We start from the raw sequence: 57,671 nt of genomic DNA on the forward strand, positions 1-57,671 counted from the left end.
GGTGGAGGAGTGGGCGCACGAGCGGGGCCGGATCGACGAGCCTGACGTGGGGGAGCGGCTCACCCGCTGGGCGACGGCGCTCGAGGTCGCTCAGCTCCTGGAGCTGCGGACCACGTGGATGGTCGCGAATGGCCAGGTGCCGGTGGCGGAGGGCCCGATGTCGAAGCTGTTCAGCACCGAGTCCATGGTGGGCGCGGCCGAGGACCTGACCGAGCTGGTCGGCCCGGACGCCCTGCGCGGCCGGCTCGACCCGACCGCGGCGGTCGGCGGCCGGATCGAACACGCGTTGCGGTTCTCCCTCGGTACCACGATCTACGCCGGGACCAGCGAGATCCAACGCAACATCATCGCCCAGCAGGGCTGCGGCCTGCCCCGCAGCTAGCGCGCATCGGCATCGCGAAGGGTGGGGCCAGGGCGCGCCGAGTCTTCACGGCCACCCTGTACAAGTCCGCCAGGTGATCGGATCCGGGCACGTTTTCGTTCAGAAGGTTCGCCGCGGGCACTACGAACTGCCGCCCGATTTCACCGGCGAGGTGATCGTCGCGACGGTACGATTCCGCGCGGGGTGAGCGGCGGGGGTGGGCATGCGGGAGCGGCTGGAGGCGTGGCTGCGGGCCCGGACGGAGCTCTCGGCGGTGCGGCGTCGGCCGCCGACCGAACGGGGGTCTGGCGACGTATCGCGGGAATCAGGGCCGTCGAACCCGCGGGACGATCGCGGGACGAACTCTCCGCCGGAAGTCGTCGCGCTGCGGGACGCGCTGCGGACGGGTGATCCCGCGCTGCTCGACGCGGCGATCGAACTCCACGCCTCCGCCCTGACGGYGCTTCCCGCCGGCCACCCGAATCGTTCGCTCGTTCTGACCAACTTCGGGGTCGCGCTGCGGGCTCGGTTCGAGTCGCGGGGGGAACTCGGCGATCTGGACGAGGCGATCGTGATGCTGACCCGGGCGGCGGCCGCGCTGCCCGACGACGCCGCCCAACGAGCGGTGGTCTTCGCCGGTCTCGCCGGCGCGCTCTACGTCCGCTTCGGGCAGCTCGGCGAGATTCCCGACATAGACGGCGCCATCGACGCCGACCGGGCCGCGGCGGCCGCGGTTCCCGTTGCGGATCCCGACCGTCCCTCGTATCTGAACAACCTCGGCAACGCCCTGCGGGCGCGGTTCCTCCGACTGGCCGAATCCGCTGATCTTGACGGTGCGATCGACGCCTATCGCGCCGCTTTGGCGGCCGCCCCCCTCGACCATGTCGATCGCGCGGACTACCTGTCCAACCTCGGCGGGGTCCTGCGGGCTCGCTTCGAGCGGGTGGGGGAGCCGGCCGACCTGGACGAGGCGGTTGAGCGTGGCCGCGAACTCGTAGCGGTCCTCGGCGCTGGTCACCCCGGCCGGCCCCGCGCCCTTTCCGCCCTGGGCAATGTCCTGCGATCCCGGTTCGAACACGCGGGCGGGCTGGCTGACATCGACGGCGCGGTCGACGCGTACCGCCAGGCGACCGTCCTCGCCGCGTCCGGGGACTCGGGGCGCGCTGGCCTGCTGTCGACGCTCGGCGTCCTCCTGCGCCTGCGTTTCGAGCGGCTCGGGGACGTCGCGGACGTGGACGAGGCGGTCGAGGTCACCCGGCGGGCCGCCGCCCTGACAGGGGAGCAGGACGACGACGCGGCGGGTGTGCTGACCGCACTGGGTAACGCCCTGTCCGCCCGGTCCCGGCGGTCGCGGAACGCGAGCGACCTCGACGAGGCGGTCGACGCCCACCGGCGGGCCGTGCGCAGCGCCTCCGCTGACCACCCCGACCGGGCCGCCGCGCTCACCAACCTCGCCAACGTCCTGCGTGCCCGGTCCGAGCGGACGGGATCACCGGCCGATCTCGACAGTGCCCTCGAGCTCCTGCGTGACGCGGTCATGTCGACCGCCGTCGGCCATCCCAACCGGCCCACCGTCCTGTCGAGCCTGAGCGCCGCGCTGCTGGCCCGGTTCGCGCGGACCGACCGGATCGCCGACCTTGACGAGGGGGTCGAAGTCGCGCGGCGCGCGCTGGACGGCCTCGCCGACGGCCACGCCGACCGCGCCGCGAGCCTGCGCGCTCTGTGTGAGGCCCTGCGCGCGCGCTTCCGCCGGCTCGGATCCAGCGCCGACATCGAAGCCGCGGTCGACGCCGGTCGCCAGGCGGTGGCCGCGGCCGGGGCTGACGATCCCGTGCGCACAGAGGCATCGATCACTCTGGGTGCCGCCTTGCGCGACCGCTACCTGCGGTTCGGGGACGTCGGGGACATCGAGGAGGCGATCGACGCGTTCCGCTCGGCGCTGGCCGCCGTTCCGGMCGGTCACCCTGCTCATACCGCCGGCCTGGCGAGCCTGGGCCTGGTCTTGCTGGACCGCTCCGCCGCCGGCGGAGGGCTGGCCGACCTGGCCGAGGCCGTCGAGGTGTCGCGTCGCGCGGTGGAGGCCACCCCGGACGACGATCCCGATCTTCCCGGGTACCTGTCCAACCTCGGCCTGGCGCTGCACGGACGCTTCGACCGGCTCGGGAAGCTCGCCGATCTGGATGAGGCGGTCAAGGTTGTCCGGCGCGCGGTGGAGACCTCGCCGCCCGGCAGCCCCGATCGCGCCAGCCTGCTGATCACTCTCGCCGCCGCCACTCACGACCGGTTCGAACGGGTGGGGGATCTCGCTGACCTGCGCCAGGCGGTTGAGGCAGCTCGTCAGGCGCTGGAGGCGATGCCCGCGGACCATTCCGACCGCCCCGCCGCTCTGTCGTTGCTCGCCTTCGCCTTGCGGGGCAGGTTCGAACGCGTCGGGGAACGCAGCGACCTGGAAGAGGCGATCAAGCTTCATCGTCAGGCGCTGCACACCCTTCCGGCCGACCACGCCGACCGCGCGGCGTATCTCGCCGTCCTCAGCACCGACCTGCGGCTGCGGTCCCAACGCGTCGGTGACCTGGCCGACCTGGACGAGGCGATCGAGCTCGCCAGGCGTGCGGTGGAGGCCGTCCCGCCCCACCATCCCGACCTTCCCGCCTACCTTTCGCCCCTCAGCAACGCCCTGCGCTTTCGTTTCGTCCAGGTCGGGGAGCTGTCGGACGTCGACGAGGCCGTCGAGGTCGCCCGGCGCGCCGTGGAGGCGGTCGCGCCCGACCATCCCGGCCGTGCCTCGTACCTGTCGAACCTGGGTGCCGCCCTGCAGGATCGTTTCGACCGGGTCGGGAACCGTGCGGACCTCGACGAGGCGGTCACCGTCGCGCGTGCGGCCGTGGAGGTCATCCCCGTCGGCCATGCTCGACGCTCACTGAGCCTGTCGAACCTCGGAATCGCCCTGCGGAACCGGTACGAACAGGTAGGCGACGCAGACGACCTGGCCGACCTGGACGAGGCGATCGAGATCAGCCGGCGGGCGCTCGCGGAATGCCCCGCCGACCATCCCGACCTCGGCGACTTCCTGTCCACCCTTGGCAACAGCCTGTTGATGCGCTTCCGGCGGACCGGGTCGCCGTCCGACCTCGACGACACGATCGAGGTGCGCCGCCGAGCGGCGGAGACGACTCCCGCCGACCATCCCCACCGCGCCGGCACCCTGGCCAACCTCGGCGGCGCGCTACGGGCCCGCTTCGACCTGACCGGCCGGCAAGTCGACGCCACCGAGGCCGTGGCCGCCGGCCAGGAGGGGGCGCGGGTGACGGTGGCGCCCCCGCGTGTCCGCGCCGACGCCGCCCGGGTCTGGGCCGGGGCGGCCTACGCCGCCCGGGACTGGGATGAGGCCGTCGCCGGTTTCACCCAGGCGATCGAACTGCTTGGTCTCATCGCGCCGCGAGCCCTGAGCCGCCGCGATCAGGAGGGCCTGCTCGCGGAGTTCGGCTCGCTGGGCGCCGACGCGGCGGCCTGCTGCGTCCGGGCGGGCCAGCTGGATCGGGCTCTCGAGCTGTTCGAGCAGGGGCGGGGGGTCCTACTGGGGCAGGCGCTGGACACGCGCACCGACCTCGCCGACCTCGCCTCGCTCGACCCCCGGCTGGCCGATCGGTTCACCGACCTGTGCGCGCGACTCGATCATCTCGGCGGGCCGGCGGCGCGCGCGGCCGCGGCCGAACCGCTCCCGCCGGCACCGCCGCGGCCGTCCCAGCCGCTGCCGCGGGTACCCGCTTCGCCGGCCGTTTCGAGGACCTCGGTCCCCGGAAGCGATCCGGAGGTGGGTCGCCATGAGCGTGAGGACCGGCGCCGGGCCAGCGCGGACCTCGACGAGACCATCGCGCTGATCCGCCGGCTACCCGGACTCGAGGACTTCCTACGCCCACCGCGGGTCGCCGACCTGCGAGCCGCCGCCGCGCGCGGCCCGATCATCGTGGTGGTCGTCTCCCATCTTGGGTCGTACGCGCTCGTCGTCACACCGGACGAGCCGCTCGGCGCGGTCACGCTGCCCGAACTCACCCCCCAGGCCGTCTCCGAGCGGACGATCAACTTCCTGACCGTCCTGTCGAACGGCGCTCTGTCCGACGCTTCGAAGGACCTGAACGTCACGCTCCGCTGGCTGTGGGACGCCCTCGCCAGTTCCGTGCTCGATCGGCTTGGCCTCACCGGCTCACCAGGTTCACCCGCCTCCGAGGCCGCTCGTTCCGGTTCCGCCGGTTCCGCTGGTTCCGCCAGCCAGGCTGGTCGACCGACCGAGCCGCGGCCGGTGTGGCCGCGGCTGTGGTGGTGCCTCTCCGGAGCGCTGTCCTTTCTCCCGGTTCATGCCGCCGGCTACCACAGCACCCGGCACGACCCGAATCCGAACACAGTGCTGGACCGGGCGATCAGCTCGACCATTCCGACGATCCGCGCGCTGATTCATGCCCGGCGTCCTGCGCGCGGCCCCGCCCCCGCACCGGGCGACGGTCGGATCATCGCGGTCGGAATGCCCCGGACCCCGAGCGCCAGCGACCTGCCCGGCACCAGGCTGGAGGTACAAAACCTGAGCAGACTCTTCCCGGGACGAGTCCACCCGCTTGTGGGCCCGGAGGCCACCCGGGACGCGGTGCTCGCGGCGCTGCCGACCGGGCGGTGGGCGCACTTCGCCTGCCACGGCCAGGCCGACCTGCTCGAACCATCCGCCAGCAGGCTGCTCCTCGCCGATCACCTGGACCGGCCGCTGACCGTCCTGGACGTCGCGCGGCTGCGTCTCGACGGCACCGAGTTCGCCTTCCTGTCCGCCTGCGAGACGAGCCTTCCCGGCACGCGGCTCATCGACGAGGCGATCCACCTCGCCGCGGCGTTCCAGCTCGCCGGCTACCGGCAGGTGATCGCTACCCTCTGGGCGATCAATGACTCGGGCGCGGTGGCGCTCGCCGAGGACGTCTACGCCACCCTGGCCGAGGTGGAGAAAAAGGACGCCGCCCGAGAGCCTGCGGCCGGGCGCACCGCGTCCGCCCTGCATGACGCCGTCCGCCGCATGCGCGAGCCCCGGCCGGACCAACCCGCGCTGTGGGCCTCCCACATTCATGTTGGCGCCTGACGGCGGCGACGTTCCCATGGCGGTGCGGGTACCTCTGCTCCCGAGCCGCTGGCCATCACCGCCAACGGGGACGCCCTGAGAACGGTGGACGGGGAGCTTTTTCTCAGACGTCGGTGGCGGGTTGGTGGGCGTCGACGGTGACCTGGGCATCGAAGATCGCGTGACGTACCGCGATCACCCCGGGGACGGCGCGGACGAGGTGGTCGACCTCGGGACGTGGCCATCCGGCGACGGCTGTCAGGTTGACCTCGCCGTTTTCGACACGAACCTCGGCCCTGCTGGCGACGCCCCAGTCGACGAGGACCTGGCGAACGTCGGCTTCGATGTCGGAGTCCGGGCGGACCAGCGGCCTGAGCAGATCGCTGCGGCTGACCAGCCCGACCAGACGGTCGCCGTCGTCGAGGACCGGGACCCGGGTGACGTGGGCGGCCAGCATGATCTCGGCAACGTCGGCGATGTCGGTGCCGACACGGGCCGCGATGACCGGCGTCGTCATGAGGTCGGCGGCGGTCCGCGGCGGCCGACCTCCGGCAGGCAGGTCGCGCCGGGCATGCCGGCGCGGGTCCGGTGCGCTGGCCTCGACAGCGATCAGGTCGGCTTCCGTGATGATGCCGACAAGCCGCCCGCCTGCGTCGACGACCGGCAACGAACCGAAGCCATGCCGGACGAGCCGCTCGGCTACCTCCTTGACCGGCGTCTCTGGTGTCACCACGGCCACCGCCGGCGTCATGATCTCCTCGACACGCATGGCCCCTCCGTAAGTTGTTAGGCGCTGGCCGACGGGTTGGAAGTCAGCCGCGGCGGCCGGGATGGGTGACGAGGGTCAGCGCGTCTCGACGGGCTTCGCACCGATCAGAACCGCCCACCATGGCCGGCGGCCGCTGTCGGCCCGGTCCGTGCCGGGCTGGCGCCCGGTGCGATATCCACGGGGCAGGTGACCAATGGCTCGCGGTATGTGCTTGGGGCCGCGAGCCCCAGGGCTCGGCCTGTTCTGGCGTGTTGCACCTGGGTTCCGGGCAGACCGGGAAACGGCGGAGGCTGTCGCCCGGGAGGTGCGGATCTTCGTGGCCCCGCCGCGCATGCTGACCCAGCCGCCGGGGCCCATCTGGATCCGGGCTCGAGGACCGCCGCGCAGGCTGTCGAGGTGGTCGAACAGGTGGACGGCGATCACAGTTCCCGCCGCGGCGAGCTCGCCGACGACGAGCACCTTGGTCAGGTCGATCTGCGCCAGCAGACGGCCGGTCCGCCCGTTCTGTCCGAACCGGACAACCGCCTTCTGATTGTCCGTGTTGCCGACCGGGCCGTGGGGCGGCGCACCGTGGACGTGCGTGTCGTCGAGCAAGGGCCGCTGGCCTGGCCCGGCCGGCGTAGTGTTTCTCTCGACGGTCCCGCGGTGCTGGTCCTGGGTGTGGCTGGCCCTGTCGCTGCATGCCCACTCTGTCGCGATGACGTTCGCATTGCGGCGCATAACAGGCCTCCCTGGGCCGACGCCATTCTCTGTATCTCCATTGCCGCGCGTCTCCATTCTTGGCGGAACGGCGATGGGATGAACTGCCCAAGTCGTCCCGCGGGACCGGGACCAATGGGGAAGGAGACTCGGCTGGAAGGGTGGGTGGCCCGCCCAGGTGCACCGCGCCACCCGGCCGGTCGGCCCATGCGGACCTGCCCAAGGCACCGTCACGGACCCACCGGATGGCGTGATCTCACCGGTCGGCCGCGGTGGAACAGTCAGGGAGGTCGATCACCGGCCAACTCGGCTTCCGACCGATCTCCCAGATCGGTGCCGATCGGCGGGTGGACCGATACAGCGGGCACGGCGACGTGCCGCACCGGACGTGGAGCGTGAGGCATGAGCAGCTCGGTACACATTCTTGTCGGAGTCGACGGCTCTCCCGGGTCGGAGGCCGCGCTGCGGTGGGCGTTTCGAGAGGCGGCGATGTGGTCGGCCGCGACGGAGGGTGCCGGCCGGGGTGCGGCCCCGACGGTGACCGCTCTGTTGGCCTGGACCGCGGACGGGCTGCCGACGGGCGTGCTGCGCGCCGCGACCCAGGGCGATCATGATGGGCTGACCAAGGCGGCCACCGAGATGCTGGAGCGCACGATCAGGCGGGTCGGCGAGCCGCCGGCGTCGGTCACGCTGCGGCGCACCGTCGTCCTGGACGAGCCGGTCGCGGCTCTCACGGCGGCTGCCGCGGACGCTGACGTGGTCGTCATCGGGGAACGCGGCCACGGGCCGATCCACCGGATGACCGCCGGCTCCGTCAGCCAGGGGGTCGTCCACCACGTGCCCGGGCCTGTCGTCGTCGTCCGCCCGCCCAAGGACGACGAGACGCCCCGGACCGACGACCGCCGGCCGGTCGTCGTCGGCGTCGACGGGTCGGACCCGTCGTTGACCGCACTGCGCTGGGCGGCGCACGCCGCGGCGGTCCGCAAGGTGCCGCTGCGGGTGGTCCACGCCTGGGGCGGCTACGACCCGATGTACGCCGAGGTGCTCGTCGGGGCGCAGGGACTGCTGGTCAAGCAGGCAGACGACGTCCTCGCGCAGGCTGTCAAGCTCGGCCTGGACGACGCACCCCGCCTGACCGTCGAGTCGGTCGTCTCGCCCGACTCGGCGATACGTGCCCTGCTGCGCGAGGCCCGCGAGGCGCAGCTCCTCGTCGTCGGCAACCGGGGACACGGCGGTTTCGCCCGGCTGCTGCTCGGCTCGGTCAGCCACCAGTGCGTCCTGCACGCGCACAGCGACGTCGCCGTCGTGCGCTCCGACCCCGCCGCCGTTGCGGGGGACGTCCCGGCGGGAAGTGGCGCTGCCGGTCTACCCGCCTAGGGTCGAAGCCCCCGGACGTCGTCCCCGCTGGGATCCTGCCAGCCGATCGCTCTCCATCGACCGGGGCAACCGAGGCCGCGCAGGCGGCGCTGACCTCCTGGGCCGTCATGGCTGGCTGCCCACGCCACAGCAGGTCGGCTCGCCCGTCAGACCCAGACGTGAGGCGCCTCCCGCGCAGACCGCCGCGGGAGGCGCCTTGCCGTGTCTCCGGCCGCCTGGCTCCGCGGCGCGTGCGGCCTGTCCACAGCACGGTCGGCCTGTACGGCCAGGGCGCGCCCGTCCGGCGGCTCGCTCGAGCTTCTCCGACAGTCCCACGGCGGATGGGCCGATCGGCCCACCGACGGCACGCCCCGACAGGTCGAAACGACCGCCCGCGTGGCCCGCGCAGCCCCTGATCCGGGCGCCGCGGACGCACGACTCTAAGAGCCACACAACCAGGGAGGCGAAAGCACATGACAACCACCAACGAAACCGCCGCCAAGGCCGAGACGCGGTCCGGTCCGGTCGTCCCGTCGCCGTTCTCGACAATTTTCCGGCAGCGCGCTGGCGTCCGTGGCCTGGCCCTGGATATCGTGCTCGCGCTGACCAGGGTCAGCCTTGGATGGGTATTCCTGTGGGCGTTCCTTGACAAGCTGTTCGGTCTCGGCCACGAGACCGCTTCGAAGGCGGCCTGGATTCACGGTGGCAGTCCCACCGAGGGATTCCTGGCCCACGGTGCCGTCGGGCCGTTCACGTCGTTCTACCACCACATCGCCGGCGCGGCCTGGGCCGACTACCTCTTCATGATCGGCCTGGTGGCCATCGGCACCGCACTCATCCTCGGTGTCGGGATGCGCTTCGCGGCCGGTGCCGGCGTGGTCCTGCTCGTCATGATGTGGTCGGTCGTCCTGCCGCCCGAGAACAACGTCTTCATGGACGACCACCTGATCTACGCGCTCACCCTGATCCTGCTGGCCGCCCTGAACGCCGGCCAGTCGTTCGGCCTCGGCGGTGCCTGGGCGCGCACCGCGATCGTCCGCGGCCGCCCCTACCTGGTCTGAACATCCAGTCGGTCGATGAGTGGACCGGCACCGGACATCGTGAACCCATACGGTCAGCCCGGCATCCAGCGGTCGGGGCGCGTCACAGGACGCGCCCCGACCGCTTCGCGCACCCCACGACGGGGATCGCCCGACGTGCGTATCTGCTGTTCCCTGCTCGCTGAGCAGTTCGGCACCCCGGACTCCCTGACGGCCGCGGACGGCGAGGTGCAGGAAAGTCCGAGGGGCAGGAAGGCCCGAAACGCATCGCCGGGTCTTCGCTCTCCCGCGCGAATCGAACGTGCCAGTAGCCGGGCGGTTGCCCGCACACGGTGGCGCGTCAGCGCGGATGCGCCCTTCGAGCCAGTCCGAAGGTCCTGAAGCGGGTACGCGGTGGGCACATGGTGGCGATCTGGTGCCGGTGGTTCGCTGGAATCATGGTCGAGAAGAGCGGGGCGACCGCCACGCCGCTGCTGCGCGCCGAAGGTGTACGAAAGATCTATCGGACCGGCGCCGTCGAGGTGGAGGCGCTGCGCGGCCTCGACCTGGAGGTCGAGGCCGGCGAACTCGTCGCGGTCATGGGCCCGTCGGGTTCCGGGAAGACGACGCTGCTCAACTGCCTGTCGGGGCTGGACGACATCGACGGTGGCCGGGTGATACTCGGTGGCGTCGACCTGTTCGCGATGCCGGACGCCAAACGCACCGAGCATCGGGCCCGCACGATGGGTTTCGTCTTCCAGGCCTTCAATCTCATCCCGGTGTTCACCGCGGTCGAGAACGTGGAGCTTCCGCTGCTGCTCGTCGGCGTCGCACCGGCGCAGGCCCGCAGGCGAGCCGCGGACATGTTGGAGCGGGTCGGGTTGGGCGCGCGCGGCGCGCACCGGCCGAACGAGCTGTCCGGCGGCGAGCAACAGCGGGTGACGATCGCCCGGGCCCTGGTGGCCCGCCCGGCGATCGTCTGGGCGGACGAGCCGACGGGGAACCTGGACAGCGAGATGGCGGCGCAGGTCATGGACCTGCTGCGGACGCTCAACCGGGACGAGGGCCAGACGATCATCCTGGTGACCCACGACCCGGGGATCGGCGCCGCTGCCGGCCGGCTGGTCCGGATGCGCGACGGCGCGCTGATCAGCGACGAACGCCGCGTGCCCGCGGGTGTGCCAGCGTCCCCGGTGCCGCCCACCCCTTCCACTGCTGCCCCGGCGTCGGCGTCTTCGGCGCCCGAGGCGCCGGATGCACTCACATCGGTCGTCTGAGCGCGGCTTGGGGATGAGACGATCATGTATCCGGAACTGACCGGCCCGCTGCTGGTCCTGCTGGTCGCGGCCGCGGTCGCGCTGATCACGGTGGGGGTCATCCGCCCGTTCCTGCGCAGGCTCGCGCTGCGCCAGGTGTCGCGCCGGCCGCTGGAGGCGGTGCTCGTCATCGCCGGCTCGCTGCTCGGTACGGCGATCATCGTCGGCAGCTTCGCGGTCGGTGACACGATCGACCACTCGGTGCGGACCACGGCGTTCCGCACGCTGGGGCCGGTCGACGAGGAGGTCTACTCCGACGACCTGGCGCGCGGCGACGAGGCGGCGCGGCGTCTGGCGGCGCTGCGCGCCGACCCGGACGTCGACGGGCTGCTCACCGTGGTCATGGACAAGTCGGCGGTCAGCCGCGGCGACGGCGCGGCGCGCGTCGCCGAGCCGCAGGCGCAGGTCCTCGAGACCGACTTCGCCGCCGCCGCGGACTTCGGCGGCCGGGGCGCCGACGGCCGGGACGGCAGCCACCTGTCCGGCGCGGGTCCGGCGCCCGGCTCCGCCGTCGTCAACGCCGACCTGGCCGACTCCCTGGGCCTGCGGCCGGGCGACACCCTCACCGCCTATCTGTACGGCCGGCCGACGGCGCTGCGGGTCGAGCGGGTGGTGCCGGCCCGGGGGCTGGCCTCGCTGGGGTTCGCCAACGTCAACCGCGACCTGTTCGTCGCCCCCGGCACGCTCGCGGCCGCCGCGGCCCAGGCGGGCGGTGACAGCACCCCCTCGACGATCACGCTCGTGTCCAACCGGGGCGGCGTCGAGTCGGGCAGCGCGCTCACCGACGTCGTCGAGAAGAAGATCCGCGCCGCGCTCGGCGGGCTGACGACGTCCGGCGCGCAGGTGACGACGCCGAAGAAGGACGCGCTCGCGACCGCCGAGGACGTCGCCGGCCAGCTTGGCTCGTTGTTCCTGTTCATCGGCAGCTTCAGCATCATCGCCGGCGTCCTGCTGCTGGTGAACGTGTTCGTGATGCTCACCGACGAGCGGCGTGGCCAGCTGGGGATGCTGCGCGCGATGGGGATGCGCCGACGGCGGTTGATCAGCGCCTTCCTGCTGGAGGGCAGCGTCTACGGCGTCGTGGCGGCGGCGCTCGGCGTGGCCGCCGGCATCGGGGTCGGCTGGGCGGTGGTGCTGGTCGCGGCGCGGATCTTCGCGGCCTTCCAGGACGGCGGCAACGCGCTGGAGCTGACCTTCGCCGTCACCCCGACCAGCCTGTTCAACGGCTTCGCCGTGGGCTTCCTGATCGCGTTCGCCACGATCGCGGCGACCAGCGCGCGGGTCAGCCGCCTCAACATCATCGCCGCGATCCGGGATCTGCCAGACGGGGCGGGCCGCAGGCCGCGTCGGTCGCTGCTCGTCGGTTCGATGCTGCTCGCGGTGCTGTGCGCGGCCGCCGCGGTCCCGGCGGTCGCCAGCAGCGAAGGTGTGACGACCTACCTGTTCCCCGCACTGGCCGTGCTGTTCGCCGTGCCGCTGGCGCGCCGGTTCGCCGGCACCCGGGCGGTCGCGACCGTCGCGTCGGCGCTGGTGCTGGCCTGGGGGCTGCTCGCGAACGTCGCGCGCCCGGACGTGTATGACAACGGCTCGACCGCCACCTACGTCGTTCTCGGCGTCATGGTCACGGGGGCGGCGGTGGTGCTGCTGTCGGTGAACCAGGACATCGTGCTGCGCCCGCTGCGCCTGCTCACCTCGCGGGCGGGGGAGACGGGCCTGGCCGCCCGGCTCGCGGTGACCTACCCGACGTCGCGGAAGTTCCGTACCGGCGCGACGCTGCTCATGTACTCCCTGATCATCTTCACCCTTGTGATCATCACCGAGATCGGCGCCATCATCGGCGCCGGCACCGACCAGGCGGTCGTCGAGGCGTCCGCCGGCTACGCGATCCGGGCGGACATGGCCCCGTCGACGCCGATCGGCGACCCGATGCGCGCGCTGCGCTCGGGTGACCTGGCCTCCCAGATCACCGAGGTGACCCCGCTGACGATCGGCCGGGGCACCTCGGACGACCCCACCGGGCGTACGGACACCCCGTTGCCGGTCGTGCTGATCGGGCTGCCCGTGGCCGCCGCTACCAGCCATCCGCTCGCCCTCGACGCGTGGCTGCCATCCCTGGGCGCCGACGAGGCGGCGGCATGGCGCAGGATCGTCGCCGACCCCCGCTACGTCGTGCTCGACCCGTACTTCAACAGCACCACCGGCCCGAACACCGACCAGGTCAAGCCGGGCGCCACCATCACCCTGACCGACCCGGCGACCGGCCGGGACGAGAAGAARATCATCGCGGCGAAGGTCAAGAACGCCCTGCCCTACTACTCCTTCCCGGGACAGCCGCCGGCCTATCCCGTGTTCGCGGGCGCGGACACCGTACGGGCGATCTACGGCGACCGCGCGCAGGACACCAGCCTGCTCATCCGCGCCGCACCCGGGGTGAGCGACGAGAGGCTCGCCGCCACCCTGCAGGGCCGGTTCCTGGCCAACGGGCTGATCGCCAACCGGATCGAGCGCGACGTCCGGCGCACCTTCGCCGCCAACGTGAGCTTCTTCCGCCTCATGCAGGGCTACCTCGCGCTGGGCCTGCTCGTCGGCATCATCGGCCTGGGCGTCGTCATGGTGCGCGCCGTGCGCGAGCGGCGCCGCACGATCGGCATCCTGCGGGCGCTGGGAGTGCGTTCCCGGACGGTCACGGCGGCCTTCCTCGGTGAGAGCGCGTTCGTCGCGGTCGAGGGGATCGTGCTGGGCGCCGGACTGTCCCTGCTCACCTCGTGGCTGATGTACACCAACAGCCCGGCCTTCGGCGGCCTCGACGTCGGATTCCCGATCGACTGGCTGACCATCGGCCCGACCGTCGGCGCGACCCTCGTCGCGTCGCTGCTGGCCAGCGCCGGCCCGGCACGCCGCGCGGCCGCCATCCGCCCCGCCGTCGCCGTCCGCGTCGCCGACTGACAGGGCCAGTCATGTCAACCAGGAGAGGTGGGGCACGATGCGCGCACTGATCGTCTTCGAGTCGATGTTCGGTAACACCAGGGAGATCGCCGAGGCGGTCGCCGCCGGCCTCGCGGAGCGGATGGACACCGAGCTGGTGGAGGTCGGCGCCGCACCCGCCGCCCTGACCGGCGATGTCGACCTGCTGGTCGTCGGCGGCCCCACCCACGCGTTCGGTATGAGCCGGCCGAGTAGCCGACAGGACGCGGCTCGCCAGCTGGCCGACGCCACCAAGGGCGATCCCACCGCGGCCGGCGTGATCTCGACGGGTGTGGGGATCCGGGAGTGGCTGGCCGGCCTGGACCTGGCTCGGCCGGCGCCGGCCGCGGCGGTCTTCGACACACGGATGGGCTCGCGGCTCGCGGGCTCCGCCGCGGCGAAGGCGGCGCGGCTGCTGCGCCGACGCGGCGCGAACGTCGTCGGCCGCCGCAGCTTCTACGTCACCGGCACCCAGGGGCCCCTGCGCGACGGTGAGCGTGACCAGGCCCGCCAGTGGGCGGCGGCCCTCGCCGCGGACCAGGCGGCGGGTGGTGCGGCGGCGGGAGAGACTGCCGGGGTGCCCGATGGCGCGAGGGAGTGAGACCGTGATGAGCCAGAACGGACCGATGAGCCAGAACGGACCATGGATCGCCTGGTTCAAGGAGCTGTCCGTCCACGACGTCGGCCTGGCCGGCGGCAAGGGTGCGAACCTGGGCGAGCTGACCCAGGCCGGCTTCCCTGTCCCGTCCGGCTTCGTCGTCACGTCCGCGGCCTACCTGCGAGCGCTCGCCGAGGGCGGCCTCGCCACGGAGCTCGCCCGGCGGGCGGCCGAGGTGGACCCCGACGACACGGCCGGACTGGCCGCCGAGGCCGCCGATCTGCGGGCGCGCGTACGCGCCGTGCCGGTGCCGGGCGACATCCGTCGGGCCGTCCTGGGCGCCTACCACGAACTCGGCGGCGGTGGCGGCCGGCCGATGCTCGTCGCCGTGCGTTCGTCGGCGACGGCCGAGGACACCGCCGGTACCTCGTTCGCCGGGATGAACCAGACGTTCACCGACGTCCGCGGCGACGACGAGCTGATCGAGCGCGTCCGCGACTGCTGGGCCTCGCTCTACGGCGAGCGGGTCCTGGCCTACCGCGCCGGCCAGGAGAAGGCCGGGCCAGGGTCGGACGCCGCGGAGCCCGCGCTCGCGGTCGTGGTGCAACGGATGGTGAACTCGGAGCGGTCTGGCGTGATGTTCTCCGCCGACCCGGCGAGCGGGGACACCAGCCGGGTGGTGATCGAGGCGGCGTTCGGCCTCGGCGAGGTCGTCGTCGGCGGGCAGGTCGTGCCCGACACCTACATATTGACCAAGGACGGCGGCGCGGGCGGGCCGGCRCTGCTGGACGCGCGGGTCGGGCGGCAGAGCCACCAGATCGTGCGCGGGCCGGACGGCCATGACACCCGGGTCGAGCTGACCGAGACCGAGGGCTCGCGCCGGGTTCTTTCCGGCGAGGAGGCCGTCGAGCTCGCCCGCCTGGCCGTCCGGGTCGAACGGCACTACGGCGCGCCGCAGGACATGGAATGGGCCGTCGAGACAGGCCAGACCTACCTCGTGCAGTCCAGGCCGATCACCGCCATGGGAACGCGGGAGGCCGACGGCGCCGCGGCGGCCGACCAACCAGGTGGCGCCCCCTGGGAACCGCGTGCCGCGGTGGCGCCTGGCGGCACGCGTCCCGGCGATGCCAGCGGTGGCAGTGGTAGCGACGGTGCTGGCGGAGCGCCGCTGCTGACCGGGCTCGCCGGCTCGCCCGGGMGGGCGAGCGGGCGGGTACGTATCCTGCGCTCCCCGGAAGACGAGGACCAGTTCCGTGACGGCGAGGTGCTCGTCGCCGAGATGACCTCGCCCGACTGGGTGCCGGTGATGCGCCGGGCCGCGGCGATCGTCACCGACAGCGGCGGCATGACCTGCCACGCGGCGATCGTCGCCCGCGAGATGGGCGTGCCCTGCGTGGTCGGCGCCCGGGTCGCGACGTCGACGCTGTCCGCGGGGCAGATGGTCACCGTCGACGGCGCGCGCGGCGAGGTGCATGCCGGCGAGCTCGTCGCTCCGGCCGCCGCGGGTGCCGTCGCCGTCGCGGCGGAGAGGCCCACGGCTGCGGCGGCGCAGCCGGCTCTGGCGGTCGAGACGACCGCGACGAGGCTCTACGTGAACCTGGCGGTCGCCGAGCGCGCCGAACAGGTCGCGGCGCTGCCCGTCGACGGCGTCGGCCTGCTGCGTGCCGAGTTCATGATCGCGGATGCGCTCGGCGGCCAACACCCCCGCCACCTGCTCGCCTCCGGTGGGCGGGCCGAGTTCGTCGAACGGATGTCGGCCTCGCTGCTGCGGATCGTCCGCGCCTTCGCGCCGCGGCCGGTGATCTACCGGGCGACCGACTTCCGGACGAACGAGTTCCGCGGCCTGCGCGGCGGAGAGCGGTATGAGCCGGTCGAGGCGAACCCGATGATCGGCTACCGCGGCTGCTACCGCTACATCCGCGACCCCGAGGTGTTCGCGCTGGAGCTGGAGGTGCTCGCCAAGGTCCGGGAGGCCTCGCCGAACCTGCACCTGATGATCCCGTTCGTGCGCACCCGCTGGGAGCTGGCAGCCTGCCTGGAGGCCGTGGATCGCAGCCCCCTGGGCGATCACCGCCGTGACCTGCACCGGTGGGTGATGGCCGAGGTCCCGTCGGTCGCCTACTGGATCCCCGAGTACGCAAAGCTCGGCATCGACGGCGTCTCGATCGGCTCGAACGACCTGACACAGCTCATGCTGGGTGTCGACCGCGACTCCGAGACCTGCGCCGAGCTGTTCGACGAGTCCGACCTGGCGGTGCTCGACGCGATCGGGCGGATCATCACCTCCTGCCGGGAAGCCGGCATCACGTCGTCACTGTGCGGGCAGGCGCCGTCGACCCATCCCGAGTTCGCCGAGCGGCTCGTGCGTCTTGGCATCACGTCGATCTCGGTCAACCCGGACGCCGTGGACACCGTCCGGCACACCGTTGCCGCCGCCGAGCGCCGCCTGGTGCTCGATGCGGCCCTGGGGCACACCATGGGACCAGGCCCGGCGACGAGGGCGGCAGCAAGCCCAGGACGTCCTGCGTGAATCCTGCGCGGGGCCACGTCGGCCGGCGATGTGATGCCTGGCCTCACTCATCGATTCCCCTGCCGCCGCGCGCCGCGCCGGCGGTGCGATGAATCCCGGTCCGGTGCCGCCAGGCGCCACTGACCGGATCACCGCCGGTCCTGATCCCGTCGCGGTGACCGATCCGCGGGAACCACTCGCGCTGCTGTTGCGTGACCTGCGTGCCGGGCGGGGCGGCCTGTCCGAGCGGGAGGCGGCGCGGCGACTGGTCAGCGCCGGGCCGAACGAGCTGTCCCGGCGGCGCGGGCGCACCTGGCCGCGGGAGATCGCCCGCCAGCTGATCCATCCGCTGGCGCTGCTGCTGTGGCTCGCCGCGGTCCTCGCCGCGGTGTCCGGCTCGGCGGCGCTGGCCGTCGCGATCGTCGTCGTCGTGCTGCTCAACGCCGCCGTCGCGTTCGTCCAGGAACAGCACGCGGAGAAGGCGGTCGAGGCGCTCGCCGCCTTCCTGCCGCCGCTGGCGACCGTGCTGCGCGACGACGCCGAGCGCCGGGTGCCGGTGCGGGAGATCGTGCCCGGGGACGTGCTGGTGATCGGCGAGGGCGACCGGGTGGCGGCCGACGCGCGGCTGCTCGACGGCTACGTCGAGGTCGACATGTCGATGCTGACCGGCGAGTCGGTGCCGGTCGCCCGGTCGGCGACCGAGGCGCCGGACACCGGGCCGCTGCTCGCCGCGGAGGACCTCGTCTTCTCCGGCACCTCCTGCACGGCGGGGTCCGCGCGGGTGCTGGTCGTCGCGACCGGGATGAACACCGAGATCGGCCGGCTCGCCGCGTTGTCGGAGCGGGTCCAGCGCGATGAGAGCCCGCTGGAGCGCCAGGTTCGCCGGGTCGCCTGGCTGATCGCGGCGGTCGCGGTCGGGGTCGGCGTCGCGTTCCTGCCGATCGGGCTGGCCGCCGGGCTGCCGTTCGGTGAGGCGCTCACCTTCGCGATCGGCCTGCTCGTCGCGAACGTGCCCGAGGGCCTGCTGCCGACGATCACCCTGGCGCTCGCGGTCGGCGTGCGGGTGCTGGCCCGGCGTGGCGCGGTCGTGCGCCGGCTTTCCGCGGTCGAGACCCTTGGTTCCACCACTGTCATCTGCACGGACAAGACCGGCACCCTCACCGAGAACCGGATGCGTCCCGTCCGGCTGTGGACCACCGCGGGAGACCTGCCCGTCGACGGCGTGAACTGGGCGGCGTCGGCTGACGGCGGGTCGTCGGTGGACCGTTCGTCGCGGGTGCTGGCGGCGCTTGGGGCGGCGTTGGCGAGTTGCTCGGACGCGCAGCTCGCCGGCGACACGTACCAGACCGGCGGGCAGGTCCCGTCCGGGCGGCCTGGCCCGGACGACGCGCCACCCGGGCCGCCCAGGCAGGGCACCGAGCTCAGCAAGCGCGACGACGAGAGCGAGGACCGCGGGGACGAGGACCGCGGGGACCCCACCGAGATCGGGCTGCTGCGGGCGGCCGCCTGGCTGGGGGCGGACACGGGGCGCGCCGTGCGGCTCGCGCGGCGGTGCCTTCAGGCGCCGTTCGACCCGAGGCTGCGCCGGATGACCACGGTCGACGAGACCGCGCCGGGCCGGTTCGCCGCGTTCGTCAAGGGCGCTCCGGAGGCAGTGCTCGAGCGTTGCGAGACACTCGCGACCCCGGACGGCGGTGCCCGACCGCTCGCCGCGGCCGACCGAGACCAGGTCGCGGCGCTGCTCGCCGCTCTGGCGGCGGACGGGTTGCGGGTGCTCGCGATCGCCGACCGGGAGCTGCCCGCCCTGCCCGCCACGGGGCCCGACCATCGCGAATGGCGCGACGGCGTGGAGAGCGGGCTGCGGCTGCTTGGGGTCGTCGCGCTCGCCGACCCGCCGCGGGCGGGCGTCGCCGACGCGGTCGCGGCCTGCCACCGGGCGGGCATCCGGATCAACGTCGTCACCGGCGACCACGGGCTGACCGCCGCGGCCGTCGCCCGCCAGGTCGGTATCGGCGGGCAAGGTACCGCCGGGCTGAGAATCGTCGCTGCCGAAGAGCTCGACACCCTGCCCGAGAGCGAGCTCGACGAGCTGCTGCGCGATGACCGGGAACTGGTCTTCGCCCGCAGTTCCCCGGAGACCAAGCTGCGGATCGCCGACGCGCTGCGCGACCTCGGGCAGGTGGTCGCCATGACCGGCGACGGCGTGAACGACGCCCCTGCCCTGCGCCGCGCCGACATCGGCATCGCGATGGGCCGCTCCGGCACCGACGTCGCCCGCGAGGCATCCACTATGGTGCTGACCGACGACGACTTCGCCACCATCGTCGCCGCGATCCGGGCCGGCCGGCAGGTCTACGACAACGTCCGCAAGTTCGTGCTGTACATCTTCGCCCACGCCGTGCCGGAGGTCGTCCCGTTCCTGGTGTTCGCGCTGTCCGGCGGCGCGGTGCCGCTGCCACTGACGGTCCTGCAGATCCTCATGATCGACCTGGGCACGGAGACGCTGCCGGCGCTCGCGCTCGGCCGCGAGCCCGCCGAGCCCGGACTGATGTCCCGGCCACCCAGGCCGCGCCGCGAAGGTGTCATCCGCCCGGCGATGCTGCTGCGCGCCTGGGGAATCCTCGGCGTGCTGTCGGCCGTCCTGGTCCTGGCCGCGTTCTTCGTCGTTCTGGGCCGCGGGGGCTGGCACCCCGGCGACCCGGTGGGCGCCGGGGACCCGTTGCACCACATCTACCTCGAGGCGACGACGATGAGCTTCCTCGCGATCGTCGCCTGCCAGATCGGCACCGCGCTGGCCGCCCGCACCGAGCATGCGGCGCTACGTGAGGTCGGCCTGTTCAGCAACCGGCTCCTGCTCTACGGCATCGCCTTCGAGATCGCGTTCGCCGCCGCCGTCGTCTACCTGCCGTTCCTGCACCCCGTGCTCGATACCGTCGCCGTCAGCCCGTCGAACCTGATCTTCCTGCTGCCCATGCCCATCATCGTCTGGGGTGCTGACGAGCTCTGGCGAGCCGCCCGCCGCCGACGTGCCCAGCGACAGCCCGTCACTCACTGAACGAGCCGCCACCATCCGGCGGCGGGCAGGTGCAAAGACGTGGTCCGCTCGGGAGTCCGGCATGCATTGCGGCGTGTTGACTTCAGCTGGCGAGACGCAGAAGCGCGTCCATCGGGCCAGGTGATCGGTGTGCTGGTGGTCGAGTCGCTGTCTGGACGAACCGCTGTCTGGACGAATCGCTACCCGTGGCCTCGGATGATGGCGGTGGGGCAGGAGACACGGGCCAGGCACTGATGGGCGGTGCTGCCCAGCGACAGAGCTGGGAACCCGCCGGCGCCGCGTGCGCCGAGAACCAGCAACTGGGCGTCCCCGGCGGCCTCGAGCAGGAGCGTTGCCGCGGCCCCGCCGGCCACCGACATCGGCTCGACGGGAGGTGCGCCAGGMATGGTCCGAACGCCGGCCACGACGCGGCGGACCGAGTCGACCGGGTCGAGTACCGCATGGGTCCGTGCCGCGGCGACCGGCGCCCACCCGCCCCCGCGCCCGCCGCGGCCGGTCGCGGCCACCGCTCCAACGGGCGCCCAGGGAAGGGCCGACGTCCGATTGATCACGGGAATCGTCATCGGTACCCGGCTCTGTGCCGGCGCAGTGCCCCGGACGGCCGCGACGTGCAGGACACGCAGCGGCACCCTCCGGAGGGCGGCTTCGCCGGCCGCCCAGCGGGCCGCGATCGCGGAGGCGCGCGAGCCGTCGACACCGACGAGAACCGGCTTCCCTGCCCGGTGTCGCGAGCGCGCCGTACCGGCGTCTGGCGGGACGACCACAAGCGGAATTGGAGCCTCGTGGGCGCATGCGTCGCCGACTGGGCCGGCCAACGCCCACCGCGTGGCAGCCCGCGGCTCGGCGCCTATGACCAGCAGTCCGGCGTCGAACGATTCCTGGAGAAGCGCGTGCGCGGCGGTGCTGTAGACCGTGCGTTCGTCAACGGGGACCTGAGCGCCGCTCAGCCGCAGGCGGTCGCCACCGGTACTGGCATACCGAGCGGCGGCGACCAGCCGCCGTAGCACCTTGTCGGCGGCCGCGGCCAGGTCCTCGAGCCCGGGCGAGGTGGCGATCGCGTCGACCTCGGCCGGGCGACTGTCGTCCGCCCATGCCAGTACGGCCCGCACCCGGACTCCCCGCCGGGACGCGTCGTCGAGTGCCCACGCGAGCGCCGCGGCGGACCCGGGAGAAGCGTCGACCCCGACGACGATCTCGGTGCGCATGGCGATCTCTCTTTCCGCGACGGTTCCGCCGGTATTCGCGAGGGAATGAGGAGAGCCAGGGCACGTTCGGTGACGCTTTCTGGCGCGTGCTCGGCATGCTGGCGGGAGAGCCGGTGAGGCCGGCTCGGTGCCGGTGGCGGCTCACGTCCCGGCGTCGAAAACCACGACGTCGTCGCGGTGGCAACCCTCGAGACCTCCTCCTGTGCTGGTATGACGGTCTCGCGGCGGCGGCTGCCCCATCAGAGGCTGGGCGTGCCCCCGCGCTGGGTCGTTCGGCCTGTCGCTTGGGGTCCACCCATGGGCCGAGTGGCACGGGTCGACGTTTCCCGAGTGGACCGGGCGGCTACAACGTTAGGCCCGGTCATCTTTCCGGAAGCTGTCTGCCCAATTATTCTGCAGATCATGAAAAATGTGCGGGTGTTCCTCCTCGACGACTACGAGATTGTATGGCGTGGTATCTCGTAAAAGACCGTGAAGAACCACTTCTCCGCAATTCTGGCGAAGCTCGGACTGGCCAGCCGTACCCAGGCGGCCGTCTTCGCCACCAACGCCAGGACCAGCAACCTTGTGTCACCCGAGTGGCCTTCGATGATGCCGTCGCCGTCAGTCCCTGGGTAACGACTCCTTGGTCTCCGAGCGGGAGTCCGTGGCGCGGGCCACCATCTGGACGATGGCAGCGCGGCCGGGCAGGTGGTCAACCGCCCGTCCTCGTCCACGAACAGATCCGAAAATGATCGAAAATTGCCGGACAGGGAGAGTGGGTCATGGGCGCGCTACGTGTGCTCGTCGGGGTGGACGGTTCTCCTGGTTCCGAGGTGGCGTTGCGCTGGGCCCTCCGGGAGGCGGCACTGTGGTCCGCCGCGAGGATCGACGGCGGCCACGACGGTGGAGCACCGATAGTTACCTCGCTGCTGTCCTGGACCACGCAGGAGCCGTTCGGTGGCGTGCTGCGCGCGGCGACGACTTCTGATTCCGAGACCCTTGCTCAGGCGGGGAGACGGAGGTTGGAGCGCTCGATCGAGCGAGTTGGCGGGGCGGTCCCGTCGGTCGACCTACACCGGTTGGTCGTCCCCGGTGAGCCGGTTTCGGCGCTCGTCGAGGCGGCTGGTGGCGCCGACATGATCGTCGTGGGGAGGCACAGGCACGGGCCGTTCCGTCGCGTGAACATCGGTTGCGTCACCCAAGGCGTCGTTTACCACGCTCCCGTTCCGGTCGTCGTCACCCGCCCAGCGGGCGACAGCGATGACGACGACGGGCTTGCCGGGCGGCTCGACGATGATCGACGCGCGGTCGTCGTCGGGGTCGATGGTTCGGAACTGTCGTTGGTGGCGCTGCGCTGGGCGGCACAGGCCGCTGCCATCAGGCAGGTGCCGTTGCGGGTGTTGCATGCCTGGGGCTGCTATGACCCGCTGTATGCAGACGTGTTTGCCGCCGCGGAGGATTCGTTGGCCAGGAAGGCCGACGAGATCGTCGATCAGGCGGTGAAGTTCGGTTTGGGCGACGCGTCTGATGTCACCGTCGAGCCGGTCGTCTCGTCTGAGTCGGGCATTCGTGCCCTGCTGCGCGAATCGGAGCAGGCTCAGTTGCTCGTGGTCGGCAGCCGCGGCCTTGGCGGCTTTGAGCGCCTGTTGCTCGGTTCTGTGAGCCACCAGTGCGTCGTGCACGCCGCCTGCGACGTCGCCGTCGTCCGTAACGACCGCCAGTCACCTCAGGATGTCGTGGCCCACGGCGAGAGGTAGGAGCGGAACAACGGCTACGCGGTCGATTGGCCCGTCGAGCCCGTCGAGCCCGTCGAGCCCGTCAAGCGCCGGCCGAGTGGGCCGGAGACGCGGGGGACATGTCCCTGGATGACCGATCGGTCGTAGGTGTCGGGCGAGATGGCGATCGTCAGTATGYCGGTGCTCGCGCTGCGCGCGTGTGTCAAAGGCACGGGTTGAGCGACATCGCGGTGCCACGTGCCTGGCCGCCGGCTGCCGTGGCTGGCGGGAGACGGTTGCCCAGGCAGGCTTCGTTGATATCGGCGGTCGGTAGTCCGAGTAGGTTGCCCTGGCCATAGGTGATGCCGGAGGCGACAACGGCGTCCAGCTCGGCGGTCGACTCGATGCCCTCGGCCACGACGCGTCCCCCGATCTCGGCCGCTACCTTCGTGAGCCCGGCGGCCACGGCCCGTCGCGCCGCGTCGAGATGGATTCCATGGGTGATGAAGTAATCCATCTTGATCACTTCGGGCCGCAGGTGCAGGAGCTGTTCTAGTCCCGAATAGCAGCTTCCGACGTCGTCCACCGCGATGTGCGTTCCGTGCCCTCGCAGCACCTCGGTAGCCAGGAGCAGATTGTGGTCGTCGCCGATGTAGTCGTGCTCGGTGATTTCGACGGCTATCCGTTGCGGCGTTCCGGTCTCGACGATGAGGTCGGTCAGTTTGTCGTTCACCGTAGCTGGTGACGCGTTCACGGCGAGGATCACATCGGGTGGCATTGCCGGCAGTGCTCGCAGCGCGTTGCGGATGGCCGCTGTCTCCAACTCGTAGCCCAGACCCACGCTGGCCGCGGCGGCGAACAGGTCCTGCGGTCCGCGAGTGAGCGTCGGGAACCGTGCCAGTCCTTCGACCGCGACGGTTCGTCCGGTGGACAGGTCGACGACTGGCTGGAAGAACATCCGTGGGCCGCCCTGGTCGAGCAGATCGCTGATCTGTCGCCAGAGCGCGCTGCGCGTGTCCCACAGCCTTCTGAGATCGATGACGAACTCGGTGAGGAACGACGCGAGTAGCCGTAGGAACCCACCGTCGCTTTGATGGAGCGAGAGGCAAGGCTGTCGACCGAGGCAGCCGAGCATGCCGTACACCCGTCCCTCGGTGTCGGTGACCGGCGTCGCCGCGTACGAGCCGATGGCGAACTCGTCCACCACGGGCACATGTGAGGTGCGCGGATCCGCCTGAACGTCCGGGATCAGCGACGGGAGATCCCCGGAGAGAACCTTCGCATACAGCGAACCGTCGCGGCGCACGCTGGTACCGAGGCCCAGCCCGAACGCGGAGGTATCGCCGCTGACCACCTGAAGGATCAGCAGATCTCCTTCCAGCCGTCCTAGCCAGGCGAGATCCATGTGCAGTCTGCGCCGCAGAACCTCGAGCAACTCGACGAGTACCGCCCATGGCTCGGCCACCTGAGACCGAGGCCCCAGGCATGACGCGTGGCGCCGCGACCTCAAGTCCACTCCTCTCCGTTACCCCTTGCTGTCGAACCAACACACATCCGCTGCAACGCCGTKACCGGCTCGACGTATGTCCGCGTCCAGGCGGGTCGAGGTGCCAGACGACCGGGCGCAGCCATGTCGGAGGTCCCGACGTGGCTGGTCATCAGCACCCTGCCGGCCCAGACGCGCATGAAGGACGCTCGATATCGCCGGACCGGACGATCACCGGACCGTCCACAATGYCGCCTGTCCGAGCGCACAGCCAGCCGGATCCGCTCGACCGTGCGCGGTGTGGCGGCCGACGAGGGGAGATCGAGGATGTGGTCCGAATGCGACGTGGTCCTGCGCGACGGCGCGATCGCACACCTGCGTCCGGTGCGAGCGGGTGAGGGGACGGGRCTGAAGGCGCTGCATGCCCGGTTGTCGGACCGCAGTAGCTACTTCCGGTTCTTCACGTCCGGCAGGTTGGCGGCCGACCGCTATGTCGACCACCTGGTCGACACCACCGACCCGACGCACGGCGCCCTGGTCGCAGTGGTCGGCGGGCGGCTGGTCGGTGTCGCAGGCTACGAGCTGCTCGCGGATCGGACCCAGGCGGAGATCGCCTTCGCCGTGGAGGAAGCTCAGCACGGCCGGGGCGTCGGAACCCTGCTGCTGGAGCATCTCGCCGCGTACGCCCGTGACCGTGGGGTGACGACGTTCGTCGCGCAGGTCCATGCGGAGAACGTGGCGATGCTGGGGGTCTTCACCAAGGCGGGATTTCCGGTGCGCCGGCACCGCGATGCCGAGGTCGTCGACATCACGTTCCCGGTGATCCCGACCGAAAGCCTGCTCGCTGCCCAGGACAGCCGGGAGAGCGAGGCCGATGTGCGCAGCCTGCGGGCGTTGTTGCGGCCCCGGTCGGTGGTCGTGGTCGGCGCGTCGCAGCGGCCCCGCACCGTCGGTCATGAGGTCGTGCGCAACATCGTGGCGGGTGGCTTTCCCGGTCCGGTGTACGTGGTGAACCCGCATGCCACCGAGGTGGCCGGCGTCACCGCCGTGCCGACCGTGCGTGATCTGCCGGGGCTGGTGGATCTCGCCGTGGTGGCGGTTCCCTCGGCCGTGGCGGGCGAGGTCGTCGAAGACTGCGCGAGCGCCGGCATACGCGCCGTCGTGGTGCTGACGGCGGGATTCGCCGAGGCCGGTGTCGAGGGACGGGCCCGCGAAGCGGAGCTGGTGGCCAGGGCCCGGTCATCCGGGATGCGGATCGTCGGACCGAACTGCATGGGAATCGTCAACACGACGGCTGGGGTGCGGTTGAACGCCACGTTCGCGGTCGCGCCACCGCACGCAGGCCGGGTCGCCGTGGTCTCGCAGTCGGGCGGCCTGGGAATCGCCCTGCTCGAGCAGGCCAGCGCGCTGGGGCTGGGGCTGTCGACGTTCGTCTCGACCGGCAACAAGGCGGACGTCTCCGGCAACGACCTGCTGCTCTGGGCGGAGCAGGACGCGGACACCGACGTCGTCGCGTTGTACCTGGAGTCCTTCGGTAATCCGCGGAAGTTCTCCCGGATTGCCCGGCGGGTGTCCCGCAGCAAGCCGGTGGTGGCGGTCAAGGGCGGCGGCTCGGGGGCCGGGGCGCGCGCGGCCCGGTCGCACACCGCCGCCGCGGTGACGTCACGGACGCACACCGACGCGCTGTTCCGGCAGGCCGGCGTGATCGCGGTCGATGGGCTTGGAGAGCTCCTGGACACGGTGTCGCTCCTCGCGCACCAGCCGCTGCCCGCCGGCAACCGGCTCGCGATCGTTGGCAATGCCGGTGGCCCATGCGTGCTCGCCGCGGACGCGGCCGAGGCGGCCGGACTGACGGTCGCCGAGCTCACGCCCACCACTCAGGCCGAGCTGCGTGCGGTGCTGCCCGCCGGCGCCGCCGTCGCCGGGCCGGTGGACGCCATCGCCTCGGTGTCCGGGCCGGCGTTCGAGAAGGCCCTGCGCGCCGTTCTCGCCGACCCAGGAGTCGATGGCCTGCTGGCCGTCGTCGCGCCGACCCCGCTGACCGAGCCGGACGACCTGCCGGCCGCCGTGCGTGCGGCCGCCGCACACACCGGCAAGCCTGTGCTGGCCGTGCTGCTGGGTCAGGTCGCCCGAGTGACGACGCTGGAGCCATCCGACCGGACGGTCTGCGCGTACAGCGTGCCGGAGGACGCGGTCCGCGCCTTCGCCCGAGCCGCGGGTCACGCCGCATGGCTGGCCCGACCGGTGGGAACCGTCCCGGACCTGACCGGGCTGGACCGCGACCGGGCGCGGRCCATCGTCAACGAAGCCCTCGTAAAGGCTCCGGATGGCTGCTGGCTCCTGGCGGAACACGCCGTCGAGCTCGTCGCCTCCTACGGCATTCCGGTCGCGCCGGTGACCCGGGTGGACTCGCCCGACGCCGCGGCCGCCGCCGCCGCTCAGATCGGCCGGTCGGTCGTCCTCAAGGCGGGCAATCCGGATCTGGTGCACAAGAGCGACCGGGGCGGCGTCGCGCTTGGCCTCACCACCCCGGCGGCCGCTGCCGCGGCCTACGTGAAGATGGCCGCGCTGCTCGGTGACGAGATGGGCGGCGGTCTCATCTCGCCGACAGCCGAGGCCGGGACGGAGACATTGATCGGCGTCGTGCAGGACCCCGCGTTCGGACCGCTTGTCGCGTTCGGGCTTGGTGGCGTCTTCACCGATCTGCTCGCTGACCGTGCCTACCGACTCCTGCCGCTGACGGACGTCGACGCGGCCGAGCTCGTCCGCGAGCCCCGTGGTGCCAGCCGGATCCTCGGCGGATTCCGTGGCGCCGCGGCCGGCGATCGCGCAGCCGTCGAGGACGTGTTGCTGCGCGTCGGCCGCCTCGCCGACGACATCCCTGAGATACGTGAGATGGACGTCAATCCACTCATCGTCACCTCAAACGGAGCGGTGGCTGTCGACATCAAGATCCGCATCGCACCGGCGCTTGACGCCACCGACCCCACCTTGCGGCGGCTTCGCTGAAACCCGTGACCGTCGACCTCGCGGTGAGATCGACAACCTGCCGACGGTGCGCCACCGCGTAGTCGACGATTGCGTCCTCAGGCGCCGGCGAGGTGTTCGAGCACGTCCGACACGGGACGACGCCTGGTCGGCGCCAGTGGGGGAGTGGACGTGTCGGGGTAGCCGACACGAATGATCATTTGCGTGAGGCCGGTGGCTCCGGTCAGTGAGTGGACCAGCGAGCGGGTCGCCTCGATGTCGAGAGCCTGGCCGAGGGGAGAGGTCGCGAGGCCCTCGGTCGTGGCGGTCAGCAGCACGCGGCTGAGTGCCCGGCCAGCGCGTAGGCGGTCGGCGGGGCCGTCGGCGTCGGTGCCGAGGACGAGCACGCCAGGGTGCTCGACTCGGGCGGCGCGCACCCGTTCCCCGGCCTCGTCGGCGTTGGCCGGTTCGCCCCCCGCGCCGCCGGTGAAGTCGCGGGCCGGGAACTCGGAGGGACGCGACTCGGCGCTCGACAGAGCCGCCGGGCGCGGGATGCCGTCGGTGGCCTCCGGGTCGTCGCGGATCCAGGAAGCGAGCTCGGCCTGGTAGCCGGGGTCGTTGCGTTCGATCCAGTCGGCCCTGGCCAGCAGGACCGACAGCTCGATGCGGGCGTCCTCGCTGGTCAGCGACGCGAGCCAGCAGCCTTCTGCCTCGGCGGCCCGGCGCAGCGCGCGCACCTCGTCGATGGACAGCTCCGCCGGGGTGAGCGGGCGGCGGTCGGTGTGCCGGCGGGTGATGGCCTCGGCGAGCTGGGTCTCGTCACCGGTGGGTGGGCGATGGCCGATGATCGTCAATGTGGCCAGCCGGTCGGTGGTGAGGTCGGGGCCGTCGGGGAAGTCGCCGACCTCGACGTCCAGCCCGGCGGCGCGCAGCGACAACCAGCCGTTGAGCAGCGCGGCGCCGCAGCTGACCAGCAGCTGGCGGTGATCGTGGTCGATGACCGGGACGGCCCGGGAGAGGTCGGCGAACAGTTCCAGGGTCTCGTCGCGGAACCGCCATTTCCAGGGCTGGGTGTTGTGGATCGACGGCGCCAGGCCCGCGGCCTCGACCGCCGCGTATACCTGCTCCATCGAGAACGTAGTGCCGCTCGTGACCATGGTCGTCTCCTCGTCCCGCTGCAGCCAACCGAACTTCATCGCCAACCCGGACCGCGACCAGCCCTCGCCCGGGGCATCATCACACGACTGCCCGGGGCTCACCCGGACACGCCGCACTCGTGATCCTGTCAGCTCGGCTCCGGCGTGCTTCGCGAGGAGTGGACGGTCACTGGGCGCCGGCCGCGACGGCCTCGAACGACTGCGCCGCGAGCGCTGCGACGATCCAAGCCTAGATCGGCAGGTGCCGGTCGAAGGTGCGGCCGCCGGACGGCGGTCGACCGGCGGGATGCCCGGCCGTCATCTGCGTCCGTCACCGCTGGATCGCGCTATGCGCGCGCCGCTCCCGGGGCGCGGTCCACGAGGGCGTAACGGACGAAGGCGTGTGCCGACCGGGCGGCCTCGACGTTGTCCGCGGCGACCCGGCCGGTGAAGCCTTCCTGGATCGCGGTCTCGACGGCCTCGAGTGTGACGACGCCGGTCAGCGCGGCGAAGGCGCCGAGCAGGGCAGTGTTCGGCAGCGGGTGCCCGAGCGTGCGCCGGGCGATCTCGGTGGCGGGAACGGTCAGCAGGCGCACGGCCGCCAGGCCATGGTGCGCCGCGAGGTCGTCGAGGCCGAGTTCGTCGACGTCGTGGGAGGAGTTGACGAGGACGTAGCCGTCCGGCCGGATCCCCTCGAGCGTGTCCACCACGTGGAGCAGCGTTGGATCCTGCACGATCAGCGCGTCCGGGTGCAGCACTGGCTCGCGACGGCGGATCGGCGCGTTGTCGACCCGGCAGAACGCGAGCATCGGCGTGCCTGCGCRCTCCGGGCCAAATCCGGCGAATGCCTGCGCGTACCTGCCCTGGGAGAAGGCGGCGGCCGCCAGGGTCTCGGCGGTGGTGACGATCCCCTGCCCGCCGCGTCCGTGGATCCGTACCGTGAACATCTCTACCCCGTTCCTGTTGCTGCCGGGCGCCGAAGGCGCCGCGCCTGACAGCCACGGCGCTGTTGCGAGCCGGTGCCCCCCGACGGTGCACTCCCATCAGCGGCCAGGGCGTCCGGAGCGTCGACGGTCGGGTACCGGCACTATTGACTGTGCGCCATCGGCAAGGCCGGATCGCGGTACGTACGTCCCATCCTCGGGGGACCTGCGGGCACCGGCGCCGACCTCACCTTCCCGAGGTCGCCTTCCCGAGGTCGCCTGTCGCCCTCGTCGCGTACGCGCAGGCCGTCGACCGGCCGGACCGACCACAAAGGGGACCACCGCCGCGGTCAGGGAACACCTCGAAGGGTCGGATCGCCAGGCGGCCCCGTGCCGGCCGGGCCATCCGACGACGGTCCGGTCGGCACGGGTACGGCCTACCAGGGGCCCTGTCACCGGTCGATCGGCGGGGCGAGGCTCTAACCCATAGGAGAAAGGCGGTGTGCATCATGATCCAGGAAAAGACTTGGGCGGTAAGCATCTTCCTGACCGAGGGCGACGGCCTGACACAGGCGGAGGCGGTGCTGTACTCCGGCGCCGACCGTGAGCTGCGCGGCATCGGCCGCGCCCGGTGCGACCCGGACGACTACGAGATCCCCGAGATCGGCGACGAGGTCGCAGCGTCCCGGGCACTGGCGGACCTGGCGCGCAGGTTGCGGAGCACGGCGGCCGGCGACATCGAGGCCGTGACGGGCGTCCACGCCCACGTGCATCCGTGATCCGTGAGATCGCGGAGCGCCAGAGYCACGAAGGACGCCAGGAAGACCCATGGCGCGCCGAGGACTGCCATGAACTACGGAGGCTGAAATGACAGTCACCTACCAGCTGCCGGTCACCGTTTCGCCGGACATGAGCCTCGCGGAGGCTGCCGGGCTGATGGACCGGGCCGGAGTCGGCTCGCTGCTCGTCGTCGACCGCGACGTCCTCGTCGGCATCGTCACCGACCGCGACCTGGTGCTGCGCGCCGTCGCCCGGCGGGTCCCGCACGACAGCCGGATCGACGGCGTGATGACCACCGGTGTGGTTGCCCTGCCCGCGACAGCCGAGCGGGACGAGGTCGTACGGGCCTTCCAGACGCACGCGGTTCGCCGGCTGCCGCTGATGGACGGCGCCCGCGTCGTCGGGCTCGTCACCCTGGACGACCTGCTCATCGACGCGTCGCCGGCGGAACTGCCGCGTCTCGCCGCCCTCGTCCGCCAGGAGGTCCGGCACCCGCACCACGAGGCTGGCCTGCCGGTCCTGGTGCACGCGCCGACCCGGCCGGCGCATGCCGTTGGCGCCGAGCCGGGGCGCCGGCAGGCCAGGGTCGGCGACCAGATCGTCATCCACCGGCACGCGGTTGGCGAACCGGACCGGGACGGGGAAATCCTGGAGGTGCGGCCGCCCGCGGGCGACCCTCCGTTCCGGGTGCGCTGGGCGGACACCGGCAAGGTGACGTTCTTCTACCCGGGTCCGGACGCCGAGGTCCGCCACCTCGTTCACCACTGACCGCCCGAGTGGACGGCGCCGGCCGGGGCGAGACCTTGCGTCTCCCTCCGGTCGGCGTCATGCGTTGCGCGGTGGTGAAGTCGACGGAGCGGTCACGGACCGGCCTATTGAGCTTGTAGATGTGGTCGCCGAGGAAGAACAGCATGGCGGTGTCGGTCTCGACGGTGCGGACCACCGCCTGGCGGCGAGCGGGTTCAGCTGTCAGCGGGGAGCACCGGGGTGAGCCGGAACAGCACGGGTGTCATCGTCGTGGCCGTGGCTTCTCGGTGCGCTGGCAGCCCGCCGGCGAGCGCGCGGACCAGATCGCTGGTCGTGACGACGCCGATCAGGTCACCGGCTGGAGTCGTTACGCAGACGGCGTCGGTGCGATCGGCCGCCATCCGCGCGGCGACGTCGCGCAGGGACGCGTCCCTGCGTACCCGGAGGGGCGGGTGATCGACGAGGTCGCGGACGGACCTGGCGGCGAGTGGGCGGACCATGCACTCGCTGGCCAACCGTCGGTCGTCGATCAGTCCGACCAGCCGGGACCCGTCCACGACTGGTAGGTGGCGGATGCCTGCGTGGATCATCAACTCCCAGGCAAGGAGGATGTCGTCGTCCGGGGTCGTGACCAGGACCCGGGTCGTCATCACCGCATCGACCGGCAGGTCGGCAACGTCGCCCACCGGCGCCCGGAACGTCTCCGAGGCAGAAGGTCGCACGTCTTCTCGGTCGCTGGGGCTGGGGCCGCATTCTCGTGGGTCGGGCTGTGTCCTCACCCGTGCCTCCCCTGGATCAACCGGCCCGGTCCGTCGATGACCGCGGTCGCCGGTTTGCCGACTCCATCGTGAGGCGCCACGTGCGGTGGCACGACCGGCAGAAGTCGCTGATGAGACGGAGCCGTTCGGACCACCGCTCACGGACGTCCGGCACAGGCAGCGATCAGCGGCACCGGCCACCAGCGGCGGCTCTTCGTCGGTGCGCGGTCCTGGCGAGGCGCTGGCCGTGTTCGGACCTATGAGACGTGCGGGCCGGACCGAAAGTCCCTGTTGATGGGGGCGGCTGCGGGGCAATCGTGGGATCCACCTCGACGACGGTGCACCTCCCCCCGGCGGGCTGTCGGCGATCGATCATGGCTTCGGCGGCGTGCTGGGGTCAGCCCGCGAGCCTTGGACCATGACGAGGGGCAACATCCTTCGTCGCGATGCGTCGGTAGTCGGACACAGTTTTGGATCGGCCGCCTCGTCCCGTAGCCGTAACGCCCTCCAGTGACCACCAGAAGACGGCGGGCGAGTCAACCACATCTCGTGGTGCCTGATCACTCGGGGCACCTTGTTGCGCCTGCAACGGAGGGAAAAGGCGGAAGCATGCGTGAATATGCGGAGACTAGATGGCCGGTTGCACACAGTTTGGCTACGCTCCGGCCGTGGATGCAGTCAGCCGAGCGGACGTTTGGGCCGACCCGTTTGAGGCGCGGCGGTCCGAGCCACCGCTTGATGGTGACGACCTGATGTTTCCGACTGTTGCTCGCCTTGAGCTCGATGAGTTGCTGGCGCAGTTGGTCGACCGTGCCCAGGACGTCATGGCCACTCAGGGCCGGCTGCGGGGCCTGTTGCGCGCACACCGGATGGTGACGGCGGACCTGCGGCTGCCGACACTTCTGCGGCTGGTGGTCGAGGCCGCGTGCGATCTCCTGGACGCGCGGTACGGGGCGCTGGGAGTGGTGGCCCCCGACAGGACCCTCGAGGAGTTCGTCCACGTCGGCATCGACCCCGCGGACGTCACGCGCATCGGCCACCTGCCAACCGGTCAGGGCGTCCTGGGCGTTCTGATCGACGACCCGCATCCCCGCCGGGTGGACGACATCGCCCGCGACCCGAACGCCATCGGCTTCCCGCCCGGGCACCCACCGATGCACACGTTCCTCGGAGTGCCCATCACCGTGCGTGGCGAGGTATTCGGCAACCTGTACCTGACCGAGAAACGCGACGGCCGGCCCTTCACCGCCGAGGACGAGGAACTCGCGCTCGCGCTGGCGGTCACCGCCGGAGTCGCGATCGACAACGCCCGGCTGTTCGACGAGGCGCAGCGGCGACACCAGTGGATGAGGGCGTCTGCCGAGGTGACCCACGAGTTGATGACGGAACCAGCAGAGCCGATCGACCTGGTTGTCGAGCGGGCGCGAGCCACCGCGCATGCCGACTACGCGGCCATGATCACCCGCGGTGACGATCCCGCCGCCGCGGTCGTGGAGGTCGCGGCCGGAGCGGACACCGCGGGAAACGCGGTTCCCCTCGATGGCAGCCTGACCGGGCGCGTACTCGCCGAACAGCACCCCGTGCTCACCGATGACGCCGCCGCGGACGCCTGCGATCTGGAACGAGGACCTGACATCGGGTGCCTCATCGCTCTGCCGCTGCGGGCCAGCACGGACGCCGACCGCCGTGTTCTCCTCCTGGGGCGCRCCCACGGACGTCAGGTGTTCACGGCCCCCGACCTCGACATGGCATCAAGCTTCGCCGGACACGTGGCGGTCGCCCTGGAGCTCGCCCGGTCCAAGTCCGAGCGGGAACGACTCGTGGTGCTGGCCGACCGCGGTCGGATCGCCCGTGACCTTCACGATCACGTCATCCAGCGAATGTTCGCCGTCGCGTTGGGTATCCAGGACGTCGCGCAATACGAGAAGACCGCGAACGCGGACCGCCTCAACGGCTTCGTCGAGGACATCGACGCGACGATCAAGGACATTCGGCGGTCGATCTTCGAGCTGCGAGGAACCGCCCAGCTCGGGCGCGGGAACCTGCGCTCCGCCGTCGAGAAGATCGCCGCGGACGCCAAAGCCGGACTCGGCTTCGCGCCGACGGTGACCTGCGCCGGCCCTCTCGACACCGTCGTCGACGACACGCTGGCCGCCCACCTGCTGGCGGTGGTACGGGAAGCGGTGTCCAACGCGGCTCGGCACGCCCACGCCACCGCACTGCGGGTCAGCGTCCGCCTGGAGAACGACGAGATCGTCATCGACGCCGAGGACGATGGCGTGGGAATCGGGGACGCGGTCCGCAGCAGCGGGCTGACCAACCTGCGAGAGCGTGCCGACTCGCTCGGCGGGACGTTCCGGCTGACGGTTCCCACCGGGGGCGGCACCCACCTGCGCTGGACAGCTCCGATCTAGGTCCCCAGCCTGCGCGATGCCGTCGGCGGCGGGACCTTCGTAGTCATCGGAACCCATCGACGTGCGTCCGCGCCGGTCGTTGGGCGTGCGCGCCGCATGACGAAGGTCCCGAGGTCGCCACTCCGGTCGACGGATATCGGTCGAGGTCATGCCGCGTATCGTCCTCGGCGTGGAGAAGATTACGGTATTCATCCTCGACGACCACGAAATCGTACGAAATGGTCTACGGCGCACCCTGGAGCGTCATGACGACATCGAGGTGGTGGGGGAAGCCGGGCTCGTGGCGGAGGCGCTGCGGCGTATACCTGCCCTGACACCCAACGTGGCGATCCTCGACGGCCGGCTGCCAGACGGCAGCGGGATCGACGTCTGCCGCGAGATCCGGTCGCAGTATCCAGGCGTCGCCTGCCTGATCCTGACCTCGTTCGACGATGACGATGCCCTCTTCTCCGCCATCATGGCCGGCGCCGCGGGCTACGTGCTCAAGGAGATCCGCGGCACCGACCTGGTGGGCGCGATCCGGACGGTGGCGTCCGGCCAGTCGCTGCTGTCGCCGTCGGTGACGCAGCGGGTGCTCGCCCGGCTGCGCGAGGGACCGAAGCAGGATCCGGTCCTCGCGGAGCTCAGCCCCCGCGAACGCGAGATTCTGGGGCTCGTCGCCGAAGGCCTCACCAACCGCCAGATCGGAACACGTATTCACCTGTCCGAGAAGACCGTCAAGAACTACGTGTCGAGCATCCTGGACAAACTCGGGCTGACCAGCCGCACCCAGGCCGCCGTCCTCGCGTCCAAGCACCTCGGTCAGGACCACCCGGCCTCCTGACTCGCGCTGATGCCGGGTAGCGGGCGACCCAAGCCAGACAGGTCGCCCGCTACCTGGCGACCAGGTCACACGGGGTCGGAAGCGGTGCCGCCGGCGCCATCACCCGGGGGCCGCGCGGACGGGCCCGTGCGGATCGACTCGCTCCGGCGAGGGCGATCCTCCTGCCGGACGAGTCTCGCCCGCAACCGGGCCTGAAGTAGGTCGGTCGCTTCGCGCAGCGTTGTTCCCTCCCCCTGTGCCCGCACCTGGGTCCCGTTGACGTCCAGACTCGCCGTCGCCGACGCCGGGACCGTGCCAGGTCGTCCGCCCGTATCGAGCCTGATCTGCGTGTGCAAGATCGGTTCGTGGCACAGGCGTGCCAACGCGCTCACCTTCTCCACGGCATAGTCGCGTGCTGGCTGGGGCACGGGGCCGGAGATCTGGAACGTGACGACACCGAGATCGTTCCGCGAAGTGCTGGTCATTTTCTTCTCCAGGATGCATCGCCTTGCCGTGCATTCAGCTGCCCATCGGCGGATGAGTCACATGTCGGTCGGCCTTTCCGATCGGGAGTTGCCGAATCCGAGTAGCGGTCCGAACTCGGCGTTCCAGTCGATCAAGCCGGCCTCGATCTCGGGCGGGACGGCCGTGTAGGTGCGGCGCAGAAAGGCCGCGACTCGCTGGGATGGCATTTCCAGGTCGGCCTGGCCGTCCGGGGTCGTCAGCGTCAGGGCCGTGACCCGCCGTTTGGCACCGCAGGCCAGCCGGACCCGTACGTCGCCCACGTCAGGCGGTCGAGGACCGCCCGCCTTCAGCAGGGCGCGCGCGAACGTCCACTCGACGTTCTTGTCGGCCGCCATCCGAATGACGAGTGTTATCGCGATGGGGTCGGCGGGATCAAAACTCAGATGGCCGGTCAGCGGCAGCCGCTCCCCGTTGTCGACGACCAGGCCGATCGGCAGGTCGCAGGTGATCTTCTTTGCCGCGGATGACCGGTGATGCAGCATCTCGACCCTCCTCGTCTTCTGCCGCGGTCCGTTCTGTGCTGGCCTAACCAATTTGCCGCCTGACCACGGCCTGGTCCTGAGACGACCGGCCGGACTTGGTAGGAGGAACGGACCTCTTGCAACGGCCCCGATAGACGCCAGGGTCCCGGCGAACGGGACTGTTGCCCCGTCGGCGCGGGGACCAACGCACCGTGACGGCCAGCCTGACGAGCGAGCGACCGCGCGAGGCCGCTGGACGTCGCGAAGGCCACGTCGCGAAGGTCAAGGCGCGAAGGCCGAATGGCACGGGTGGACCGGCCGGCAGTCATCTCGTTACCCGGCCTTCTGGGTGGGAGCCTGTGACCATGACCGCCGCGCTATGCCTCTTCGTTTTCACCGTTGGAGCCATCTTCACCTTCGCGGTCCATGCCGAACCGGCCAGCATTGATTTCACCGCCGTCGGCGTCATCCTGATGGCGGTGAGCGCCTTCGCCTTCGTTCTCGCGATCGGTCGGGATTTCTGGCGTGATCGGGTTTATCAGGAGCGAGTCCGCCAGGGGACCGCACCTCCGATGCCGATCGACCACTCGCTTCTTGTCGACCGCGACGCTCCCATCGAGGGCGAACGGCACAGCACGGGTGGTGCCTGGCGCCACGACCCGACTACGGACGCCTGGCATCGCGAGCGCGACGAAGGCCGCAGCGGCGCCGACGGTCCACTCGGTGCGGATGACCGCGGCGCTCGTGGCGCCAGCCACGCGGCCTCCCGCGGCGAACACACCGAGACCAGGGCGTGATCCGACGGCGCCGGTGGGCGCTCGGTGGTTGATGGTCATCCGGTCGACGCCGGTGCTGGCGTTCGGCTCGGTGTCAGTCCGCCGCCGCCGGGGATACTCCGACAGCACTGAGAGTGTCGTTCCGATGACGGTGGGGGGCCATGGCTGCGGAGACTCGGGCGCCAGAGACCGTCGTCGCGCCGGCGGAGTTGGACAACCTCATCGGGGTGCTTCGCGGCCGTGGGTACCAGGTGATCGGGCCGACCATCCGCGATGGCGCGATCATCTACGCCGAGATCACCACCGCGGCGCAGCTGCCCACGGGATGGACGGACGCGCAGGAAGCGGCCACCTACCGGCTCGAGCGACGGTCGGATGAGGCCCGGTTCGGCTATGCCGTCGGGCCGCACTCGTGGAAGCAGTGCCTCCTGCCGCCCCGGCTCCGCCTGCTGCGTGTCCAGCGTGACCCGGAGCGCGGCTTCGACGTGCGGGAGGAACCTCCGCCCGATCGGCCGATGGCGCTCCTTGGTGTGCGCTCGTGCGAACTGCACGCGATCGCGATCCAGGACCGGATCCTCGCGGACGGCCGCCACCCGGACGACGACTATGCGGCGCGACGCGCGGACCTGTTCATCGTCGCGGTGAACTGCCATGAACCGGGCGGCACCTGCTTCTGTGCGTCGATGGACACCGGCCCAGCCGTCAGCTCCGGCTATGACCTCGTGCTCAGCGAGATCCTCGACGGCGAACACCGGCTGCTCGTCGAGGCCGGCACGGCCCGCGGCCGCGAGGTTCTCGACCAGCTGGCCAGCCAGCCCGCGCGACCAGTCGACAGGGAGGCGGCGRCAGCCGCGGTGCGCGCGGCCGCTGACCGGATGGGCCGTACCGTCGAGGCGCGGGGACTGCGCGACCTGCTCGCGGACAACCTGGAGCACCCGCGCTGGGACGACGTCGCCGGGCGCTGCCTGACCTGCGGCAACTGCACCATGGTCTGCCCGACCTGCTTCTGCACCACCGTCGAGGACGTCGGTGACCTGGCGGGCGGGACGGCGGAACGCTGGCGCAGCTGGGAGTCCTGCTTCTCCCTCGACCACTCCCACCTGCACGGCGGCGACGTCCGAGCCGCCCCGCGCTCGCGCTACCGTCAGTGGCTGACCCACAAGTTCGGCACCTGGCACGACCAGTTCGGGACGTCCGGCTGCGTCGGCTGCGGACGCTGCATCACCTGGTGTCCTGTCGGCATCGACGTCACCGAGGAACTCGCGGCGATCCGCGGGAACGACGTGGACGGTGACCCGCCGGCTGTCCACCTGCCGCCGCCGACGGACGACGCCGCCGCCAGGGACGCGCAGCGGTGAGCACGGTCGACAGCTCGCTGCGCGACGCGGAGCTGTTCGCCGGAATGCCTCCAGAGCGTCTCGCGCTCCTCGCCGGACACGCCCGGGACGTGTCCTTCCACGCAGGTGACGCTCTGCTGCGCGAGGGGGATCCGGCCGACGTCTTCTACGTTCTGCGGCAGGGAACGGTCGCAATCGAACTGTTCGTCCCCACCCGCGGCCTGGTCCCGATCGAGACGGTCGGCGCAGGTGGACTGGTCGGATGGTCGTGGTTGTTCCCGCCATACCGGCTGGTCTTCGACGCCCACGCGCTCTCGCCGGTCACCGCCAGCGTGGTGGACGGCGCGCGGCTGCGTTCCCAGTTCGCGGCCGATCCCGCGCTCGCCTACGACGTCCTCGTCCGCGTCTCGCGGGTGCTCGCCGAGCGGCTGTGGGCGACCCGCCTGAGGCTGCTCGATGTCTACGGAAACCCAGAGCAGGGCTGACCGGAGCGGCGCCGGGGCCATGACTCCCCGCCCGTTCCGCGTCATCCAGCGGCACCAGGAGACCCACGACACCTGGACCCTGTACCTGGCCCCGGCGGTCGGTACGGAACCGCTTCTCCGCCACCGCGCCGGGCAGTTCACCATGGTGTACGCGTTCGGCGTCGGCGAGGTTCCCCTGTCCCTCGCGGGCGGCGCCGGCTCCAGCGGCGGCGCGTGTCCGACCACCGGCACCGCGCCGGCGCTGGAGCCGGCACCACCCCGCACGGAGCCGGCGGCAGACGGGCGGACGCTGGTCCATACCGTCCGGGCGGTGGGCCCGGTGACGGAGGCGATCTGCGCGAGCCGGCCCGGCGACGTGCTCGGGGTCCGGGGGCCGTTCGGCCGAGGCTGGCCCCTCGACCCGGACCGGCTGGCGGGCGCGGACCTGGTCCTCGTCGCAGGCGGCCTGGGACTGGCGCCACTGCGTCCCGCTGTCGAGTACGTCCTGTCCCGGCGCCAGGAGTACGGCGACGTCGCGCTCCTCGTCGGCGGCCGCACCCCCTTGGATCTTCTCTACCACGACGAGCTCGCCGCCTGGGCCCGCGGCGGTGACATCCAGGTGCTGGTGACCGTCGACGCCGCCGACGCCGGCTGGACAGGAGACGTGGGCGTCGTCACCGCCCTGCTGCCCCGGACCCGGTTCGATCCGGCCCGCACGGTGGCATTCACCTGCGGTCCGGAGATCATGATGAGGCTTACCGCCCAGGCTCTCGTCGAGCGGGGCGTACGCGCGTCCGCCGTGCACCTGTCGATGGAGCGCAACATGCACTGCGGAGTCGGCCACTGCGGCCGCTGCCAGCTGGGCCCGCTGATGCTCTGCCAGGACGGTCCTGTCGCCGACTTCGGCCGGCTCGGCCCGCTGCTCTCCGTACGGGAGCTCTAGATGACCGCTTCAGCCGCCACCGTCCCGGTATCGGACGTCGGCGCCGGCGACCCCGCCACCACGTCTGCCGGGCGCCGGCGCCGGCTCGCGGTGTGGAAGTTCGCCTCCTGTGACGGCTGCCAGCTCACGCTGCTCGACTGCGAGGACCAGCTGCTCGCGCTGGCCGACGCGATCGAGGTGGCCTTCTTCCTGGAGGCGTCCAGCGCCGTGGTCGCGGGGCCCTATGACCTCTCGCTCGTGGAGGGCTCCATCAGCACCGCGGAGGAYGCCGCGCGTATCCGTCAGGTCCGCGCCGCGTCCCGGCGACTCGTCACGATCGGTGCGTGCGCCACCGCGGGTGGCGTCCAGGCACTGCGGAACCTCGCCGACGCCGACGAGTACCTCGCGGCCGTCTACGCCAGCCCCGAGTACGTCACCAGCCTCTCGACCTCCACCCCGGTCTCCACACACGTGCGGGTCGACTTCGAGCTCCAGGGCTGCCCGGTCGACCCCGGCCAGCTGCTCGAGGTCATCGGCGCCTTCCTGGCCGGACGGCGCCCGGCCATCTCCTCGGCCTCGGTCTGCACGGAATGCAAGCGCTCCGGGCGGGTCTGCGTCATGGTCGCGCACGGCACACCCTGCCTCGGACCCATCACCCATGCCGGCTGCGGCGCGATCTGTCCCGCCTACCACCGCGGCTGCTACGGCTGCTTCGGTCCCATGGAAAGCCCGAACACGGCCGCGCTGATCCAGCAGCTGGAGGTGCTGGGCATGGACGAGCGTGGGGTCACGAGGGTGTTGCGGACGTTCAACGTCGGCGCGCCCGCCTTCCGCGACGCCCTCGTGGAACCGCCCGCTGCGGCGGCCCAGCACGAGCACGCCGTAAGCGCGGCCCGTCGAAGGGCTAGAGACGATGAACGGCACTGATCCGACGCGTGCCACCGGACCTCGGACGCCGGGCAGGCCGGCGCGGCTGACCGGGCCGGGGGCAGCGGGCACGAGAACCATCGCGCCGGCGCCGCTCACCCGCGTCGAAGGTGAAGGACGTCTGGTGGTGCGGATCCGCGACGGCCACGTCACMGAGGCCCATCTGGAGATCTTCGAGCCGCCGCGGTTCTTCGAGGCGCTGCTGCGCGGCCGGGCCTACACCGAGCCACCCGACATCACCGCCCGCATCTGCGGCATCTGCCCGGTCGCGTATCAGATGAGCGCGCTCGCGGCCATCGAGGACATCTGTGGCGTCGACGTCGAGGGCCCCGCCGCCGACCTGCGCAGGCTGCTCTACTGCGGCGAATGGCTGGAGAGCCACGCGTTGCACGTCTACCTGCTGCACCTGCCCGACTTCTTCGGCCATGACAGCGCCGTCGACCTCGCTCGGTCCCAGCCTGAGCTCATCCGCGGGGGACTCGCGGTCAAGAAGGCCGGCAACACCGTGATGTCCGTCATCGGCGGACGTCCCATCCACCCCGTCAACGCCCGCGTCGGCGGCTGGTACCGGGCACCGGACCGCGCCGAGCTCCTCGGCCTCGTCGGCCCGCTCGAACGGGCCCGCGACCTCGCGGCCGACACCGCCCGGTTCGCCGCCGGGCTGGACTTCCCCGACGACCACGTCCACCAGCCGTTCGTGGCCCTCCACCAACCCGGCGAGTACGCGATCGAACGCGGGCGGATCGTTTCCACCGAGGGCCTGGACGTCACCGCCGCCGAGTACGACGACGCGGTCACCGAGCGGCAGGTGCCCTGGTCGAACGCGCTGCAGTCCACTCTCGCCGACGGCCGCTCCTACCTCGTCGGACCGCTCGCGCGCTTCGCGGTGAACGCTCCGTCCCTCGCCCCGGCCGCGCGGGAGACGGCCGCGGCCATCGGCCTGCGCCCGCCCGAGCGCAACCCCTACCGAAGCATCCTCGTGCGCTGCGTCGAGATGGTCCACGCCGCCGACGAGGCACTGCGGCTCATCGACGCCTACACCCAGCCGGACTCGCCCGCCCTCCCGACCCCGCCCCGGGCGGGGACGGGCCACGGCGCCACCGAGGCCCCCCGCGGCCTGCTCCACCACCGCTACACCACCGACGACGCCGGCACCATCCTCGACGCGAAGATCGTCCCGCCCACCTCCCAGAACCAGCTCGCCATCGAGGAGGACCTGTGCGGCGTCGTCGAACGCCACCTCGACCTGCCGGAAGCCGAGCTGACGCTGCTCTGCGAACGCACGATCCGCAACCACGACCCCTGCATCTCATGCGCGACGCACTTCCTGACCGTCGACGTCACCCGCGGCTGATCGTCGTCGGGATCGGCAACCCGCACCGCGGCGACGACGGCGTGGGGCGGCTGGTGGCCGGGCTGGTCCGCGGCCAGCCAGGACCCGGAACGGAGGTGATCGACTGCGCCGAGCCAACCGGCCTGCTCACGGCCTGGAACGGGGTGGACGCGGCCTGGATCATCGACGCCGCCGGCCCGCCGGCCCCGCTCGCCGGGCCCGACAGGGCCGGAACGGTGCGCCGCCTCGCCGTGGTCGAAGGCGGCCCGCTCCACCCGGATTCCGTCGCCTCCACGCACGGACTGGACATCGCGCACGTGATCGAGATCGGGCGAGCGCTCGGAGAGCTGCCAACGCTCGTGGTCATCTACACGATCAGGGCCCACCACCTGTCGGCAACCACGCCGATCCACCCTCAGGTCGCGAGTGCCGCCCACCGGGTGGCCAAGGCCGTCGTCGCCGAAGCCGCCGCCTACCCGACAGTCCTGGGCGGCCTCCCATCAGATGATCAGGTTTGGAGTCGCTGGGACGGAGAGCTCCCGGCTGATGATCAGCATCACGTCCGACACCACTGAGCCTCGAGGCCCTGGCAACGAACGGGCGCATCAGGCCTCCCGCATCAGGCCTCCCGGCTCAGGACGACCTTCAGCGCACCGGTCTTGTCCGCGTGGGCGAACACGTCGTAGGCCTGCAGGAACTCGTCGAACGGGAAGTGATGCGTGACGAAGCGGGACGCATTGATCTGCCGGCTGGTCAGCAGGCGCAGCAGCGTGGGCGTCGAGTAGGTGTCCACCAGGCCGGTGACGATCGTGACGTCTCGTGTCCACAGCCGTTCCAGGTGCAGGGTCGCCGGCTTGCCGTGCACGCCGATGTTGGCCACCCGCCCACCCGGCCTGATGAGATCGGCGGCGAGTTCGAACGTGGCCGGAACCCCGACCGCCTCGATCGCGACATCCACGCCCAGCCCGCCGGTCAGCTCCATCACCACGTCACGGGGATCCTGCTCACCGTTGTTCACGACCAGGTCCGCGCCGAACCGCTTCGCCGCGTCGAGCCGGCTCGACGCGAGGTCGATGGCGATCACGTGACTTGGGCTGAACAGCCGCGCTCCGCTGATCGCGGACAGACCGATCGGCCCCGCCCCGACCACCGCGACGACGTCCCCGGGCCGGATCTGACCGTTGAGCACGCCGACCTCGTAACCCGTCGGCAGGATGTCAGAGAGCATCAACAGCTCGTCGTCGCTGACACCGGCCGGCACAGGGTAGGTCGAGTTGTCGGCGAACGGCACGCGGACGTACTCGGCCTGGGTACCGTCGATTTCGTTTCCAAGAATCCATCCGCCACCGCCGAGGCACTGGCCGTAACGGCTTTCTCGGCAGAACCGGCACACACCACACGCGCTCACGCACGACACGAGGACGCGGTCGCCGACCCTCACGTTCTTGACACCCGTGCCGACCTCTTCGACGGTGCCGACCGCCTCGTGGCCGATGATGCGACCGTCCGTCACGGCGGGAACGTCGCCCTTCAGGATGTGCAGGTCCGTRCCGCAGATCGTGGTGGTGTCCACACGCACCACCGCGTCCGTGTCGGACAGGATTTCGGGACGCGCGACGTCCTCCCAGGACTTGACTCCCGCACCGTGATAAACAAGCGCCTTCATAGCGGCCTCCAGATGCCCGGGCGAATCAGCCTCCCTAGACTGCGTCCGGGGAGGCAGCCACAGGAGAGGCTGAAGGTCCCGCGCCCGCCGGCCGCTGGACACCCCTGTATCAGCTCCGGGCCGCCCGGTCGGTTGACTGCCCACCTGAGCAGGTGAGGACGAGCCGTTACGGCCAGATGATCCTGGAGCGGAAGTGACAAGGCGTCCGCATCCCCCAAATCCTGCACGGGTCGGGACCTTTGATGTTCTCGCACCGAAAGCCGGTGGGCAGAAGGTGTGGTTCGAGGTCCGAAGAAGGCCCGGGACAGGTAGGCGGGTGTCGGCTCCCGCCAACGAGGCGGGCGCCAGACGGACGGCGCCCAGTGGGAGGGGATGTCCACGTCGCCCCGCGCGGGTCTGTCGGGCGGGGGTAGCGGCCAACGTGTCGCGAAAACCGCTACCCCCTGCCGGCAAGCTATCGGCCGGGCTGGCACTCTCCTGGCCACCGACATTCCCAGCCGCCCAGATGAGGCCGAAGGTCTCGCCCGGATCTATTCGCGTGTCGAGCAAAGCCGTCGACTGACGGGTCGCAGACCGCCCGCCCCCGCCGCCCGTCCGGGGCGGGCGCGGTACGGCGGGGATCGCGCTGACACTCCGAACCGGCAGGAATCCAACATGAGGGAGAGCCTCCCTCTCGCGAGTTCCTATTGCGGGTATCGCCCGTGCCAGTGGCCGGTCAGGCACCAGCATGAATGTGGGATGCCCACTCGGAGGGGTGACGGGGCCAGGAGTCACGCAGATTTCGGGTGGCCGTGTGGACGGCGCCGGCGATGTTCGGGGGCTCGCTGAGGGTGGCGTAGATGTACTCGGCGAAGGTGACGGCGCTGTGGTCGGCGACGGGCCAGAGGGTGGCGATGACGTGGCGGTAGCCGGCGAGCTGGAACGCGGAGGCGAGGTGGATCGCCTCGTCGGCGAGCCGGGCGCCGGGACGGGCTGTCTCGCAGGCGGACAGGAACGCCAGCTCGGCGTGGTGGAGCCGTAGCTGGGCCACGTCGACCACGGTCAGCGGCTGGTCGTGCAGGAGAAGCCGGCTGTTCGACGGGTCGGTGATCTCCGCGGTGCCGTGGCAGGCGAAATGCACCCACCGCGTGTCCGGCAGCCCAGCGAGGACGGCCTGACGTGTCGCCTCGGTGTCCGTCAGCACCGTCACGCCGCCGGGAAATCGTTCTTCCAGGCTGGCAGCCTCGGCATGTGCGCCGGGCAGGTCGGCTGCTCCGGGGGTGTGCGGCATCGCCACCGCCATCACTGACTGCCTGTCGAGGCCGTCGGTGGGACGTGGCCGCTCGGTGTCCACGTGACCGACGCGGCGTGCATAGGCCAGCCCGCGGACCGTCGGCGTGTAGGAGGAGATCACTCGATCGATGACCGTGGCCGGGGCAGGGGCGGTGCGGCTGGAGTGATGACCCGCGGCGTGAACAGGAAGAAATGACAGCAGCCCGGCCACGCACCACCACACCCGGGGCCAGGACTGTTCCTCCTCGGGCGGCCCGTGGATTCCCAGGTGGTCCAGAACCGGGCCGGCCACGGCGTCCCACAGCCAGCCCAGTATGTCGTCCAGCCGCCGCTGCGCGGCGATCCTGGTCGCGGACGAGCGGGGTGTGGCCAGGGCGTCGAGGAAATCGGCCACCCGGTTGTTGACCTCGGCGGGGGTCAGCTCACCCAGCTCGACGACATCGATACTGCCGGAGGTCACGAGCAGGGCATGGGACCCGAAGGCGGAGACCGCGACGATCACGACCGGACCGTCGGCCGCCGCTGCCCGCAGCTGTTCCACCGGCGGGGGCAGGAGGAAGTCCCGGAAGGCCGGCAGCGCGCGGATCTCCGCGACGTGCTGGTCGAAGTCGGCGACCGCTCGTTGGCGCCGCGCCTGAACGCGGGCCATTCTGGCGGAATCCAGCAGCGCGGCGCCCGGCTGTTCCGCCGCTGGTTCGGCCGGCTCACTGGGCCGGTCGAGCTCGTAGCACAGCTCGACAAACCGTCTGGCGAGGTCGGGGTGAAGCTCGGCAAGCGCCGTCACGTCGGTACGGGTATCCAGCGCCTGGCCCAGCAGCACGCCGCGGCCCTGCTCGAACAGTTCCACGGCACGCTCAGGCAGGCCCGCGCGCACGCAGCACRCCGCCGCGTCCGCGGCCAGCCCGCTCATCTCGAACAGCAGATGCTCCTGGTCGGGGCGATCGAGGCCACGCGGCGCCACACCTCCCAGAAGACCGACGGCTGTCTCGAAACCGGCCRCCGCCTCCCGCCAGCGTCGGGCCGCCCCGGCGGCACGCCCCCATACAAGGGCGCCTCGGGCGCGCGCACGCGGCGAGGCCACCTCGACCGCGGCGGCCGTCTGTCCGGCGCGGACCGCGGCGTCGAGATCTGCCTGCACGCCCGTCTGCTCGAACCGGATGTTCAGCGTCGCACCAAGCTCGGACAGCATCGCTGCCCGGTTCGGATGGTCGGCGGGGATGGTGTCCACCGCGGCCTGCCCGGCGCGGATTGCCGCATCGAGATCGGGCAGGGCGCCACCCTGTAGATACCGATTGCGCAGCGCGAGGGTGAGGTTGAACAGCGACGTGGCCCGGCTGGGGTGGTCAGGGGGAGCCACCTCGATGGCAGCCTGTCCGGCACGGATCGCGGCGTCCAGGTCGGCCAGAACGCCGGTCGCTTCGAACCGCGCCTGCAGCGAACCGCCGAGATTGGACAGGCGCCCGGTGAGGTTGGGGTGGCCGGCCGGGGTAGCCTCTACGGCCGCCTCTCCGGCGGTGATCGCGGCGTCGAGATCGGTCTGCATGCCGGTTCGGTCAAACCGGCTTTGCAGCGCAGCGCCGAGGTTGGACAGGTACCTGGCGCGGTAGGGGTGGTCGGCCGGAGTGGYCGCGACGGAGGCCTGTGCGGCGCGGATCGCGGCATCGAGATCAGCCATCGCCCCACCCCGCTCGAATCGGATGCGAAGCGCAACGCCCAGGTTCGACAGGTATATGACCCGGTCAGGGTCGTCGGCGAGAGCCGCGTCTACCGCGGCCTGCCCGGCGTGGACCGCGGCGTCAAGATCTGTCATGGCGCCGCTCCGTTGAAACCTGACGCGCAGCGCTATGCCGAGGTTGGTCAAATACGTGGCGGCGACCGGGTTGTCGGCGGGCGTCGCAGCCACCGCGGCCTGCGCGGAGCGGATCGCGGCGTCGAGATCCGCATGTGCGCCCGTCTGCTCGAATCGGATGCGCAGCGCGGCGCTGAGATTGGACCGGTACCCGGCGGCGGCAGAGCCGATGGCAGGTGTGGCCGCTACCGCGGCCTGTCCGGCGTGGATCGCGGCGTCGAGGTCGGCCAATGCGCCGTCCAGCTCGAACCGGGTCTGCAGCGCACCGCAGAGGAAGGACAGGCGTACAGCGGAATCGGGGTCGTCGGCGGGGGTGGCCTCGACCGCGGCCTGCGCGGCGTGGACCGCGGCGTCGAGGTCGGCCTGCACACCGGTCCGCTCGAACCGGGCCTGCAGCGCGACCGCGAGGTAGGCCAGCAGCGCGGCCCGGCTGGGATGATCGGCGGAGGTACCCTCGACCGCGGTCCGCGCGGCGTGGACCGCGGCGTCGAGGTCGGCCTGCACACCGGTCCGCTTGAACCGGGTCTGCAGCGCGACGCCAAGACTGGCCAGCATCGCAGCCCGCTCGGGGTCGTCGGCGGGAGCTGCAGCCAAGGCAGCCTGCCTAGTGACGATCACGGCGTCGAGGTCGGTCGAGGCGCCGCCTCGCTCAAACCGGCTCTGCAGTGCGTTACTTAGGTTGGCCAACATCGCCACCCGGTCGGGGTGGTCGGGTGGAGCTGCCTCCAAGGCAGCCTGCCCAAAGGCGATCATGGCGTCGAGATCTGTGTGCGCGCCTGTCTGCTCGAATCGGGTCTGCAGCGCGGATCCAAGGTTAAACAGCATCGTGGCCCGGCTGGGGTGATCGGCGGGCGTGGCCTTCACCGCGGCCTGTATGGCGGTCATAGCGGCGTCGAGGTCGGGCGAGGCGCCGCTTCGTTTGAACCGGCTTTGCAGCGCGGCGCCGAGATTGGACAGCATCACGGTCCGGCTGGGGTGGCTGTCGGGAGTTGCCTCCACCGCGGCCTGCCCTATCCGGATCGCGGCGTCGAGGTCGGCCTGTGCGCCGGTCTGGTCGAATCGGGCCTGCAGCGCAGTGACGAGGCTGGACAGGTAATCGGCCTGGTTGGGCTGGCCGTCGGGGGTGGCGTCCACCGCGGCCTGGGCGGCGTCGATCGCGGCGTCGAGATCGGCCAAGGCATGACGGCACCCAAACCGGGTCTGCAGGAGGACGCCGAGGTTGTACAGCATCGCCGCCCGGTTGGGATGGTTGTCGGAAACCAAGTCCGCTGCGGCCTGTGCTGCGTGGATCGCGGCGTCGAGGTCGGCCAGCGAGCCGCCGCGTTCAAACCGGGTCTGCAACGCTATGCCGAGGCTGGCCAGGTATACGGCACGCTCGGAGTGGCCGGCGGGTACTGCCTCCGCGGCCGCCTGTCGGGCGATGATCTCGGCCTCGAGGTCAGCCACGGCCCCGTCCCGCTGAAACCGGGTCCGCAGCGTACGGGCGAAGTTGGACAGAACCGCGGCCCGGCTGGGATGGTCAACAGGAATTGCCGCCACCGCGGCCTGTCCTGCGGTGACCGCGGCGTCGAGGTCGGCAGAGGCGCCATCCCGCTCGAACCGTATGCGCAGGGCACTGCCAAGGTTGGACAAATGGCCGCCACGGTCCGGTCTGTCGGCCGGGGTGGCCTTCAGCGCCTCCTGGGTAGCGGCGACCAGGGCGTCGACGTCGGCAGAGGCACCGTCCCACTCGATCCGGATCTGTAGCGCGCGGCTCAGATGAGACAGGTACATGACGCGATCGGGGTGGTCGTCGGAGATCGTGCCCAGGGTTTCGCGCAGGAGATCGATCGCGGCATTCAGCGCGGCACGGTCCCCGGTGCGCAGCGCCTCGTCTACCAGGACGGTGGCGTTGGAAATCCGAGACGCGGGCGTGTCGATGGGAGACGGCGGATGGGCGTCGAAGTGGGCGCGCACTTCATCAGGGAGCGCGTCCGGCAGGCTCTGGTACACCGGCGCGAACAGGACCAGCGCCGCCGCAAAGTCCCGTTGACCCTCCTCTGGGCCCAAGGCGATGCAGCGCGCCCAGTGCAGCCACCCGGCCTGAAAGGYGACTTCCAGATCGGCGAGAGGGTCGGGAACGCTGCGAAGCAGAGCCTCCAGCTCGGCGACCGCCTTCGGACCCAGGACCGTGGCCGGGTTCCGGTAGCGGAGGAAACGCACCAACCTGGATTGTGCCCGGGCGAGCGCCCGCTTCCGCATCTTTGCCCCCGTATCAACCCGTCGTCGGGCGCGGCGACGGATCTGGTCCCACTCAGACCGTCAACGGTTCCTGATGGGCTGAGCGTCGAACCGGTCCGTCTCCTGAGCCACATCAACAGAATGACAGACCGCGTCTCGGCCCGTGACCATGCCCGCACCAGCGGTGCTGGGAGCAGTCCACGTAATCTCGCCAGCCCGCGACGGGCCGACATAGCCGCGGCTTGGCTAGCCCTTGTCTTCGACACCTGTCGTGTCGCTGCTAGAGGCCGCGACGGCGGCAACACCGCGTTCCTTCGTCGCCGGGTCCGCGACCGACAGGATCCGCCAGACAGCCGCGGTTAGTGGTCCTTCGCTAGGCTAAGTCGATCTTCTAGCTGTCGGGGTGGTGATCGTGCGGCAGGTCCCCGATCCACGATGCCTGAGGAATGGTTGACTGAGTGGCGTGACCATGGGGCCGGATTCATCCTGGGCGGCAAGGGAGCCGTGTTGCCCCGCGGGCAGCGATGACTGACCGACCGCAGGCACAACCGGAAGCGGTGGCGGCGCGGCCRCTGGTCGACCCGGTGCTGGTCGTCTACCTTTTCGCTCCGCTTGGCGGGCCGGGCGCCTCGGACGCGTTCGACCACCTGCGTACTGTCTGGGACGCGTGCCGGGCTCGCCTGGGTATGGATCAGGCGATTGGCGCGATCGGCGCTCCGGACACATTGCCGGACAACCTCACCGGCCTGTCGGCGACGACCGGCCTGCCGCCGACAGGCCGGGTATTGAGCGCCCAGGCTGGCCGAGACGCGCAGGCCGGCCGTGGCGAGGCGCTGCTGCGGCTACACCACGAGGTGCTGAGCCTCACGGTTCGGCTGGGGCCTCCGGCAGGGGCGCGGGGGTGGCGTGAGCTGGATGAACGCTGGTCCACGCAGACAGGACCATGGCCGCCCGAAACGATCACGGCTGTTCCCGTCGGTGGCCAGAAAGCCGATCCGGCCGAATGGGCCGATCCGTCGATCGGCGCGCCGGACGCGGCGCTGCTGGGTAGCGCCCGGGCGTACCTCGGGCTCATGGACGACACAGACGGGCAGCCGGTAGCGGCGGACGCAGCGACTGCCCGTGCACTGCTGACCTCCCTGCCGGCCGACATCGGTGACGACTGGGTGACCCGTGGCGCCGCGACCCGGTCGGGTTATGCCGTATGGGAGCTCGCCGACTGCCCCGAGGGACGGCAGCGGCGGCGGATCGTTGTCATAGGCCCACGCAGCCGGGAGAACGGGCTGAGCGCCTGGGCCTGGTCGCGGGGGACGGCCGAGATGACGCCCTTGGGCTACTACCTCCTGCAGGCGGCGAAGATTCGTTACCTGAATCGGCTTTGGGACGACGGACGTCGGGTCCGGGCGACCCGCGCCGTGTTGGACGGGATCACGGGCTCACTCGCCCGGCTGCTGGCGGAGGCTCCCCGGGCCACGGCGGCCGACGCCGCGGCGGCCCAGGTGGATGAGCGCGCCGACCCGGCGAACGACCTGCGGCGCCGGTCACGAGCCGCCGCAGCGGTCCTGGTCACGCAGTCCGCGGAGATCGGAGACCTCGCCCAGGCCGTCGACATCGCCACGTCGAACCTGGCCGAGGCCCGCAAGGCCGAGGTGCCTGTCGACCCGTCCGCCGGCTTGTTCGGCGATGACGTGGCGATGGCCCGTCTCTTCGCGCAGTCGCTCGCCGACGAACACAGCTATGTCGAACGCTCGTTGACCCGGTCGCGCGCGACCGCCGAGCTCGCCGCGGCGGACGGCCCGCCGTCCCCCGAGCGGCCACCGCCGCGCCCGCCGGCGCCGCGACCTGGGTCGTCCACGCCCCCGTCCGTTCCGCGCCGTCTTGAGGACTCAGCTCGTCAGGACCTGCTGAAGGCGCTGGCGAGGGCCGTCTACCGGCCGGAGAGCGCCGTCGAGCTGCTGGAGGCCGTGGGCCTGAACAGGTCGTTGCAGGCCCAGATCGGCCCGTCGGGCGCGCTCGCTGCCTGGACGACGAACCTTGACGAGCTCGAGAACGGCAGGGTGGCAGACCCGCATCGCCGGCTCGTCAAGGCCGCTCTGGAGCGCTACCCGTACAACGAAGACTTCCGGGCCGCGGCGAGACATCTTGGACTCCCCGTCGCAGACTTGTGATCCCCCGCTGCAAGCGGCCCAGCTGGTTCTCACGACTCGCGGAACCATGGTCAGCCGGGACGCGAAGAGCCGCGAAGAGCCATTATCATGTCAGCCCATGGGGGACAGTGGCGCTGTTGTGTCGCCAGTACCAGCCGAGCTTCGGGGCCAAGCCTTGCTGACACTCCGCATGGCGCCCCGTTGGCGTCTCCCGCGGCAACAGTGGGACGACCTGGCCGGGCTTCTCTCTCTGCTGGAAGCGGCGCTGGACGCTGGCGACTCCACCACGTTCGGCAGGGCCGTGGACGACCTGATTGTCCTCGCCCCGACCAGGAACGTCAGCAACGTCGACGGTCCCGTCGTCGCGCCGCCGCCCGAGAAGATTCGCGAACGCCTCAACACGCTGGTCCATACGCTGAGCGAGCCCCTGCTGGAGGTCGCCACCGAGCCTGCTCGCCAGCCGGACCTGCCCGGCCAGCGCTGAGCAGGGTCCACCCGCGCCGACGGCGATCCCGAGGACGGGGGTCACCTGAGCGAGCTCCACACCGACCATCGGGGTGACAGTGACGCGTGACCGAACGTCAGCGTCGGTCTCGTTACGGTCCGGCATGAATGTGCGACGCCCACGCTGACGGTCGTGAATACTGCTCCTGGAGCATACGAAGCGCCGCGTCATGAACGGCGTTGGCGACGCCCTCTCCTGCCGCGAGCCCGTCGTAGACGCGGCGGGTGATCCTCGCGGCGTATACGTCGTTGACCGGCCAGAGGGTACCGATCACATGGCGGTAGCCGGCGAGCTGGAACGCGGACGCCAGATGTATCGCCTCGTCGGTCAGCCGACGAGGCGACTGCGCCGTCGAACAGGCGGCCAGAAATGCGAGGTGTGCGTCCTCCAACCGCAGCCGAGCGACATCCACGACGGTGAGGGGCCGCTGCTGGTGATCTGCGAGCAGCAGCTTGCTGGCAGAGGGGTCCAGCGGGTCGACCTGCGCGTGACAGGAGAAATGGACTGACGGGGCTGACCGCATCGCGGTCAGCACGGACGTACGGCTCGCGTCGTTCCCGGTCAGTACCAGGGCGGAAGGGAACCGGCTACGAATGTCGTCCGCCTCGCTGGCGGCCCCGGGCAGGTCGGGCTCGTCGGGAGTTGTGGGCATGGCGACCGCGAGCACGCGGGGTACCACGTCACCGACGTGCCCGTCGACGCTGTCCAGGGCGCCACTGACGCTGTCGCCCGCCGATCGTTGGGAACGCACACGTCGTGAGTATGCGAGGGCTCGAAGGGTCGGGGTGTACGAGGAGATCGCGCGGGTGATCACCGACTCCGCGATGCCGGATCCCATGTCATGGCGTCCGGCGGCGTGCAGGGGGAGAAGCGACACCGGTCCCGATGGGCACCACCAGACCCGAGGCCATGGTTCGCCCGGCTCGGGAGCCGCCGTGAGGCCCAGCCGGGCGAGGACGCTGCTTGCCAGGTCGTCCCACAGCCAGCGCAACGTGTCGGACAGTCGTTGCTCCGCCTGCCGGCTGGAACTGGAATCAGCGTGCGACCGGGCCCTGTCGTCGACAAAGGCCGCCACCCGTTCCTCGACCGCCTCGACGTTCAGCCTTGGCAAAGGCACTGGTTCCTGCACCTCCCCGCCGCTCACGATCAGCGCATAGGAACCGAACGCGGATATCGCCACGATCACAACGTGGCCACCGGTCGAGACGGCCGCCAGCTCGTGCACCGACCATGGGCGCAGGAAGTCGCCGAAATCCGGCGAGGCTCGAATCTCTGTGACGATCTTTCCGAATGCCTCGACGAGTTCGCGGCGCTGCTCGTCACGGCGACGGGACCAGACGGCACGGAGGTCGGCAGCGTCAACACCGTCGGTCCCGGCACCCGCGTCGGCGCCGGGCACGATGCTCGGCTGGGCGACGCTGTCCGCCTGGTCCAGCTCGTCCCGGAGGGCGACGAATCGGCTGGCCAGGGCCGGGTGACGGGCGCGCAGTGCCGTGAGATCGGTGCGAGTGTCCAATGCCTGGCCCAGCAGGACGCCGCGGCCCTGCTCGAACAGCTCCACCGCCAGGTCCCAACGTCCGGCGTGGACACAGCACACCGCGGCGTCCGTCGCCAGGCCGCCGAAATCCTCCAGGAGGTGCTCCTGGTCGTCACGGGCAAGGCTGCGCGGCGCCACGAGACCCAGGAACTCCACCGCGAGGGTGAAACCCCGCACCGCCTCGTCCCACCGGCCGTCGGTCGCGGCGGCGAGTCCCCAGCGCCGGGCCGCGGCGGCCCTTCGTCGTGGCGTGGCGCTCTCGACCCGTGCGGCATCCTGGTAGGCGTTTCTCGCCTCATCCAGATCCTGTCGCGCGCGGAACCGATCGAACCTCAGCCGCAGGGTGTCGCCGAGATTCGACAGATACAGAGCACGGTCGGGATGGCCGTCGGGGGTGGCGGCCACCGCGGCCMGGATCGTCTCGGCGGCCTCGTCGAGGTCGCCTCGCTCACCGGTCCGCTCGAAGCGGGCCTGTAGACAGATACCAAGGTTCGACGAGTGGCCCGCGAGGCCCGGGCCGCCGAGAGGGCTCGCGGCGACCGCCGCCCGGGCCGCCTCGACCGCGTCGTCCAGGTCGGAGGCATTGGCGGCGCTCGCCGAGCGCTGGAGAAGCGTGGTGCTGAGGTTCGTCAGATATAACGCGCGGTCTCCATGATCCTCGGGGGTCGCGGACACTGCCGCTCGGTCCGTCTCCACCGCTTCGTCCAGGTCCTGCTGGCTTTCGGTCCGCGCGGACCGGATACTCAGGGCGATTCCGAGATTCGACAGGTGGGTGGCGAGGTTCGCATGGTCCGTCGGTGTCGCGGCGACCGCCGCCCTGCCCGCCTCGACCGCCTGGTTCAGATCGGCCAAAGCGCCATTGTGTTCAAACCGGCTCCACAGCCGGTTTCCTAGATTCGACAGGTACATGGCGCGGTCGGGATAGTGAACCGGGCATGCGGCGACGGCCTCCCGGGCCGCCTCGACCCCCTCGTCCAGATCCTGGAGCACCGCGGTCCGGTCGAACCGGGCCTGCAGAGCGGTCGACAGATTCGACAGGTACATGGGGCGGCTGGTGTGATCCTCGGGGGTGGCGGCCAATGCCGCCCGGGCCCTCTCGACAGCCTCGTCCAGGTCCGCCCGGCTCCTGTCCCACGCCGCCCGGGTCCACAGCAAGTTGCTGAGGTTCGTCAGGTACTTGGGGTGGTTGGCGCCGCGAACGGCGCTGGCGGCCACGGCCGCCCGTGCCCGTTCGACGGCCTCGTCCAGGTCCGGCCGCTCCCCGGCCCGTTCGAATCTGCGACGCAGGGTGATGCTGAGGGCGGACAGGCGCAGGGCGTGGTCGGGATGACCCTGGGCGCTGGCGGCCACCGCTGCCCGGGCCAGCTCGATCGATTCGTCCAGATAGGGCAGACCATCGGCACGCTCGTACCGAGTGAGCAGGAAGATACTCAGATTGGCCAGGATCGACGGGCGGTCGGCGTGGTCGGCGGGTGCGGTGACCAGCGCCGCCCGTGCCGTCTCGATGGCCTCGCCGAGGATTTCCAGGCCCCCGTCCCATTCGAACCTGAGCCACAGCGCGCCGCCCAGATTCGACAGGTATTTGCAGCGGTTGGGGTCGGTTTCCCTGGCGGTCGTGACCGCCTCCCTCATCAATTCGATGGCCTCGTCCAACTGAGGCATGCCAGGAGTGCGCTCGGACTGGTCCTGCAGGGCGAGGCCGAGATCCGACAGCCACCGGGCCCGGTCCGGATGATCCGGCCCCCCGGCCGCCAACGCCTCCCGAAGCAGCCGCACGGACTTGTCCAGCTTCCGGTCGTCACCGTGTCGAATTCCCTCGCGAAGCAGCCGCCCGGCCCCGGCCGCACTGTCCACGGCGATCGAGCGATCGAGTCGTTCCTGAAACCGGAGCAACCGTTCCTGCGTCCGTATGAGCCGCGCCCGAACCCCCATGCCTGCATGCCATCACCTGGAAGGCGGTCCGGTACAGGAATGCGGAGATCTGTTTCTCACCCGCCGCTGTGAATATGCGACGACCGGGCGTGGGAGCAGCGGGAGGACAAGCTCGGCCTCCAGCTCGGCTCCTGGCAGATCGGCGAGCCCCGGTGCCGAGGGCATGGTCACCAGCACGCCCACCACTCGGACCGTGCCGGTCGGAGCGGCGGCGGGCGTGCGTGAGCGCTCGCACGGTGGGCGTGTAGGACGACACCACCCGGTCGAGCACCGTTTCCGGACTGGCGGACGCGCGGGTCTCGTGCCGCCCTGCCGCATGCACCGGAAGGAAGGACAGCAGCCCGGCGGTGCACCACCACACTCGTGGCCACGCGTCGCCGGCAGGCKGGGGCCGGCCATCGCGGCCTCCGCCTCCGCCATCGCCTCCGGCGCCAGTACCAACGACGGTTCGCCCAGCCGGGCGAACCGCAACAGTCGCCGTCGCAGGCGCACGAGCGCCAGCCGCCCCATCCGCACCCCCGTCCCGGACCGGCCGCCCCGGCGCCGGCGCCTTTCGCTGGCCCGGGCACCGCCTCGGCCGCAGGACGCCACCGCCGGCACGATCATCGCGCGCGGCACCGATCGAACAGTGAAACCGCAGGCCACGCCCCCAAATCGGGTCTTGGCTCGCTACAGGCTCCGGTCGGTGCCCGTCAGATGACCTGAAGGACGACCGGTCTGCCGGGCGGCGCGGACTCGGACACCCGGAACGCGTCCCGGACGAGATCGACGGGCGGTTCGACACCGTGGCGATGGTGGATGACGGCCAGCGGCTCGCCGATCGACACGTGGTCTCCCACCCGGTGGCGCAGCACGACCCCGGCCGAGTGGTCCAGCGGTCCGCCCTTGACGAGCCGGCCCGCGCCGACCCTAATCGCGGCCGTGCCGATGGCGCGTGGGTCGATGTCCTCGAGGTAGCCCTCGCGGTCGGCGACGACCTGCTCACGACAGTCGGCGGTGGGCAGCCCGCCCGGCTCCGCCAGCGCGTCCGGCTCGGCTCCCTGCGCCACCGCCCAGCGGAGGAACCGTTCGTAGCCCTCGCCGCTGGCCAGGACCGCGTTCACCTTCCGCTCGGCCGCCTCCGGCGCGAGGTCCGGCTCGGCGCCGCGCAGCATCAGGGCGGCGATCGTGCGGCACACCTCCGTCAGCCCCGGCACCTCCCGTCCCCTGAGCACGTCCAGCGCCTCGCTCACCTCGAGCGCGTTGCCGACCGCGTACCCGAGCGGCTGGCTCATGTCCGTCAGCACGGCCCGGCAACGCAGGCCGGCCCCGGTGGCGACCTCGACCATCAGCCGCGCCAGGTCGAGCGCCCGATCCTGGTCCGGGAGCAGCGCACCCGCACCCGTCTTCACGTCGAACAGCACGCCATGCGCACCCACGGCGATCTTCTTGCTGACGATGCTGGCCGCGATCAGCGGAAGGCTGTCGACCGTTCCGGTGACGTCCCGCAGCGCGTACGTCACCTTGTCGCCGGGGGTCAGGCGCGCGCTCTGCCCGGTGATGACCATCCCCACCTGGTCGACCAGGCGATAGATCTCGTCGGCGTCGAGCTCCAGCCGCAGCCCACGAATGGACTCCATCTTGTCAATCGTGCCTCCGGTGAGGCCCAGGCCGCGTCCGCTCATCTTCGCCACCGCCACCCCGCACGCCGCGACCAACGGCACGACGACGAGACTCACCGTGTCGCCCACGCCGCCGGTGCTGTGCTTGTCGAGCACCAGCCGCCCGGTCCTGGCGAAGTCGAGCGTCTCACCGCCGGTCACGTAGGCCCGGGTAAGGGCCACGGTCTCCGCCCGCGACAGTCCTCGACAGGCCACCGTCGCCAGCCAGGCGGACATCTGGTAGTCGGGGATCCGACCGGCGACGAAGTCCGCCACAAGCCGCTCGATCTCGTCCGCGGCCAGGGCGCTCCCCATCCTGGTGCGGACGACGGCGTCGATGGCGCGCGCCGAGGCGTCAGCATTCATGCACTCAGTCTCCACGCCGGTCTGGGAGATCCTGGGCGAGGCAGGCATCGCGAGCCCGCACCCGAGCGGACCGTGACCACCTGGTTCGACTTCCTGCRCCCCAGGCCCATGCGATCCTTGCCGCCGGACTGCTGTCACCAGTCGGTGGCCAGGGCGATGCCGAACAGGACGAAGCCGGCGCTGAAGACGACGAGGAAGACGGCCAGCCCGAGACCGACGTTGGTCACCTCGCTGGCCGCCCGGACCGAGTGAGGGTCGCCCGGGTGGTAGACGAGCGCGACGGCCGACGGAGGCTTGTGCCTGCCCGAGACCGTCTCGATCTGGGTGGCGCCGTCCTGGTCGGTGAAGCGGACCCGCGTGTACTCGTCCGTCGTCGTGGTCGTCGTCGTGTTTCCGTTGGCGTCCGTGCTGGTCGAGGTGTAGGTCTCGGTCCAGGTGCGCAGCGCGGTGCCGGTCGTCCGCATTCCGTTCGACCGCAGCTCGACGATGTCGACCACGTTCCAGACCGCGACCGCCAGGAACAGCACCGCGAGCCCCATCCAGACCAGGCCGAACAGTGCCTCTCCCACCCCGGAGAGCGACATCCACCCGCGCCGGCGATACCTTCGCCGCGCCCGGGCGGCGGCGAGCCGCCGGGTGAACGAGCGCGGCCTGTCGCCGCTGCCGGTGGGGGTGTATGGCGGCACGACAGCTCACCGTCCCATGCTCGGACGGTGAGCTGTGTCGATCACCGACATGTGTGCTTATGGGCGGAGGTAGATCGTAACCGTCCAGGTGCTGCCGGACAGTGACGTATCCGGCACCGGACACCGCGGTCCGCGCGCGGACCGCGCGGGCGGATCTCCTGCCCGAATGCGTCGCCGTTACTCCAGTGGGTCGGCTGGGGCGCGAGGGGGGCCGTTCCAACGTGCACGTCACGACCCCGTCCGGGAGGGCGCCGGGCCTCAGCGCTCAGCCAGGCGACCCTCGTGCCCGGAGGTCGCTACCCGGCGAGGGCCACTGTGGGGCTTCATGAGGGGCAGGACGGCCACCGTCAGCCCTGCGCACTCGCAGGCCGACCGACCCGGGCCGTGCGTAGCGATCATTCGGCCGGACCGTGACGTGACGGGAGGTGCCTCGCGGTGGATGAGGAGTCG

Annotated in this window: 39 protein-coding genes and 1 pseudogene (2 of these 40 cut by a window edge); 26 read left to right on the forward strand and 14 right to left on the reverse strand. The window is 71.3% G+C overall.

Going from position 1 to position 57,671, the window contains the following annotated elements:
- Nucleotides 1-382 carry the 3' end of an acyl-CoA dehydrogenase family protein gene (locus tag BCD49_RS29770; RefSeq protein ID WP_007507141.1) on the forward strand. It extends 764 nt beyond the left edge of the window, so 382 of the gene's 1,146 nt are visible here — the last part of the coding sequence; its start codon lies off the left edge, out of view; the stop codon is at nucleotides 380-382.
- A gap of 202 nt (nucleotides 383-584) precedes the next feature.
- Nucleotides 585-5,477 carry a CHAT domain-containing tetratricopeptide repeat protein gene (locus tag BCD49_RS29775; protein ID WP_071042156.1) on the forward strand — a complete coding sequence of 1,631 codons (4,893 nt, stop codon included), beginning with the start codon at nucleotides 585-587 and terminating at the stop codon, nucleotides 5,475-5,477.
- Nucleotides 5,478-5,580: 103 nt separating this feature from the next.
- On the opposite strand, the gene BCD49_RS29780 is transcribed toward BCD49_RS29775, so the two are convergent.
- A complete protein-coding gene (locus BCD49_RS29780) occupies nucleotides 5,581-6,225 on the reverse strand; it encodes a CBS domain-containing protein (RefSeq protein ID WP_007507137.1) in 645 nt (214 codons plus the stop codon).
- A gap of 75 nt (nucleotides 6,226-6,300) precedes the next feature.
- A complete protein-coding gene (locus BCD49_RS29785) occupies nucleotides 6,301-6,819 on the reverse strand; it encodes a hypothetical protein (protein ID WP_131803589.1) in 519 nt (172 codons plus the stop codon).
- Between the two features lie 507 nt (nucleotides 6,820-7,326).
- On the opposite strand from BCD49_RS29785, the gene BCD49_RS29790 reads away from it, so the two are divergent.
- From BCD49_RS29790 to BCD49_RS29820, 7 genes are all read left to right on the forward strand, one after another.
- Nucleotides 7,327-8,301, forward strand: a complete 975-nt coding sequence (locus BCD49_RS29790; protein WP_007507133.1) for a universal stress protein — start codon at nucleotides 7,327-7,329, stop codon at nucleotides 8,299-8,301.
- Nucleotides 8,302-8,753: 452 nt separating this feature from the next.
- Nucleotides 8,754-9,341: a DoxX family membrane protein gene (locus BCD49_RS29795; RefSeq protein ID WP_007507131.1), complete on the forward strand. Its 588-nt coding sequence runs from the start codon at nucleotides 8,754-8,756 to the stop codon at nucleotides 9,339-9,341.
- 380 nt (nucleotides 9,342-9,721) lie between these two features.
- Nucleotides 9,722-10,576 carry an ABC transporter ATP-binding protein gene (locus BCD49_RS29800; RefSeq protein WP_007507129.1) on the forward strand — a complete coding sequence of 285 codons (855 nt, stop codon included), beginning with the start codon at nucleotides 9,722-9,724 and terminating at the stop codon, nucleotides 10,574-10,576.
- 24 nt (nucleotides 10,577-10,600) lie between these two features.
- Nucleotides 10,601-13,561: an ABC transporter permease gene (locus tag BCD49_RS29805; protein WP_007507128.1), complete on the forward strand. Its 2,961-nt coding sequence runs from the start codon at nucleotides 10,601-10,603 to the stop codon at nucleotides 13,559-13,561.
- A 37-nt stretch (nucleotides 13,562-13,598) separates the two neighbouring features.
- Nucleotides 13,599-14,180 carry a flavodoxin family protein gene (locus BCD49_RS29810; protein WP_007507126.1) on the forward strand — a complete coding sequence of 194 codons (582 nt, stop codon included), beginning with the start codon at nucleotides 13,599-13,601 and terminating at the stop codon, nucleotides 14,178-14,180.
- A 7-nt stretch (nucleotides 14,181-14,187) separates the two neighbouring features.
- Nucleotides 14,188-16,707, forward strand: a complete 2,520-nt coding sequence (ppsA, locus tag BCD49_RS29815; protein WP_007507124.1) for a phosphoenolpyruvate synthase — start codon at nucleotides 14,188-14,190, stop codon at nucleotides 16,705-16,707.
- Between the two features lie 88 nt (nucleotides 16,708-16,795).
- Nucleotides 16,796-19,741: a cation-translocating P-type ATPase gene (locus BCD49_RS29820; protein ID WP_071042157.1), complete on the forward strand. Its 2,946-nt coding sequence runs from the start codon at nucleotides 16,796-16,798 to the stop codon at nucleotides 19,739-19,741.
- Nucleotides 19,742-19,920: 179 nt separating this feature from the next.
- Here the strand turns inward: BCD49_RS29820 and BCD49_RS29825 are convergent, their stop codons facing one another.
- A complete protein-coding gene (locus tag BCD49_RS29825; protein WP_071042158.1) occupies nucleotides 19,921-20,946 on the reverse strand; it encodes a universal stress protein in 1,026 nt (341 codons plus the stop codon).
- Between the two features lie 465 nt (nucleotides 20,947-21,411).
- Here BCD49_RS29825 and BCD49_RS44360 point away from each other — a divergent pair.
- Both BCD49_RS44360 and BCD49_RS29830 read left to right on the forward strand, forming a co-directional pair.
- Nucleotides 21,412-21,564: pseudogene (locus tag BCD49_RS44360) on the forward strand (LuxR C-terminal-related transcriptional regulator); the annotation flags it as partial.
- 146 nt (nucleotides 21,565-21,710) lie between these two features.
- Nucleotides 21,711-22,685, forward strand: a complete 975-nt coding sequence (locus BCD49_RS29830) for a universal stress protein (RefSeq protein WP_007507118.1) — start codon at nucleotides 21,711-21,713, stop codon at nucleotides 22,683-22,685.
- Between the two features lie 181 nt (nucleotides 22,686-22,866).
- Here the strand turns inward: BCD49_RS29830 and BCD49_RS29835 are convergent, their stop codons facing one another.
- A complete protein-coding gene (locus tag BCD49_RS29835; RefSeq protein ID WP_232794046.1) occupies nucleotides 22,867-24,108 on the reverse strand; it encodes an EAL domain-containing protein in 1,242 nt (413 codons plus the stop codon).
- A gap of 348 nt (nucleotides 24,109-24,456) precedes the next feature.
- Here BCD49_RS29835 and BCD49_RS29840 point away from each other — a divergent pair, with 348 nt between their 5' ends.
- A complete protein-coding gene (locus tag BCD49_RS29840) occupies nucleotides 24,457-27,138 on the forward strand; it encodes a bifunctional acetate--CoA ligase family protein/GNAT family N-acetyltransferase (protein WP_071042166.1) in 2,682 nt (893 codons plus the stop codon).
- 77 nt (nucleotides 27,139-27,215) lie between these two features.
- Here the strand turns inward: BCD49_RS29840 and BCD49_RS29845 are convergent, their stop codons facing one another.
- Complete coding sequence (locus tag BCD49_RS29845) at nucleotides 27,216-28,292, reverse strand: Acg family FMN-binding oxidoreductase (protein ID WP_335341724.1); 1,077 nt, start codon at nucleotides 28,290-28,292, stop codon at nucleotides 27,216-27,218.
- A gap of 287 nt (nucleotides 28,293-28,579) precedes the next feature.
- Complete coding sequence (locus BCD49_RS29850) at nucleotides 28,580-29,179, reverse strand: 2-oxoacid:acceptor oxidoreductase family protein (RefSeq protein WP_071042159.1); 600 nt, start codon at nucleotides 29,177-29,179, stop codon at nucleotides 28,580-28,582.
- A 485-nt stretch (nucleotides 29,180-29,664) separates the two neighbouring features.
- On the opposite strand from BCD49_RS29850, the gene BCD49_RS29855 reads away from it, so the two are divergent.
- Both BCD49_RS29855 and BCD49_RS29860 read left to right on the forward strand, forming a co-directional pair.
- On the forward strand, nucleotides 29,665-29,934 hold the full coding sequence (locus BCD49_RS29855) for a DUF1876 domain-containing protein (RefSeq protein WP_035927967.1): 270 nt from the start codon (nucleotides 29,665-29,667) through the stop codon (nucleotides 29,932-29,934).
- A gap of 88 nt (nucleotides 29,935-30,022) precedes the next feature.
- Entirely contained in the window at nucleotides 30,023-30,703 is a 681-nt protein-coding gene (locus BCD49_RS29860; protein ID WP_007507105.1) for a DUF1918 domain-containing protein, read from the forward strand.
- A 194-nt stretch (nucleotides 30,704-30,897) separates the two neighbouring features.
- Here the strand turns inward: BCD49_RS29860 and BCD49_RS29865 are convergent, their stop codons facing one another.
- Nucleotides 30,898-31,404, reverse strand: coding sequence for a CBS domain-containing protein (locus BCD49_RS29865; protein WP_157845217.1), 507 nt, complete (start codon nucleotides 31,402-31,404; stop codon nucleotides 30,898-30,900).
- A 788-nt stretch (nucleotides 31,405-32,192) separates the two neighbouring features.
- On the opposite strand from BCD49_RS29865, the gene BCD49_RS29870 reads away from it, so the two are divergent.
- Nucleotides 32,193-33,854, forward strand: a complete 1,662-nt coding sequence (locus BCD49_RS29870) for a sensor histidine kinase (RefSeq protein ID WP_071042160.1) — start codon at nucleotides 32,193-32,195, stop codon at nucleotides 33,852-33,854.
- A gap of 148 nt (nucleotides 33,855-34,002) precedes the next feature.
- Nucleotides 34,003-34,677, forward strand: coding sequence for a response regulator (locus tag BCD49_RS29875; protein ID WP_007507100.1), 675 nt, complete (start codon nucleotides 34,003-34,005; stop codon nucleotides 34,675-34,677).
- 65 nt (nucleotides 34,678-34,742) lie between these two features.
- On the opposite strand, the gene BCD49_RS46540 is transcribed toward BCD49_RS29875, so the two are convergent.
- A complete protein-coding gene (locus BCD49_RS46540) occupies nucleotides 34,743-35,141 on the reverse strand; it encodes an HPF/RaiA family ribosome-associated protein (RefSeq protein WP_007507098.1) in 399 nt (132 codons plus the stop codon).
- A 57-nt stretch (nucleotides 35,142-35,198) separates the two neighbouring features.
- The gene (locus tag BCD49_RS29885; protein ID WP_007507096.1) at nucleotides 35,199-35,663 is read right to left on the reverse strand and encodes an SsgA family sporulation/cell division regulator; all 465 of its coding nucleotides are present in this window, start codon (nucleotides 35,661-35,663) and stop codon (nucleotides 35,199-35,201) included.
- A gap of 338 nt (nucleotides 35,664-36,001) precedes the next feature.
- On the opposite strand from BCD49_RS29885, the gene BCD49_RS29890 reads away from it, so the two are divergent.
- The 7 genes from BCD49_RS29890 (at nucleotide 36,002) to BCD49_RS29920 (ending at nucleotide 41,976) form a co-directional block, all read left to right on the forward strand.
- On the forward strand, nucleotides 36,002-36,439 hold the full coding sequence (locus BCD49_RS29890; protein WP_051466263.1) for a hypothetical protein: 438 nt from the start codon (nucleotides 36,002-36,004) through the stop codon (nucleotides 36,437-36,439).
- A gap of 140 nt (nucleotides 36,440-36,579) precedes the next feature.
- On the forward strand, nucleotides 36,580-37,776 hold the full coding sequence (locus BCD49_RS29895) for a 4Fe-4S dicluster domain-containing protein (protein ID WP_083401775.1): 1,197 nt from the start codon (nucleotides 36,580-36,582) through the stop codon (nucleotides 37,774-37,776).
- The gene (locus tag BCD49_RS29900; protein WP_007507089.1) at nucleotides 37,773-38,240 is read left to right on the forward strand and encodes a cyclic nucleotide-binding domain-containing protein; all 468 of its coding nucleotides are present in this window, start codon (nucleotides 37,773-37,775) and stop codon (nucleotides 38,238-38,240) included. The genes BCD49_RS29895 and BCD49_RS29900 overlap by 4 nt, the downstream gene beginning before the upstream one ends.
- Nucleotides 38,212-39,162, forward strand: a complete 951-nt coding sequence (locus tag BCD49_RS29905) for an FAD/NAD(P)-binding protein (protein ID WP_007507086.1) — start codon at nucleotides 38,212-38,214, stop codon at nucleotides 39,160-39,162. Before BCD49_RS29900 ends, BCD49_RS29905 begins: the two co-directional genes overlap by 29 nt.
- The gene (locus tag BCD49_RS29910) at nucleotides 39,163-40,068 is read left to right on the forward strand and encodes an oxidoreductase (protein WP_007507084.1); all 906 of its coding nucleotides are present in this window, start codon (nucleotides 39,163-39,165) and stop codon (nucleotides 40,066-40,068) included.
- Between the two features lie 124 nt (nucleotides 40,069-40,192).
- Nucleotides 40,193-41,422 carry a Ni/Fe hydrogenase subunit alpha gene (locus BCD49_RS29915; RefSeq protein ID WP_007507082.1) on the forward strand — a complete coding sequence of 410 codons (1,230 nt, stop codon included), beginning with the start codon at nucleotides 40,193-40,195 and terminating at the stop codon, nucleotides 41,420-41,422.
- A complete protein-coding gene (locus BCD49_RS29920) occupies nucleotides 41,380-41,976 on the forward strand; it encodes a hydrogenase maturation protease (protein WP_007507080.1) in 597 nt (198 codons plus the stop codon). Before BCD49_RS29915 ends, BCD49_RS29920 begins: the two co-directional genes overlap by 43 nt.
- A 44-nt stretch (nucleotides 41,977-42,020) precedes the next feature.
- Here the strand turns inward: BCD49_RS29920 and BCD49_RS29925 are convergent, their stop codons facing one another.
- On the reverse strand, nucleotides 42,021-43,067 hold the full coding sequence (locus BCD49_RS29925) for a zinc-dependent alcohol dehydrogenase family protein (RefSeq protein ID WP_007507078.1): 1,047 nt from the start codon (nucleotides 43,065-43,067) through the stop codon (nucleotides 42,021-42,023).
- A gap of 715 nt (nucleotides 43,068-43,782) precedes the next feature.
- Nucleotides 43,783-48,429, reverse strand: a complete 4,647-nt coding sequence (locus BCD49_RS29930; RefSeq protein WP_116439442.1) for a CHAT domain-containing protein — start codon at nucleotides 48,427-48,429, stop codon at nucleotides 43,783-43,785.
- A gap of 536 nt (nucleotides 48,430-48,965) precedes the next feature.
- Between BCD49_RS29930 and BCD49_RS29935 the strand changes: the two genes are divergently transcribed.
- Both BCD49_RS29935 and BCD49_RS29940 read left to right on the forward strand, forming a co-directional pair.
- On the forward strand, nucleotides 48,966-50,576 hold the full coding sequence (locus BCD49_RS29935; protein WP_027140597.1) for a CATRA conflict system CASPASE/TPR repeat-associated protein: 1,611 nt from the start codon (nucleotides 48,966-48,968) through the stop codon (nucleotides 50,574-50,576).
- A 97-nt stretch (nucleotides 50,577-50,673) separates the two neighbouring features.
- Nucleotides 50,674-51,039 carry a CATRA system-associated protein gene (locus BCD49_RS29940; protein ID WP_106410201.1) on the forward strand — a complete coding sequence of 122 codons (366 nt, stop codon included), beginning with the start codon at nucleotides 50,674-50,676 and terminating at the stop codon, nucleotides 51,037-51,039.
- Nucleotides 51,040-51,151: 112 nt separating this feature from the next.
- Here the strand turns inward: BCD49_RS29940 and BCD49_RS29945 are convergent, their stop codons facing one another.
- From BCD49_RS29945 to BCD49_RS29955, 3 genes are all read right to left on the reverse strand, one after another.
- Complete coding sequence (locus BCD49_RS29945; protein WP_158072974.1) at nucleotides 51,152-54,451, reverse strand: CHAT domain-containing protein; 3,300 nt, start codon at nucleotides 54,449-54,451, stop codon at nucleotides 51,152-51,154.
- Nucleotides 54,452-55,221: 770 nt separating this feature from the next.
- On the reverse strand, nucleotides 55,222-56,535 hold the full coding sequence (locus BCD49_RS29950) for a thymidine phosphorylase (RefSeq protein WP_007507069.1): 1,314 nt from the start codon (nucleotides 56,533-56,535) through the stop codon (nucleotides 55,222-55,224).
- Between the two features lie 134 nt (nucleotides 56,536-56,669).
- Nucleotides 56,670-57,221: a DUF3592 domain-containing protein gene (locus BCD49_RS29955; RefSeq protein ID WP_007507067.1), complete on the reverse strand. Its 552-nt coding sequence runs from the start codon at nucleotides 57,219-57,221 to the stop codon at nucleotides 56,670-56,672.
- 435 nt (nucleotides 57,222-57,656) lie between these two features.
- On the opposite strand from BCD49_RS29955, the gene BCD49_RS44365 reads away from it, so the two are divergent.
- Nucleotides 57,657-57,671: the 5' portion of a hypothetical protein gene (locus BCD49_RS44365; RefSeq protein ID WP_007512603.1), read on the forward strand. 129 nt of this gene lie beyond the right edge of the window; only the first 15 of its 144 coding nucleotides appear in the window; it begins with the start codon at nucleotides 57,657-57,659; its stop codon lies beyond the right edge, outside the window.

Origin of the sequence: Pseudofrankia sp. EUN1h (genome assembly GCF_001854645.1) — a bacterium.
Classification (GTDB): Bacteria; Actinomycetota; Actinomycetes; order Frankiales; family Frankiaceae; genus Pseudofrankia; species Pseudofrankia saprophytica.

What these genes read in the sequence shown, in the direction of transcription:
- BCD49_RS29780 (WP_007507137.1), bottom strand. Translation starts at nt 6,225, where the DNA reads ATGCGTGTCGAGGAGATCATGACGCCGGCGGTGGCCGTGGTGACACCA.
- BCD49_RS29790 (WP_007507133.1), top strand. Translation starts at nt 7,327, where the DNA reads ATGAGCAGCTCGGTACACATTCTTGTCGGAGTCGACGGCTCTCCCGGG.
- BCD49_RS29795 (WP_007507131.1), top strand. Translation starts at nt 8,754, where the DNA reads ATGACAACCACCAACGAAACCGCCGCCAAGGCCGAGACGCGGTCCGGT.
- BCD49_RS29800 (WP_007507129.1), top strand. Translation starts at nt 9,722, where the DNA reads ATGGTGGCGATCTGGTGCCGGTGGTTCGCTGGAATCATGGTCGAGAAG.
- BCD49_RS29810 (WP_007507126.1), top strand. Translation starts at nt 13,599, where the DNA reads ATGCGCGCACTGATCGTCTTCGAGTCGATGTTCGGTAACACCAGGGAG.
- BCD49_RS29820 (WP_071042157.1), top strand. Translation starts at nt 16,796, where the DNA reads ATGAATCCCGGTCCGGTGCCGCCAGGCGCCACTGACCGGATCACCGCC.
- BCD49_RS29830 (WP_007507118.1), top strand. Translation starts at nt 21,711, where the DNA reads ATGGGCGCGCTACGTGTGCTCGTCGGGGTGGACGGTTCTCCTGGTTCC.
- BCD49_RS29845 (WP_335341724.1), bottom strand. Translation starts at nt 28,292, where the DNA reads ATGAAGTTCGGTTGGCTGCAGCGGGACGAGGAGACGACCATGGTCACG.
- BCD49_RS29855 (WP_035927967.1), top strand. Translation starts at nt 29,665, where the DNA reads ATGATCCAGGAAAAGACTTGGGCGGTAAGCATCTTCCTGACCGAGGGC.
- BCD49_RS29860 (WP_007507105.1), top strand. Translation starts at nt 30,023, where the DNA reads ATGACAGTCACCTACCAGCTGCCGGTCACCGTTTCGCCGGACATGAGC.
- BCD49_RS29875 (WP_007507100.1), top strand. Translation starts at nt 34,003, where the DNA reads ATGCCGCGTATCGTCCTCGGCGTGGAGAAGATTACGGTATTCATCCTC.
- BCD49_RS46540 (WP_007507098.1), bottom strand. Translation starts at nt 35,141, where the DNA reads ATGACCAGCACTTCGCGGAACGATCTCGGTGTCGTCACGTTCCAGATC.
- BCD49_RS29885 (WP_007507096.1), bottom strand. Translation starts at nt 35,663, where the DNA reads ATGCTGCATCACCGGTCATCCGCGGCAAAGAAGATCACCTGCGACCTG.
- BCD49_RS29905 (WP_007507086.1), top strand. Translation starts at nt 38,212, where the DNA reads ATGTCTACGGAAACCCAGAGCAGGGCTGACCGGAGCGGCGCCGGGGCC.
- BCD49_RS29920 (WP_007507080.1), top strand. Translation starts at nt 41,380, where the DNA reads ATGCGCGACGCACTTCCTGACCGTCGACGTCACCCGCGGCTGATCGTC.
- BCD49_RS29940 (WP_106410201.1), top strand. Translation starts at nt 50,674, where the DNA reads ATGGGGGACAGTGGCGCTGTTGTGTCGCCAGTACCAGCCGAGCTTCGG.
- BCD49_RS29950 (WP_007507069.1), bottom strand. Translation starts at nt 56,535, where the DNA reads ATGAATGCTGACGCCTCGGCGCGCGCCATCGACGCCGTCGTCCGCACC.